Origin of the sequence: Nocardioides jiangsuensis (assembly GCF_019679455.1) — a bacterium.
Lineage (GTDB): Bacteria > Actinomycetota > Actinomycetes > Propionibacteriales > Nocardioidaceae > Nocardioides_C > Nocardioides_C jiangsuensis.
Window position 1 is genome coordinate 1 of sequence record NZ_JAIEZQ010000003.1, and the last position, 57,671, is coordinate 57,671.

Sequence of the window (57,671 nt, forward strand, 5' to 3'; positions counted from 1 at the left end):
AGCCGACCGGTACTAATAGGCCGAGGGCTTGTCCCTCAAAGATGTTGCGCGTCCACTGTGTGGTTCCCGAGTTACGGACGGGAACCCAAGACACACCACTGTTTTGGAACTGTTGATAACTCCATAGCGTTTCGGCGGCCATAGCGAAAGGGAAACACCCGGTCCCATTCCGAACCCGGAAGTTAAGCCTTTCAGCGCCGATGGTACTGCACACGGGAGTGTGTGGGAGAGTAGGACGTCGCCGAACATAACTGTTGAGAAGACCCCCGCGGGTGACCGCGGGGGTCTTCTTGTTTTTGCGTGTTCGTGCATTGCACGAAGACCCGTCTAGCGCAGGATGCCCGCGTTTGTGAGGCTGCCGCACGTGACACCGACCAGGCGCGGAGATCCCGGGGCCTGGACAGAGAAAGGCACGTGCGTGAAGCGAGCATCTCTGGGGGTCAGCGTGGTCGGCGTCGCCGTCCTCACGCTGGCACCCCTCACTGTCCTGGCCCCTGCCACGGCAGCCGGCGACAACTCCGGTGCCGACCGCGTCCGGACCGCAGCCGCGCTCCGGCTCGGGGACCAGGAGTCCCTCGTCGTGCGCGACGTGGTCGTGGACGCCAACGGTGCGGAGCACGTCCGCTACGACCGCACCTACGCGGGGCTGCGCGTCATCGGGGGTGACCTCGTGGTGCACGAGAGCCCGGCGGGCGACGTACGCACCGTGAGCTGGGCCAGCCCCGACCGCATCGTCGTCGCAGGCACCACCCCGGCGATCAGCGGCCAGACCGCCGCGGATGCCGCGGCGAGGCGCAGCGGTCTCGAGAGCGGCAGCGCGGCCCCGGAGCGCGTCGTCTACGCCTCGGACCACAAGCCGGTGCTGGCCTGGGAGACCACGGTGACCGGGACCGCCGCAGACGGCACCCCGGTCCGGGACCTGGTGTACACCGACGCGCGAACCGGCAAGCAGCTCGGCACCCGGCCCCTGATCGTCAACGCCAACGGCACCGGCAGCTCGCTCTACAGCGGCACCGTGGGCATCCAGACCAACCTGTCGGGTTCGTCGTACCAGCTCTACGACACCACGCGCGGCGGTCACAGGACCTACGACGCCAACAACTCCACGAGCACCTCGACCGGCACGCTGATGACCGACGCCGACAACGCGTGGGGCAACGGCAGCACCTCGAGCCGGCAGAGCGCGGCGGTCGACGCCCACTACGGCGCGGCGGTGACCTGGGACTTCTTCAAGGACGCCTACGGCCGCAGCGGGATCCGCAACGACGGTGTCGCCGCCTACTCCCGGGTGCACTACGGCAACAGCTACGAGAACGCCTTCTGGGACGACAGCTGCTTCTGCATGACCTACGGCGACGGCGGGACCACGTTCAGCCCGCTCACCTCGCTCGACGTCGCCGGCCACGAGATGTCGCACGGGGTCACCTCGCACACCGCGAACCTCAACTACTCCGGTGACGCCGGCGGCCTGAACGAGGCCACCTCCGACGTGTTCGGCACGATGGTGGAGTTCAAGGCCGCGAACGCGTCGGATCCCGGTGACTACTACATCGGCGAGAAGATCGCCAAGGACGGCACCTACCTGCGGCGGATGGACAACCCGTCGGCCGACGGGGCGTCGGTCAACTGCTGGACCTCCGCCACCAGGAACCTGGACCCGCACTACTCCTCGGGCGTGGGCAACCACCTGTTCTACCTGCTCGCCGAGGGCGCCGGCACCAAGACCATCGGCGGCCGCACGCACACGGGCACGACCTGCAACGGCTCGAGCCTCACGGGCATCGGCCGCACGCAGGCTGCGGCGATCTGGTACCGCGCGCTGACCACCTACATGACCTCGACCACGACCTACCCGCAGGCTCGTGACGCCATGGTCCGGTCCGCCAAGGACCTGTACGGCGCCGCCTCGAGCCAGTGCACGGCGACGGCCAACGCCTGGTCCGGGGTGAGCGTCTCCGGCTCCGAGACCTGCGGGGGCACCACGCCGGCGCCGTCGGGGAACCTGCTGGCGAACCCCGGCTTCGAGTCCGGTGCCGTCTCGTGGAGCGCTACGTCGGGCGTGATCACGAGCTCGACCAGCGCGACGCCGCGGACCGGGTCCTACTACGCCTGGCTCAACGGCTACGGCACCACGACGACCGACACGCTCTCGCAGACCGTCGCGGTCCCGTCCGGCAAGAGCAGCGCGACGCTGTCGTTCTACGTCAAGGTGAGCAGTGCGGAGACCACCACGACCTCGGCCTACGACACGCTCAAGGTCCAGGCGGTCAGCGGCGGCGTGACGACCACCCTGGCGACGTACTCCAACCTCAACAAGGGCTCGTCCTACGTCCAGCGGTCGCTCAACCTGAACAGCTACATCGGCAAGACGGTCACCGTGAAGTTCCTCGGCACCGAGGACTCCTCGCTGGCGACCAGCTTCTTCGTCGACGACACCTCGCTCACGACGGGCTGACCTGGCTCGACCCGGCCACGCCCGGGCGCGCGCGACGATGTGACGGCGGTCTCAGCTGGTTACCCAAGGGTAGCCTCTGAGATCGCCGTCACATACTCTCGGTATATGAACCCGATGTCCGATCCCGCACCCGAGCACGCCTCCGGCCTCGCCACGGCCGGCCCGGCGGACCCCGAGCACGACCGGACCGCGTCGTACGCCCTCGACCCCGGCTACGTCCGGGCCCTCACCGACCGCGTGGTCTCCACGACGGGGGAGAGTGTGCCGACGTACTCCCCGTTCACCGGCCAGCCGCTCGGCGCGATCCCGCAGTCGAGCACCGCCGACGTGGAGACCGCCTACCGGCGGGCGCAACGGGCGCAGGAGGCGTGGGCGGCCACCCCGCTCGAGGACCGGTCGCGCGCCATGCTCGCCCTGCACGACCTGATCCTGGACCGGCAGGACGAGATCATCGACCTGGTCTGCTGGGAGTCGGGCAAGGCCCGCAAGCACGCGTTCGACGAGCCCCTGCACGTCGCGCTGACCGCCCGCTACTACGCCCGGACCGCGCACGAGCACCTCGACCCGTCCCGCAAGGCCGGGGTCGTGCCGGGGCTCACCCGCGTCGAGGTGAACCGGGAGCCGAAGGGCGTCGTCGGGGTCATCTCGCCGTGGAACTACCCGTTCACGATGGCGCTGTGCGACGGGCTGCCCGCGCTGATGGCCGGCAACGCCGTGGTGCACAAGCCCGACGCGCAGACCATGCTGTCCGCGTTGCTCGGGGTGCAGCTGCTCGAGGAGGCCGGGTTCCCGCGCGACCTGTGGCAGGTCGTCGCCGGGCCCGGTCGCGAGCTGGGCGGCCCGATGATCGAGCGGTCGGACTACGTCTGCTTCACCGGCTCCACGGCCACCGGCAAGGTCATCGCCCGCCAGTGCGCCGACCGGCTGATCGGCTGCTCGCTGGAGCTGGGCGGGAAGAACCCGATCCTGGTGCTGCGCGACGCCGCCGTGGACCGCGCCGCCGAGGGCGCCGTACGCGCCGCCTTCTCCAACGCCGGCCAGCTGTGCGTCTCGATGGAGCGGATGTTCGTCGCCGACCAGGTCTACGACCGGTTCGTGGCGCGGTTCGTCGAGCGCACGAAGGCGATGCGCCTCGGCTCCGGGCTGGAGTGGGGCAGCGACATGGGGTCGCTGATCTCGAAGGCCCAGCTGGACACGGTCACGGCGCACGTCGAGGACGCGGTCGGCAAGGGAGCCCGGGTGCTCGCCGGCGGGCGGGCTCGCCCGGACCTCGGTCCGTACTTCTACGAGCCGACCATCCTCGAGGGCGTCACCCCCGACATGACCTGCTTCGGGGACGAGACGTTCGGCCCCGTGATCGCGCTGTACCGCTTCCACGACGAGGCCGAGGCGGTCGCCCGTGCCAACGCGGGGGAGTACGGCCTCAACGCCTCGATCTACTCCCGGGACGGCAAGCGGGCCCGCGCGATCGCCCGGCAGATCCGGTGCGGCACGGTCAACATCAACGAGGCGTTCGGCGCCACGTTCGCCAGCATCGACTCGCCGATGGGAGGCATGCGCCAGTCGGGGATGGGCCGCCGCCAGGGCGCCGAGGGGATCCACCGCTACACCGAGAGCCAGTCCGTGGCGACCCAGCGTGTGGTCCGCTTCGCGCCGATGCTCGGGATGAGCGACCAGGCCTACGCCCGGATGATGACTGCGAACCTCCGGCTCATGAACAAGCTGCGCAGGAAGTGAGGACCCGGTGACCCAGGACAGTGCTCCCGGCTTCGACTACGACGTGCTCGTGGTCGGGTCCGGCTTCGGCGGCTCGGTGGCCGCGCTGCGTCTCACCGAGAAGGGCTACCGGGTCGGCGTCCTCGAGGCGGGCGCCCGCTTCGAGGACCAGGACTTCGCCGACACCTCCTTCGACGTCAGCCGGTACCTGTTCGCGCCGCAGGTCGGCTGCTACGGCATCCAGCGCATCGACAGCCTCAAGGACTGCCTGATCCTGTCGGGCGCCGGGGTCGGCGGCGGGTCGCTGGTCTACGCGAACACGCTCTACGAGCCGCTCGACGCGTTCTACCAGGACCCGCAGTGGCGCGACATCACCGACTGGAAGGCCGAGCTCGCGCCGTTCTACGACCAGGCCAAGCGGATGCTCGGGGTGGTGGAGAACCCGCTGCGCACGCCCGCCGACGACGTGATGGAGAAGGTCGCCCACGACATGGGCGTCGGCGAGACCTTCCACCCGACCCCGGTCGGGGTGTTCTTCGGCGGGCCCGACCAGCCGCAGGGCACCCGGGTCGACGACCCCTACTTCGGCGGCGCCGGCCCGGACCGCAACACCTGCCTCGGCTGCGGCGAGTGCATGACGGGCTGCCGGCACAACGCCAAGAACACCCTGGTCAAGAACTACCTCTACCTCGCCGAGCAGCGCGGGGCGGTGGTGCACCCGCTGACCACCGTCGAGCGGGTGCGGCCCCGTGAGGGCGGTGGCTACGAGGTGGCGGTGCGCTACACCAAGGCGAAGGTACGGCGGTCCGCGGTGCGCCGTACGCTCACCGCCGAGCAGGTCGTCCTCGCCGCCTCCGCCCTCGGCACGCAGCGGCTGCTGCACCGGATGTGTGACCAGGGGCACCTGCCGGAGCTGTCGGCCCGGATCGGGCACCTGTCGCGCACCAACTCCGAGTCGATCCTCGGCGCGATCGCCCCCGACACCACGGTCGACTACAGCCAGGGCGTCGCGATCACCTCCAGCTTCCACCCCGACGACGAGACGCACATCGAGCCGGTCCGCTACGGCAAGGGCAGCAACGCGATGTCGTTGATGCAGACCGTGCTCACCGACGGGGACGGCCCGCTGCCGCGGTGGCGGACCTGGCTCCAGGAGATGTGGCGCGAGAAGGGCAGCGTGCGCGACCTCTACGACCTGCGGCACTGGTCGGAGCGGACCGTGATCGCGCTGGTCATGCAGACCGTCGACAACTCGATCACCACTTTTTCGAAGCGGAGCCGGCTGACCCGGCGCTGGTACCTCAGCTCGCGCCAGGGGCACGGGACACCGAACCCGACCTGGATCCCCGTCGCGAACAAGGCGGTGCGGATGATGGCGCAGGTCATCGGCGGCAAGCCGGGAGGCTCGATCGGTGAGCCGTTCAACCGGCCGCTGACCGCGCACTTCATCGGCGGCTGCACGATCGGCGAGTCCGACGGGACCGGGGTGATCGACCCCTACCAGCGGGTCTTCCACTACCCGGGGCTGCACGTGGCGGACGGATCGGCGATCTCGGCGAACCTCGGCGTGAACCCCTCGCTGACGATCACCGCGCAGGCGGAGCGGGCGATGGCGTTCTGGCCGAACAAGGGCGAGCCCGACCCGCGGCCGGCGCTGGGGGAGGGGTACGTGCGGCTCGACCCGGTCGCGCCGTCCGCCCCGGCGGTGCCGCCCACGGCCCCCGCGGCGCTGCGGCTGCCCATCGTCGGGGTGTCCTGACCCACCCGCCGCCCTCCCGGGTCGGCCCCCTGACATGACTCAGGGCCCGACCGGGGAGGGAGGGTTGGTCGGGCCCTGAGGCGTCCACACGGCTGCGGACAGCAGCACGGACGAGAAACCCGGCCTGGGAGGGAGCAAAGCCACCGGGTTCTGACCTTCCTAACGACCGGTCCATACCGGGGTTACGGCCGTGGGGAGAAATTCTCGGCGATAGACTGCCGCTTCGCCGGTACGCCGGCGGACCGCCCAGATCCTCTCGCCGAAAGGCCCCCGGTGACCACCGAACACGACCTGGTCCTCGTCGTCGACTTCGGAGCGCAGTACGCCCAGCTCATCGCGCGCCGCGTCCGCGAGGCGCGGGTGTACTCCGAGATCGTCCCGCACACGACGCCGATCGAGGAGATGCTGGCGAAGAACCCGAAGGCGATCATCCTGTCCGGCGGCCCCTCGTCGGTCTACGAGCCCGGCGCCCCGTCGGTCAACCGCGCGGTGTTCGAGGCGGGCGTCCCCGTGTTCGGCATGTGCTACGGCTTCCAGGCGATGGCGCAGGCGCTCGGCGGCGAGGTACGCCGTACCGGCGTCTCGGAGTACGGCCGGACGCCGGTCACCGTCACCGTCCCGGGCACCCTGCTCTCCGACGTGCCGGAGTCGCACCGGGTGTGGATGAGCCACGGCGACTCGGTCGTGGCCGCACCCGAGGGCTTCACCGCGCTGGCCACCTCGGCCGGCTCCCCGGTGGCCGCGTTCGAGAACCTCGAGCGCCGGCTCGCCGGCGTGCAGTGGCACCCGGAGGTGCTGCACACCGAGCACGGCCAGGAGGTGCTCACGCACTTCCTGCACAACATCGCCGGTTGCCACCCGACGTGGACCATGGTCAACATCGTCGAGGAGCAGATCGAGCGGATCCGCGAGCAGATCGGCGACAGGCGCGCGATCTGCGGGCTCTCGGGCGGCGTCGACTCCGCGGTCGCCGCGGCCCTGGTGCAGCGGGCGATCGGCGACCAGCTCACCTGTGTCTTCGTCGACCACGGCCTGCTCCGCAAGGGCGAGGCCGAGCAGGTGGAGCGGGACTTCGTCGCCGCCACCGGGGTCTCCCTCCACGTGGTCGACGCGCAGCAGCGGTTCCTCGAGGCGCTCGCCGGGGTCAGCGACCCCGAGGAGAAGCGGAAGATCATCGGCCGGGAGTTCATCCGGGTCTTCGAGGCCGCCGAGATCGAGGTCATCGGCGAGGCCGCCGAGCACGGCGAGAAGGTGGAGTTCCTGGTCCAGGGCACGCTCTACCCCGACGTCGTGGAGTCCGGCGGCGGCGCCGGCACGTCGAACATCAAGTCCCACCACAACGTCGGCGGTCTCCCCGAGGACCTCGAGTTCTCCCTCGTCGAGCCGTTGCGCACCCTGTTCAAGGACGAGGTCCGGCTGGTCGGCGAGCAGCTCGGCCTGCCGGCCGAGATCGTGTGGCGGCACCCGTTCCCGGGCCCCGGCCTGGGGATCCGGATCGTCGGCGAGGTCACCCACGACCGGCTCGAGACGCTGCGCGAGGCGGACGCGATCGCCCGCGAGGAGCTCACCCGCGCCGGGCTGGACCGCGACATCTGGCAGTTCCCCGTCGTCCTCCTGGCCGATGTGCGGTCGGTCGGCGTGCAGGGTGACGGCCGGACCTACGGCCACCCGGTCGTGCTGCGGCCGGTGACCTCGGAGGACGCGATGACCGCGGACTGGGCGCGGCTGCCGTACGACGTGATCGAGACGATCTCCACCCGGATCACCAACGAGGTGCGCGAGATCAACCGGGTCACCATCGACGTGACGAGCAAGCCCCCGGGCACCATCGAGTGGGAGTAGGCGGCGGGTCCGCCGTGGCGACCGTGGGTCGGACGCGGTAGCTCAGCCGAGGCCCTGGGCGGGCACCAGGTCGGTCCGGTCGAGGGCCAGGAGCAGGGCGCCGATCACCGAGGCCCGGTCGCCGAGCGCCGCCCGGGTGACCAGGGTGGTGGAGGAGACCGAGGCCAGCGCGTGACGGCGCATGCCGATGTGGATCGAGTCCAGCAGCAGGTCGCCGGCGCGGGCCATGTCCCCGCCGACCACGATCGCGCTGGGGTCGATCAGGTTCGCCAGCATCGCCAGCCCCCAGCCGAGGTGGAGGCCCGCGTCCTCGAACATCCGCAGGGCGGAGACGTTGCCGTTCTTCGCGGCGGCCACGATGTCGTCGATGGAGGCGTTGGGCAGCTGGTCCGCCAACGCGGTCGCCGCCATGCCGATCGACGCGTACGCCTCCAGGCAGCCGCGGCTGCCGCACCGGCAGAACGGACCCTGCTCGTCGATCGTGAGGTGCCCGATCTCGCCCGCCGTACCGTGCGACCCGCGGAACAGCTCGCCGTCGAGGATCATGCCGGCGCCGACGCCTGACGAGACCTTGACGAAGACCATGTTCGGGTGCCCCATGCCCGCGCCGTGACGGTGCTCGGCCAGGGCGCCGAGGTTGGCGTCGTTGTCGATGTGCGCGGGGCGGCCGAGACGCGCCTCGGCCTCGACGCGGGCGTTGACCCCGACCCACCCGGGCAGGATCGCCGAGGACATGACCACGTCCTCCCGGGTGATCGGCGCCGGCAGGCCGAGGCCGATGTTCAGCACGTCCTCACGCGTCGCGTCGAGCTTGGCCAGCAGGCTGTCGAGCATCGCGGCGGCCCGGTCCAGCCCGTCACCGTAGCGATGGTCCTGGGCGATCGGCTCGCGCTCGTCGGCGATCACCTCGCCGGTCAGGTCGCCGATCGCGACCCGGACGTGCCGGTGCCCGAAGTCGATCCCGACGACCAGGCCCGCGTCCCGGGAGATCCGCACCGTCGTCCCCCGGCGGCCGCTGCCCATCACCGTCTCCACCATCCCGGCTGCGGTCAGGTCACGGACGATGTTGGACACCGTCGCCGGCGCGAGCTGCGTGCTGCGGGCGATGTCCGCCTGGGTCAGCGGCTCGCCGGCCGTCTGCTGCTGGAGCAGCCGGATCACCCGGCGCTGGTTGGCGGAGCGCAGGGACGCGGTCGACCCGGGGGCCGGGGCCGACGTGGGGGCGTCGTCACGCTCTGCTGGCATGGCTGAACTGTGTCCTACGTCGCATTCGACGTCAAGACATGACGGCAAAATGGCAGCCAGGACAGCGGGGAGCGATTTTGCGTTCAAGTCTTGACGGCAACGGTGTGACGGAGCACACTCTGACGGAGACAGGACCTCCGGGCGCGAACGCCCGGTCCCACGAGGAGGAACAGTGGCACTTTCCATCAGGCGAGCGGGACTGACCGCGGCCGCCCTTGTCATCGGTGCCGGCGGTCTCGCTGCCTGTGGCGCCAACGAGGCCCAGAACGGATCGGAGGGCGGCGACGGCGCGAAGAAGATCGCGCTGCTGCTCCCGGAGTCCAAGACCACCCGGTACGAGGCGTTCGACAAGCCTCTGTTCGAGGACAAGGTGGCCGAGCTCTGCAGCGACTGCGAGGTCGTCTACTTCAACGCCGACCAGGACCCGGCCAAGCAGCAGCAGCAGGTCGAGACCGCGATCACCGACCAGGTCGACGCCATGGTGCTCGACCCGGTCGACGGTGAGGCCGCCGCGGGTCTGGTCGTCTCGGCGCAGGAGGCCGACATCCCGGTCATCGCCTACGACCGGTTCATCGAGGGCTCCGACTACTACATGTCCTTCGACAACGCCCAGGTCGGCAAGCTGCAGGCCGAGTCCCTCGTCGAGGCCGTGGGAGGCAGCGGCGGCATCCTCATGCTCAACGGCGCGCCGACCGACCCGAACGCCGCCCAGTTCAAGGAGGGGGCGCACAGCGTCCTCGACTCCAGCGGGGTCGACATCCTCGCGGAGTACGACAACCCCGACTGGAGCCCCGACAACGCGCAGCAGTGGACCACCGACCAGCTCGGCAAGTACGAGCCGGCCGAGGTCAAGGGTGTCTACGCCGCGAACGACGGCCAGGCCGGCGGTGTGGTCGCAGCGCTGACCGGTGCCGGCATCAGCGCCGACGCGCTCCCGCCGATCACCGGCCAGGACGCCGAGCTCGCCGCGATCCAGCGCATCGTCGCCGGGGAGCAGTACATGACCATCTACAAGCCGATCAAGGTCGAGGCCGAGAAGGCCGGCGAGATCGCGGTCCAGCTCGCCAACGACGAGAAGATCACGGGCACCGAGGACTTCCAAGGCGTCGCGTCGTTCATCTTCGACCCGATCGTCGTGACCCAGGACAACGTCGCCGACACGGTGGTGAAGGACGGGTTCTACAGCGTGGACGACATCTGCACCGAGAACTACGCCGACGCCTGCACGCAGGCCGGCCTGTCCTGACCAGCTGACGAAGGGGGGTGGCCCGCTGACAAAGCAGGCCACCCCTGTCACGATCGAACTAGGCGACAACAGGAGGCGGCCATGACCGCGACGACCACTGAGCGCCCCGCCCCCGCGGGCACCGCAGTCCTCTCTCTGGAGGGCATCAACAAGAGGTTCGGTGCCGTGCAGGCGCTGACCGACGTCAGTCTGGACGTGGCCCCCGGCGAGGTGGTCGCGCTCGTGGGCGACAACGGCGCGGGCAAGTCGACGCTGATCAAGATCATCTCGGGGGTCTACCAGCCCGACGGCGGCACGATCACGTTCGCCGGCCGGGTGGTGCACGTCGGCGGGCCCAGCGAGGCCCAGGCGCTGGGCATCTCCACGGTGTTCCAGGACCTCGCCCTGTGCGACAACCTCGACGTGGTGGCCAACCTCTTCCTGGGCCAGGAGAAGGGGACCGCGGGCTGGCTCGACGAGGTGACCATGGAGAAGGAGTCGTGGCGGCTGCTGCGCACCCTCTCGGCCAAGATCCCGTCGGTGCGCATCCCGATCGCCTCGCTGTCCGGTGGCCAGCGGCAGACCGTCGCGATCGCCCGCAGCCTCGTGGGCGCGCCGAAGGTGGTCATGCTCGACGAGCCGACCGCGGCCCTCGGCGTCGCGCAGACCGCGGAGGTCCTCAACCTGATCGAGCGGCTCCGGGAGACCGGTCTCGGGGTCATCCTGGTCAGCCACAACATGGCCGACGTCCAGGCGGTCGCCGACCGCATCATCGTCCTCCGCCTCGGCCGCAACGCCGCCGAGTTCAACGTCGACGAGACCACGACCGAGCAGCTCGTCGCCGCCATCACCGGCGCCTCCGACAACGTCGTCGCCGACCGCATCCGCCGCAACCAGGCCGCCCACCATGCAGGAGCCCACGATGCCTGAGGCAACCCCGACGACCCCGAAGAACCCGACGACCGCGCCGACGGTGCAGGACGAGATGAGCCCGGCCGTTCCCATCCCCGCCGACCTCAGCGACGAGCGGCTCGTGCACGCCCGCGGGGTGCGGGGAGCCCTCGACAGCTTCACCCGCAAGGTCCGCGGCGGTGACCTGGGCAGCCTGCCCGTGATCATCGGGCTCATCGTGATCTCGCTGGTGTTCTACGCGCAGGAGCCGACGTTCCTGTCCTCCCGCACCCTCGTGAACATCACCCTCTTCGCCGCGCCCATCGGCATCATCGCGATCGGCGTGGTGCTGGTCCTGCTGCTCGGCGAGATCGACCTGTCGGTCGGCTCGGTCAGCGGCCTGGCCGCGTCCGTGATGGCCGTGATGGTGGTCTACGAGGGCTACTCGCTGTTCGTGTCGATCCTCGCGGGCGCGCTGACCGGCCTCGCGATCGGCGTGCTCTACGCGGTGCTGTTCACCAAGGTCGGCGTCCCGAGCTTCGTGATCACCCTGGCCGGCCTGCTGGGCTTCCTGGGTCTGCAGCTCGTGGTGCTGGGCAAGAACGGCACGGTGAACCTGCCTCCGGACTCCCGTCTGGTCGAGTTCGCCCGGAGCTCGTTCGTCACCGGCGTCGCGTCGTACGTCCTGGTCCTGGTGGTGGCGGTCGGGTACGGCGCCGCGCTGCTGTGGAGCATCCGCCGCCGCACGGCCGCCGGGCTCTCCGCACCGTCCCTGGTGAGCGTCGCGGTCAGGACCGGGCTGCTCGCCGGTGGCCTGCTCTACCTGACCTACTACCTCAACATCGACCGCGGCCTGGGCTACCTGCCGCTGCTGTTCGTCGCGCTCGTCGTGCTCATGGACCTGCTGCTCCGCAAGACCACGTGGGGGCGTCACGTGTTCGCGGTCGGCGGCAACGTCGAGGCCGCCCGCCGGTCCGGCATCCGGGTCACCCGGGTGTACCTCTCGGTGTTCGCGCTGACCGGGCTGTTCGCGGCGATCGGTGGGCTGCTGGCCGCCGCCCAGCTCACCTCGGTGTCGCAGGCCAGCGGTGGCACCGACACCAACCTGACCGCGATCGCGGCGGCCGTGATCGGCGGCACCAGCCTCTTCGGTGGCCGCGGCACCGCCTACGCGGCGCTCCTGGGCATCATCGTGCTCCAGTCGATCCAGACCGGGCTGAACGTGATCGGCGTCGACTCGTCGGTGCGCTACATGGTCACCGGTGCGGTGCTCCTCCTCGCGGTGTCGATCGACTCGGTCTCGCGGAGGGCGCGTTCGAGCAGCGGACGCGGCTGACGCCGTACTGCGGACAGGCGGCGGCCGGGGCCCTGGGCTCCCGGCCGCCGCCTCGTCCGTTACCGGGGTCCATGCCGGCCGGCCGGGCACAGGAGTGTGAGAGGGTGCGGTCGGTCCGCGGCCGGCGGTCCGGCCGGCACGACGCACGAGAGGGGTGCCGACGTGGAGGAGCAGGGTCTGGCCGGGGAGTACGGGATCCGCGAGCTCTGCGCGGAGGACGCCGCCCCGGTGCTGGCGGCGTACCTGCGCAACCGCGAGCACCTCGCGCCCTACGAGCCCGACCGCGGCGACGGGTACCTCACCCTCGAGGGTCAGCGGGCCGCGGTCGCCGAGCGGCTGGACGGCATCCGGGCCGGGCAGGCGGCGTCCTGGGTGCTCACCCACGGGGACGACGTCGTGGGCCGGGTCAACCTGAGCACGATCGTGCGCGGCATCTTCCGGAGCGCGAGCGTCGGCTACTGGGTCGACCGCGACCACGTCGGGCGGGGGCTGGCCACGGCGGCGGTCGGGTACGTGTGCGGCGCCGCCCTCGACCTCGGCCTGCACCGGCTCCAGGCGGGTACCTACCCCGACAACGTCGGCTCGCAGACGGTGCTGCTCAGGAACGGCTTCACGCTGATCGGCCCGGCGCCGGCGTACCTGTTCATCGCCGGGGAGTGGCGCGACCACCTGCTCTACCAGCGGGTGCTGCACGACCGCCCGCCAGTGGGCTGAACCCGCCTCCGCGCGCCGGAGACCGCCGTACGGCGGCCCATGGAGGTCGCGGTCAGGCGGCCGTCCGGTCCACCGGTCCGTAGGTGGTGGTGCGCTGGCGGACCGGCCGGCCGATGCCGGCACCGATCTCCTCGAGCTCCGCCACGCTCTTCGCCGAGCCGTGCTCGGAGCCGGCCATCCGCGAGATGGTCTCCTCCATCAGCGTCCCGCCGAGGTCGTTGGCGCCGGCCCGCAGCATCGCCTGCGTGCCCGCGACGCCGAGCTTGACCCACGACGTCTGGATGTTGTCGATCCGCCCGTGCAGCATGATCCGCGCCATCGCGTGCACGGCCAGGTTGTCCCGCATGGTGGGGCCGGGCCGGGCCACGCCCGCCAGGTAGATCGGGGCGCTGTGGTGCACGAACGGCAGCGGCACGAACTCGGTGAAGCCACCGGTCTCGTCCTGGATCCGGGACAGCACCCGAAGGTGCCTCACCCAGTGCGCGGGGTTGTCCACGTGGCCGTACATCATCGTCGAGCTCGACCGCAGGCCCACCTGGTGAGCGGTGGTGACCACGTCGACCCAGGTGGAGGTCGGCAGCTTGCCCTTGGTCAGGATCCAGCGCACGTCGTCGTCCAGGATCTCCGCGGCCGTGCCGGGGATGGTGTCCAGCCCGGACTCCTTCGCGCGCACCAGCCAGTCACGGACCGACAGGCCGGTGCGGGTGGCGCCGTTGACGACCTCCATCGGGGAGAACGCGTGTACGTGCATCGCCGGCACGCGTGCCTTCACCGCGGCGGCGAGGTCGAAGTACGCCGTCCCGGGCAGCTCCGGGTCGATGCCGCCCTGCATGCACACCTCGGTCGCGCCGTCGGCCCACGCCTGTTCGGCGCGGTCGGCCACCTCGTCGAGGGAGAGCGTGTAGGCGTCGGCGTCGGTACGGCGCTGGGCGAACGCGCAGAACCGGCAGCCGGTGTAGCAGACGTTGGTGAAGTTGATGTTGCGGTTGAGCACGTAGGTGACGTCGTCACCGACCACGTCGCGGCGCAGGTCGTCGGCGATCCGGGCCACCTCGCGGAGGGCCGCGCCGTCGGCGGTCATCAGGGTGAGCGCCTGGGCGTCGGTGAGGGCCCGCGGGTCGCTCTCGGCGACCGCCAGCGCGGCCCGGGTGTCGCCGTCGAGCCGTCCGGAGGCGTCGGCCGAGCTGGGCGCCGAAGCGGGCCCGGGCACCCGGCCTCGCTCGTTCCTCGCTCGGCTGCCAGGCCCGTCCACGCCCGGGCCCCCTCCGTCGCCGGGCCCGGCCGCCGCAGCCGCGGGCTCCGGGCTCCGGCCGTCCACGCCCGGGCCCCCTCCGTCGCCGCGCCCGGCCACCGCGGGCCCCGCCGCCTCCGGGGTCCGGCCGTCCTCGGCAGTCGACCGGGCGGCTACCTGCTCGCGGAGGAGGGCCCAGTCGCCGTAGACGGAGTCGAAGTCGTCGCGGCGGTCGGAGGTGCGGCCGTCGGTGTCGATGGACTCGTGGAGGTCGGTGCGGCCGGTGGAGGTGGTGAGCGCGAAGCCGCCGTCGGGCTCCTGCCAGGGGAGACCGGTGGGGCGTGCGCCGGGGCAGGCGAGCCCGTCGGCGGTGGCGAGCGCGGCGACGTGGCCGCTGACCCGCGGGTCGAGCCACGGCTCGCCGGCGCGCACGTACTCCGGGTGCACGGTGAGCCGCTCGGCGAGGGAGAAGCCGGCGGCCTCGGTCACCGAGCGGAGCCGCTCGAGGGAGGGCCAGGGCCGCTCGGGGTTCACGTGGTCGGGGGTGAGCGGGGAGACCCCGCCCCAGTCGTCCACGCCGGCGCCGAGCAGGGCGGTGCACTCGGCGAGGTCGACCAGGTTCGGCGGGGCCTGCACGCGCATCCTCGGCCCGAGCACGATGCGGGCGACGGCGATCGTGGCGAGGTACTCCTCGAGGCCGAGGTCCGCCGAGGTTCGCATGGCGGTGTCCGGCTTGGCCCGGAAGTTCTGCACGATCACCTCCTGCACGGCGCCGTACTGCCGGGCCACCTTGCGGATCGCGAAGACCGACTCGGCCCGCTCGGTCAGGTTCTCGCCGATGCCGACCAGGATCCCGGTCGTGAACGGCACGTTGAGCCGCCCGGCGTCCTCGAGCACCCTCAGCCGCACCGCCGGGTCCTTGTCGGGGGAGCCGTGGTGGGCCAGGCCCTTCTCGGTGAACAGCCGGGTCGAGGTGGTCTCCAGCATCATCCCCAGCGACGGGGCGACCGGCTTGAGCCGGCCGATCTCCTCCCAGGACAAGACGCCGGGGTTGAGGTGGGGCAGCAGCCCGGTCTCCTCGAGCACCCGGACCGCCATCGCCCGGAGGTAGTCGAGCGTGGAGTCGTAGCCGTGCTCGTCTAGCCACCGCGCCGCCGCCGGCCAGCGGTCCTCGGGCCGGTCGCCGAGCGTGAACAGCGCCTCCTTGCAGCCGAGGGCGGCGCCCTGCCGGGCGATCTCCACGACCTCGTCGGGGGACAGGTAGGGGGACTGCCCCGCGGCGGCGAGCTTGTTCGGGGTGGTCACGAACGTGCAGTAGTGGCAGCGGTCGCGGCACAGCCGGGTGAGCGGGATGAACACCTTCGGCGAGTAGGTCACCACGCCGGGACGGCCCGCCGCCTCGAGCCCGGCGTCGCGCACCCGCGCGGCCGTCCGGCACAGCGCCTCGAGGTCGTCGCCGCGGGCGGCCAGGAGTACGGCGGCCTCCGCGACGTCGAGGGTCGCGCCGCGCTCGGCCCGGGCCAGGGCGCGACGCGTCGCCTGGGGGGTCACGGGTGCATCCATGAAAGGGGACTCCTCGACGTCGCCGGGGTCCGCGCCCTCGATCGCGTTCAGCCGCTCCATCCGGCGCCGGACCATCGCTGCTCCCGGCAACGTATCCAACTGCTCCAAGGTCAGGTTCACCAGTGCGAACCGGTTCAGGAGTACAGCCGCTCCAGGACCTCCTGGTACTTCGCGTGCACCACCCGGCGCTTGAGCTTCAGGGTGGGGGTGAGCTCCTCGCTCTCCGCGGTCCACTCGACCGGGAGCAGCTCGAACTTCTTGACCTGCTCCGGCCGCGAGAGGCGCTCGTTCGCGGCGTCGACCGACTGCTGCACGAGCGCACGGACCTGCGGGTTGCGGGCCAGGTCGGCGAGGTCGGTGAACTCGATGCCGTTGCGCCGGGCGACCTGCGGCGCGACCTCCCCGTCGAGGGTGAGCACCGCGACGCAGTAGGGCCGGCCCTCGCCGAACACCAGCGCGTGCCCGACCAGCGGGCTCTCCTTGAGGTAGTTCTCGATGTTGGACGGCGCGATGTTCTTGCCGGCGGAGGTGATGATCATCTCCTTCTTCCGGTCCACGACGTAGAAGAAGCCGTCCTCGTCGCACTGGCCGATGTCGCCGGTGTGCAGCCACCCCTCCTCGTCGATGAGCTGCCGGGTGGCGTCCTCGGCCTTGAAGTAGCCGGGCGTGGACACCGGGCCCCGGACCAGGATCTCCCGGTCGTCGCCGAGGCGGACCTCGACGCCGGGCAGGGGCCGGCCGACGCTGCCGAGCCGGAACTGGTCCGGGCCGTTGCCGGTCACCACGGCGCTGGTCTCGGTCATCCCGTAGACGTCGTAGATGGACAGCCCGAGGCCGGCGAAGAAGCGGGCCACCTCGAGCGGCATCGGTGCGGCGGCGCTGGCCGCCCACTCCACCCGGTCGAGGCCGAGCAGCGACCGGATCGGACGGAGCACGGCGGCGTCCATCGCGCGGAACTCCTCCGCGAGCTCGGGCGAGGTCTGCTCGCCGGTCTGCAGCGACTCGACGTACCGCAGGCCGACGTCCATCGCCTTGGCGACCGCGGCGACCTTCTGCTCGTCGGTCTCGGCGGACAGCAGGGCGGAGACGCCGGTGCGGACCTTCTCCCAGACCCGGGGCACCCCGAAGAACCGGGTCGGGTGCACCTCCCCGAGCGCGCCGACGAGCAGCGCCGGGTCGCCGACCAGGTGCACGTGGCCGCCCTGGTACTGCGGGATGTAGATGCCCAGCATCCGCTCGGCGATGTGCGCGAAGGGCAGGTACGACACCGTCACACCCGGCTCGCGCATCCCGCTGACATCGAGAGAGCTCTCGGTCTCGAACAGGATGTTGCGGTGGGTGAGCACCACGCCCTTCGGGTTCCCGGTGGTGCCCGAGGTGTAGAGGATCGTCAGCGGGTCCTCCGGGCGCACCGAGCGCCACAGGTCGTCGTACCGGCCGGGGTCCGCGGCCCGCGCCGCGCGGCCGCGCTCCAGCAGGTCGGTCCAGCCCACGAACCGGGCGTCGTCGGCGGGGAGGGCGGCGTCGTCGATGACCACGACCGCCGCGATGCTCGGGCACCCCTCGAGCGCGAGCCGCCACCGGGCGAGCTGGTCGGCGCCCTCGAGGACGACCACCGACGGCTGGGCGTGGCCGGCGACGTAGGCGACCTGCTCCGGAGCCAGGGTCGCGTAGACCGACATCGGGATCCCGCCCGCGTGCACCCCGGCGAAGTCGGCGAGGACGTGCTCGGTCCGGTTCGAGGCCATCACCGCGACCGTGCCGTGCGGCGCGAGCCCGAGGGCGACGTAGCCGGCCGCGAGGTCGAGGGTCTGCTCCCGGACCTCGTCCCACGACAGCGTCCGCCAGCCCTCGCTCACGCCGACCTTGTCGGAGTACGCCGGCGCGCCGCCCCGCTCCGCGACGGTCCAGGCGAGCGCCGTGCAGAACGTCTGCCCCTCGATCCGCTGCTCGATCTCTGCGCGCTGCTCCAGGACGTCGCTCATGCGTGGTCTCCGTTTCGCGGGTCGGGTGGCCGGTGGGACCGGTAGGCCGATCCTCGGGGCGCGGCGGTCCCTTCCGCAATACCCCCGGACACGCGCATTCCGCCCCGCTAGATCCCGAGCGAGCGGCCGATGATCTCCTTCTGGATCTCCGTGGTGCCGCCGTAGATCGTCTGGATCCGGCTGTCCACGTAGGCCCGGGCGATCGGGTACTCCATCATGTAGCCGTAGCCGCCGTGCAGCTGCACGGCCCGGTCGACGAGCTTGTTCTGCAGCTCGGTGGTCCACCACTTCGCCATCGACGCCAGCTTCGCGTCGAGCTCGCCGCGGTTGTGCCGCTGCACGCAGTCGTCCACGAACACCCGGGCGATGTGCGCCTCGGTGGCCATCTCCGCGATCAGGAACCGGTTGTGCTGGAACTTCCCGATCGGGCGGCCGAACGCCTCGCGCTCCTTGGCGTAGGCGAGCGACAGGTCCAGGATGTGCTCGCAGGCCGCGGCGGCGATCATCGCGATGGAGAGCCGCTCCTGGGGGAGGTTCTGCATCAGCGACACGAAGCCGCTGCCCTCCTCGCCGAGCAGGTTCTCCTTCGGGACGACGACGTCGTCGAAGAACAGCTCGGCGGTGTCCTGCGCCTTGAGGCCCATCTTGTCCAGGTTGCGGCCGCGCTCGAAGCCGTCCATGCCGCGCTCGACGACGAGCAGGCTGATCCCCTTGTGCCCGGCCCCGGCGTCGGTGCGGGCGACCACGATCACCAGGTCGGCGAGGATGCCGTTGCTGATGAAGGTCTTGGACCCGTTGAGCACGTAGTGGTCGCCCTTGTCGACCGCCGTGGTCCGGATGCCCTGCAGGTCGCTGCCGGCGCCGGGCTCGGTCATCGCGATCGCGCTGATCGTCTCGCCGCTGACCAGGCCGGGGAGCCAGCGCCGCTTCTGCTCGTCGGTGCCGAGGCTGCTGAGGTAGGGGACGATGATGTCGGTGTGCACCGGGAAGCCGGGGCCGCTCGCGCCGCACCGGCTGAGCTCCTCGGCCATCACCATGTTGTAGCGGAAGTCCTTGACCCCGGCGCCGCCGTACTCCTCGTCGACGTCGAAGCAGAGCAGGCCGAGCGCGCCGGCCTTGGTCCAGAGCTCGCGGGGGACCATGCCGTCCTTCTCCCACTGCTCGTGGTGGGGGACGACCTCCTTCTCCAGGAACGACCGGACCGTGGAGCGGAACGACTCGTGCTCGTCCTCGAAGATCGCGCGCATGGTCAGGACACCCATTCCTTCAGCCGGCTGACCAGGGCCGCCGGGTCGTCGTCGACCGGGGTCACCTGGAGGCTGGTCACGCCCGCCTCGGCGAACGCCGCGATCCGCTCCTTCACGTAGGACTCCGGCCCGACGAGGTTGCACATCTCGAGCAGCTCGAGCGGGACGAGCGCCTCCGCGTCGCGCTTGTTGCCGCCGAGGTAGAGCTCCTGGATCTGCGCGGCCTCCTTCTCGAAGCCGTAGCGGCTGACCAGGGTGTTGTAGAAGTTCCTGCCCTTGGCGCCCATGCCGCCGATGTACAGCGCCGCCATCGGCCGGGCGAGGTCGAGCAGACCCTTGACGTTGTCGCCGACGGCGACCATGCCGCCCGCGGAGATCTCGAGCGGGCCGAGGTCGGCCGAGCGCCTGGCCCGCCCCGCGGCGAGCGCCTCGCCCCACACGTCGTGCGCCCTCTCCGGCGCGAACAGGAACGGCAGCCAGCCATCCGCGTACTCCGCGGTGCCCTGCACGTTCTTCTCGCCGAGCGCGGCCACGTAGATCGGCACCGCGGGGCGCTCGGGCTTGGTCAGCATCTTCAGCGGCTTGCCGAGCCCGGTGCCCTGGTCGGGGGGCAGCGGCAGGGTGAAGATCCCGTCGTGACGCAGGGTCTCCCGGCGCAGTGCCCTGCGCACGATGTCGACCACCTCGCGCGTCCGGCCGAGGGGCTTGTCGTAGGGCAGGCCGTGCCAGCCCTCGATCACCTGGGGGCCCGAGGCGCCGAGGCCGAGGATGGCCCGGCCGCCGCTGACGTTGTCGAGGCCCGCCGCGGTCTGCGCGATCAGGGCCGGCGTGCGCGAGTAGACGTTGAGGATCGCCGAGCCGATCTCGACGGTCTCGGTCTTGGCCGCGAGGTAGCCCATCAGGGTCGGGGAGTCGAAGCCGTACACCTCCGCCACCCAGACCGTGTCGAGTCCGGCCTTCTCCAGGGCGACCACCGAGTCGGCGGCCTCGCGCGGGTTCCCGGCGTACATCAGGGGCATCGAGAGCTTCATGACCTAACCTTCGCTGTGTCGAGTGACGGGCACCCGGCGGGGAGGGGCCGCGCAGGCACTACCGTGACAGTACCGCTGTCATCATGGCAAGGGACGGCGCGAGGTTCCAGGCGAGGAGTGAGCACGTGACGACGTACCAGATCGCGGTCATCGGGGGCACCGGCCCGCAGGGCAAGGGGCTCGGCTACCGGTTCGCCCGGCACGGGCACACCGTCGTCCTCGGCTCGCGAGACGCCGACCGGGCGGAGCAGGCCGCGGCCGAGATCCGCGGGCGCGTCCCGGACGCAGCGGTGACGGGTGCGGCGAACGCCGAGGCGGCCGCCGCCTGCGACGTGGTCCTGCTGGCGGTGCCGTACGACGGGCACGACGCCCTCGTGAAGGAGCTCGGCCCCTCGCTCGCGGGGAAGGTCGTGATCAGCTGTGTGAACCCCCTCGGCTTCGACCGGCAGGGGCCCTACGGACTCGACGTGCCCGGCCGGAGCGCCGCCGAGGCCGCCTCCGCGCTCGCGCCGGAGGCCCGGCTCGTCGGCGCGTTCCACCACGTCTCCGCGGTGTCGCTGTGGGGCGAGGAGGAGTACCTCTCGCACGAGGACGTGCTGGTCTGCGGTGACGACGCCGAGGCCAAGGCGGTGGCCGTGGAGCTGGCCCGCACCGTCACCGGACGGGACGGCGTGGACGCCGGGAAGCTCCGGCTCGCCCGGCAGCTCGAGCCGCTCACGGCGGTGCTCATCTCGATCAACAAGCGCTACCGGACCCGCTCCGGCATCGCGATCTCCGGCCTGCCGGGCGCGCACGAGTGAGCCGCCTGGAGCTGGTGCGCCCCGAGTCGCTGACCGACCGGGTCCCCTACGCCTACGCCACCGTCGTCACTCCCGGCCGGACCGTCTTCACCGCCGGTGCCTGCCCGCTCGACGCGGCCGGCGACGTCGTCGCCGAGGGAGACGTGCCCGGCCAGGCCCGCCAGGTGATGGCCAACCTGCGCACCACCCTCGAGGCGGCCGGCTGCACGCTCGCCGACGTCGCCAAGTCGACGGTCTACGTCGCGTCGAGCCGTCGTGCCGACCTGGTCGCCGCCTGGGGCGTGGTGCGCGAGGAGCTCGGCGACCACGACGCCCCGAGCACGCTGCTCGGCGTGACCGTGCTCGGCTACCCCGGCCAGCTGGTGGAGGTCGAGGCCGTCGCGGTGCAGCCGGTCACCGACCCGGCCTGAGCCCGGCTCGGCGGACGGGTCAGCTCGTCCCGTGCCAGGAGGACCAGAGCGCGGCGTACGACCCGTCCTCCTTGACGAGCTCGTCGTGGGAGCCGAACTCGCTGATCCGGCCGTCCTCGACGACCGCCACCCGGTCGGCGTCGTGCGCGGAGAACAGCCGGTGCGCGATCGCGATCACGGTGCGGCCGTGGAGTACGGCGGCCAGCGACCGCTCCAGGTGACGCGCGGCGCGGGGGTCGATCAGCGAGGTCGCCTCGTCGAGCACCAGCGTGTGCGGGTCGGCGAGGACCAGCCGGGCCAGCGCGAGCTGCTGGGCCTGCGGCGGCGTGAGCGTGCGCCCGCCCGACCCGACCACCGTGTCGAGCCCCTGTGGCAGGGCGGTCACCCAGTCCCGGGCGTCGACCGCCTCGAGCGCCGCGAGCAGCCGCTCGTCGCTCGCGACGTCGTCGATGGCGAGCGCGAGGTTCTCCCGGATCGTGCCGACGAAGACGTGGTGCTCCTGGGTGACCAGGGCGACGTGCCCGCGCAGGTCGGTGATCGGCAGCTCGGTCAGGCCCACCCCGCCCACCGTGACCGCACCGGTGCGCGGCGGGTGGATGCCGGCCAGGAGCCGCCCGAGGGTGGACTTCCCGGCGCCGGAGGGGCCGACCATCGCGATCCGCTCGCCGACCCCGACGGACAGGTCGACCCCGTGCAGCACGTCGCGCCCGTCGACGTACGAGAACCGCACGTCCTCGGCCTCGATCCGCTCCCCGTCGGGGACCCGCCCGGTGGCCACGCGGTCGTCGGGGACGTGCGCCACCCCCAGCAGCCGGGCCAGCGACGCCGCGCCGACCTGGAGCTCGTCGAGGATGCTGACGATCCGGTCGACCGGGTCGATCAGCATCTGCACGTAGAGCGTCGCCGCGGTCACGTCGCCGAGCGACACCGACCCCTGGGTGTACAGGTAGCCGCCGAACAGCAGGGTGGCCACCGTCGGGATCAGGTAGGCCACCTCGACGCTCGGGAAGAACACCGTGCGCAGGTAGAGCGTGTACTTCTCCGCGGCGTACGACTCGGCGATGTCCCCGTCGATCCTTGCCACGCGCTTGCGCCCGAGGTCGAGCGCCTCGACGGTCCGGGCGCCCTCGACGGTCTCGGTGAGCGAGGCGTTGATCGCGGAGTAGGAGGCGTTCTCGCGCAGGTAGCCGTCCTTGGCGCGGCGCAGGTACCAGCGCAGGCCGACCACCAGCGGTGGGATGCCGAGCAGGCACGGGATCGCCACCCACCAGCCGACGAGCAGCGCGGCGCTGAAGGTCATCACCGCGGTGAGCACGGCGATGCTCCACTCCGGCAGCGCCCAGCGCACCGACCAGCCGAGCTGCTCGACGTCGCGGGAGGTGCGGGTGAGCAGGTCGCCGCTGCCGGCGCTCTCCACCACGCCCACCGGCAGCGCCAGCGTGTTCTCGACGAAGTCCTCGCGGAGCTCGGCGAGCACCCGCTCGCCGAGGGTGAACGAGACGTAGCGCGCGTAGCGGGTGAGCACGGTCTGCAGCACCAGGAACAGCGCGAGCAGCGTGATGGTCCGGTCGACCTCGCCGACGGTGGTGCCGGTCTCCACGGCCTCGACGAGGTTGCCGAGCAGCCGCGGGCCGGCGAGCGCCGCGAGCGCCGCCGCGCCGTGCAGGCCCGCCGCGAGCCAGACGGCGCGCGGGTACTGGCGCAGCAGGGCCACCGCGTAGCGGCCCACCTGCCGGGTCGTGGCCACCGGCAGGACCTGCTGGCTCGAGGTGCTCATACGGTCGCCTCCTCCTCGCGGGTCACCACGGAGCGGTACTCCGGCACGTCGCGCAGCAGGTCGCGGTGCGCGCCGAACGCGACCACCGCCCCGTCGCGCAGGAACGCCACGTGGTCCACCCGGTCGAGCAGCAGCGGGCTCGACGTGGTGACCACGGTCGTGCGGCCGGCGCGGTGCTCGCGCAGCCGGTCCGCGACCCGGGCCTCTGTGTGCGCGTCGACGGCCGACGTCGGCTCGACCAGGACCAGGATCTCGGGGTCGGCCGCGAGCGCGCGGGCCAGCACGAGCCGCTGCCGCTGGCCGCCGGAGAACGACCGGCCGCGCTCGGTGACCAGGGCGTGCATGCCCTCGGGGAGCGCCTCGAGGACGTCCTCCGCGGACGCGGTGCGCAGGGCGCGGGCCACCGCCTCCGGTCCCCGGTCGTGGATGTCGAGCTGCTCGTCGAGCCGGCCGGAGAACAGCGTGCTGCCGGTGTCGGACACGACGATCCGGCGCCGTACGACCGCCCGGTCGAGCATGTCGAGCGGCACCCCGCCCCAGAGCACCTCCCCCTCCGCGTAACGGCCGAGCCGGTCCGCGACGGCGGCGCTGTCGTCGGGCGGGTCCGAGACGACCGCGGTCAGGCAGCCGTGCGGGACCCGCAGCCCGCTGCGTACGTCGACCAGCTCGGCGCCGACCGGCGGCTCGTCGTACGACGTGTCCGGGTCGACCACCTCGGGCTCGAGCGCGAGCACCCGGATCACCCGGCGGGCGGCGACGAAGGCGCGGATCCACTTGTTCGCGAACTCGGTGGCCGTGCGCAGCGGGATCATCAGGAAGGCGGCGTAGCCGTAGAAGGCGACCAGCTCGCCGGCGGTGATCCGGCCCTCGACCGCGAAGCGGGCGCCGATCCAGACCACGAGGACCACGAAGACACCGGGCAGGAAGATCTGCAGGGCGTCGAGCACCGACTGGAGCCGGCCGACCTGGACCCCGGCCTCGCGGACCTTCTGGGAGTCGCGCACGTAGCGGTCGTGGAAGACCGCCTCGCCGCCGATGCCGCGCAGCACCCGCAGCCCGCCGACGATGTCGGTGGCGAGGTTGGACAGCTCGCCCATCATCTCCCGCTGCGCCATGTTGCGCCTCTGCAGCGGCTTGAGCAGCGGGCCGATCGCGAGCAGCAGCAGCGGCACCCCGAGGAGCACCAGGAGCCCGAGCGTCACCGACGTGCGCAGCAGGATCACCGCGACGACCAGGAACGACACCACCGCGCCGGCCGCGCGGGCGGTCACGTCCATCGCGTTGCCGAGGTGCGAGAGGTCGTTGGTGCCGATCGCGACCACCTCGCCGGTCGCGACCCGCTTGGGCAGGGTGGCGCCGAGGTGGGTGGCCTGCCGGGCGACGAGCTGCACGGTGCGGTAGGCGGCGGTGAGCCAGTTGGTCACCGCGAACCGGTGACGCATGATCCCGGCGACGGCCTGCACCAGCCCGATCCCGAGCATGACCGCGGTCCACTTCACCAGCATGCCGGTGTCCTTCGCCGCGACGCCCTGGTCGATCGCGAGACCGATCATCGCGGGCATCACGGCCTGGGAGACCATCCACACGATCCCGAAGAACATGCCGAGCAGCATGGTGTGCCACTGACCGGTGATCAGCCACCACAGGAACCGCATCGGGCTGCGGTGGTCGGCGGTGCCGGGGTGGTCGAGCGGAAGGTGTCGCACCCGCCAACGGTACGTATCGGGACACATCGAGGGCCACCGGTTTTCGGTGGGGCGTCGCTCCCCGTTCACCCGCCTTTGGGGTCCGTGACACGTCGTCCGGGTTGTGTCGGTCCCATGTTCGAACCCGGGACCTCAGGTCGGCTCCAGCAAGGGGTACTCCTCATGGCCGCATCCGTACTCGCCTCCTCGGTGACCCTCACCGGAAGCCTCACCGCACCCGCCTCCGCCGCCGGGACCTCCCCGGCCGTCCCGGCCGCGGACGCCGGCGTCGACGAGCCGCTCGTGATCGCCCACCGCGGCGCGAGCGGCTACCGGCCCGAGCACACGCTCGCGGCCTACAAGCTCGCGATCCAGATGGGCGCGGACTACGTCGAGCCGGACCTGGTCTCCACCAAGGACGGTGTCCTCGTCGCCCGCCACGAGAACGAGATCTCCGGTACGACGGACGTCGCCGACCACCCGGAGTTCGCCGACCGGAGGACCACGAAGGTCGTCGATGGTCACGAGGTCACCGGCTGGTTCACCGAGGACTTCACCCTCGCCGAGCTCAAGACGCTGCGCGCCGAGGAGCGGCTGCCCGACGTACGTCCGGGGAACACCCGGTACGACGGCCGCTACCAGGTACCCACCTTCGACGAGGTGCTCGACCTGGTCGCCCGCGAGAGCCGCCGTCGCGGCGAGGTCGTCGGGGTCTACCCCGAGACCAAGCACCCCACCTACTTCGACTCGGTCGGCCTGTCCCTCGAGGAGCCGCTGGTCGAGGCGCTGCAGCGCCACCACCTGAACCGGCCGAACGCGCGGGTCTACATCCAGTCCTTCGAGACCGGCAACCTGCGCGAGCTCGCCGACACGGTGCGGGTGCCGCTGGTCCAGCTCGTCGACGCCGCCGGGGCGCCGTACGACCTGCAGGCCGCCGGCGACCCCCGGACCTACGCCGACCTCGTCACGCGCGAGGGGCTGCGGGAGATCGCGACGTACGCCGACTCGGTCGGCGCCAACAAGGACATCGTGCTGCCGCGGGACGCGGAGGGCTACCTGACCCGGCCGTCGTCGGTCGTCGACGACGCCCACGACGCGGGCCTCGACGTCCACGTCTGGACGATGCGCGACGAGAACCGTTTCATGGCCAGGGACTTCTGGATCGGCAGCGACCCGAACGCCAAGGGCGACGCGTTCGCGGAGTACGCCGCGTTCTTCGACGCCGGGGTCGACGGGGTGTTCTCCGACTACTCCGACACCGCGGTCGCGGCCCGCGAGGCATGGTTCGCGGAGCAGCGGGCGCTCGCCGGCTGAGCCACTCGAAACGCACGTGAACGGCCCCCGCGTCCTGCTGGACGCGGGGGCCGTCGTACACCTGTGTCGCGGGCCGGGACCGCCGGCACCGGGCCGGTCACTCCTCGGGCATCAGCACCCAGGCGACGAGGTAGGCGAGGAGCAGCGAGCCGAACCCGATGATCGTGCCGATCACCACGACCAGCCGGACCAGGTTCGAGTCCACGCCGAAGTACTTCGCCACGCCGCCGCAGACCCCGGCGACCCAGCGGTCGTCCCGGCTGCGCACCAGGCGCCTCGGGCCCGCCGCGGGCGGGTTGCCGCCGGTCGGGGGAGTGGGGGTGTTCTCGGTCATCGGAGGTCTCCTTCGTCGGTGGGGTAGCGGTAGGTGTCGGTGGAGCCGTCTGCGGGGCTCTCGGTGGTGTCCGGCCCGGTGGGGGTGCTCCGGCCGGAGAGGCCCTTGGCCGCGGCGGCGCCGAGGCCGATGACGCCGGCGACCACGAGGGTCATCGGGAGCAGCCAGCGGACCTCGCCGAGGTCGACCACGCCCGCCTCGCGCAGGGCCCAGGAGCCCGCGATGCCGAGGAAGACCAGGCCCATGACCAGGTAGCTGACGTTGAGCGGGTGGGTGACCCGGTGGGTGGTGTGCTCGTTCACGGCTGCCTCACTTCGATGCTGCCGACGACCAGGTCCATCTTGAGCTCGATCTCCGGGGCGTCGGCTCCGCCGTCGATCTCGCGCTGCACGTGTACGTTGGTGCCGTCGAACACCTCGCCGTCGATGTTCGCCTCGCCGGCGACCGCGATGTCGGCGTCGACCACCGCGTCCACCCCCTCGGGCAGGACCACGGTGAGGTCACCGGCCCTCGCCTCGACCTCGATGGTCCGGCCCTCGAGCCGCGCGATGTCGTGGATGTTGCTCATGTCCAGCAGGATGCTGCCGGCCGGGACGAAGTAGCGGTCCTCCACCCGCATCGCGGTGACCGGGTCCTCGACGGTCCGGCGGTCCCCGCCGAACCGCGGCTCGGCGACCGAGGCGGCGGCCAGGGCCAGCGCGGCGACGACGCCGAGGAGGATCAGGCCGCCGGCGCGGCCGACCCAGGCGCCGAGCACGAGCATCGCGCCGATGACGGTGAGGGCCAGCGCCGGGTACGCCGCGTCGGGGACGTCGGCGCCGGCCACCTCGACGAGGCCGAGCGTGCCGAGTGCGACCGCCACCAGGGCCAGGGTGACCCAGAACAGCTTCGGTCCGCGGTGCGCCGGGGGAGCCGGCGACGGGTAGGTGGGGCCCGCGGGCGGCAGCCACGGGGGCGCCGGCGGCTCGGCGCCGAACACGGTGGTGTCGTCGGTGGGCCCGGTGGGCGTGGTGCCACCGGCGCCGGGCGCGATCACACCGGTCCCACCGGACGGCGGGGGGCTCCCGGCGGGCGGACCCGCAGGGGTCTGGTCGGACATGGGCTTCTCCCGGAAGGTGAGGACGAGCAGGACGACCAGGCCCACGAGCACCAGCGGCCACGGGAAGCCGAAGCCACCCCAGCTGTCGCCGATGAGCAGCAAGGCCGCGACCACGGCGGCGGCGATGAGCAGCGCGTTGCGGGTGCTCGGGCTGGTCGAGATCACCGCCTCGTCCTTGCCCTCCTCCGGCACGAGCAGCCAGGCGGCGCCGTACAGCAGGAAGCCTGCGCCGCCGAAGAAGCAGAGGACGACGAGGATGACGCGGATGACCGTGGGGTCGATGTTCAGGTGCCGGCCGAGGCCGCCCGCGACGCCGGCGATCTTCCGGTCCGTCAGGCTGCGGCGCAGCTGGCTGTAGTCACGCAGGTGCTCGGTGGCGACCCGCTGCTGGGGTGCTTCTGTCATGCCTCGATCCTGCGCCCTCGCGGGGTGTCGGCACTATGGGGGAGAGCCCTGGTTCAGGGAGCCGTTCGACCCCTGTCGCGGGCGGTGCGGGTCAGGGTGGTTCTCAGGGTCGTGTCAGGGTCGAAACTCATGGTCGGTGCTGACCCGCTGTGTGACGATTGAGGCGACCATGAAGCCACAGCACAGTGCCGCCACGGCGGCCGCGACCTACCAGCCCCGCCGGGCCACCCGGAGCACCGGAGACCGCCTGCTCGGCGGGGTGTGCGCCGGCCTCGCCGACCACCTGGGCGTGGACGTGATGCTGGTCCGCGGCGCCTTCGTGGTCGCCTCGGCGCTCGGCGGGCTCGGCGTGGCGGTGTACGCCGGCCTCTGGATGATCCTGCCCACCGACGCCCGGTTCGCCGCGGCCGCTCCCGGGCTGGAGGCGGCCTCGCGCCAGGGCCGGCGGCCGACCACCGCGTCCCGGCTCGAGGACGTCGGTCCGCTCGTCGCGCTGGCGGCCGTCGCGCTCGGTGTGGTCGTCCTGGTGCAGAGCGTCGTCGGCAGCACCGTGCTGTTCTGGCCCCTGCTGCTCGGCCTGCTCGGCCTGGCCGTGCTGTGGCGCCAGGCCGACGAGGCGCAGCGCGAGCGCTGGGCGGACGCGACCGGGCGGATCGACCCGCTGCGCGCCGTCGTCGGCCGCGGGGGAGTGGCGTCGTGGGCCCGGCTCGCCGCGGGGGTCGGGCTGCTGCTGTCGGCGCTCGTGCTGTTCGCCGCGCAGAGCGGCCAGGCCGGCGTCGCCCGCGAGGTGCTGGTCGCCGGGGCGCTCGGCGTGGCCGGCCTCGCCCTCACCGTGGGCCCGTGGCTGTTCCGGCTCGCCGGCGACCTCTCCGAGGAGCGCGCGGAGCGGGTGCGCAGCCAGGAGCGGGCGGACGTGGCCGCGCACCTGCACGACTCGGTGCTCCAGACGCTGGCGCTGATCCAGAAGCACGCCGACGACGGCCGCACGGTGACCCGGATCGCCCGGGCGCAGGAGCGCGATCTGCGGACCTGGCTGTACGGCGACGTGGATGCGGCGGACACCTCCGTCGCGGGCGCCCTGCGCCGGGCCGCCGCCGAGGTCGAGGACGCGCACGGCGTGCCGGTCGAGGTGGTGACCGTCGGCGACGTACCCCTCGGGGAGCGGGCGCGGCCGCTGGTGCTCGCCGCGCGCGAGGCGATGGTGAATGCCGCGCGGCACTCGGGCGCCGCGCAGGTCGACGTCTACGCCGAGGCGGGGCCGACCACCCTGGAGGTCTTCGTCCGCGACCGCGGCGTCGGGTTCGACCGCGGGGCGGTCCCCGGCGACCGCCTCGGGGTGCGCAACAGCATCGAGGACAGGATGCTCCGACACGGCGGGAACGCCGACGTACGCACGGCGCCGGGCGAGGGCACCGAGGTGCACCTGTCGATGACCACGAGGAACGAGGAGAGCCGATGACCACGCCCGAGGGACGACGCACCGTGGTGATCGTCGACGACCACGCGATGTTCCGGACCGGGGTCCGCGCCGAGCTCGCCGACCACGTCGAGGTGCTGGGGGAGGCGGCCGACGTGGACACCGCGGTGGGCGCCGTGCTCGCGCTCCGCCCGGACGTGGTGCTGCTCGACGTGCACCTGCCCGGCGGCGGCGGGGTCGAGGTGATGCGCCGGGTGGCCACCCGGGTGCCGGAGACCCGGTTCCTCGCGCTGAGCGTCTCCGACGCCGCCGAGGACGTGATCGGGACGATCCGCGGGGGAGCCCGTGGCTACGTCACCAAGACCATCACCGGTCCCGAGCTGGTCAGCGCGATCGACCGGGTCGCCGACGGGGACGCGGTGTTCTCACCCCGGCTGGCCGGGTTCGTGCTCGACGCGTTCGCCGGCTCGATCGCGGTGGCGCAGGTCGACGAGGACCTCGACCGGCTCACCGAGCGGGAGCGCGAGGTGATGCGGCTGATCGCCCGCGGCTACGCGTACAAGGAGGTCGCCGGGGAGCTGTTCATCTCGGTGAAGACCGTGGAGACCCACGTGTCGAGCGTGCTGCGCAAGCTCCAGCTGTCCTCACGGCACGAGCTGACCCGGTGGGCGTCGGAGCGCCGCCTCCTCTGATCCCGGTCGCGTCCTGCGAGGCGTCCGTCGTGCCCTCGAGCGAATCGCCTAGATTGTGCGCATGGAAACCCTGCGGCTGGTGCTCCTCTTCCTCCACCTCGTCGGCTTCGCCTCGCTCTTCGGCGGCCTGTTCGTGCAGATCAAGGCGGAGCCGCGCGTGGTCAACAACGCCGTGCTGCACGGCGCGCTGACCGCGCTGGTCACCGGGCTGCTGCTCGTCGGCGTGCTCGAGGGCTCCGACGAGACGGTGAACAACGTCAAGATCGGCGTCAAGCTGGCCGTCGCGCTCGTGGTGACCGTGCTCGCCGTGGCGAACCGCAAGAAGACGTCGCTCCCCGGTGGCCTGTACCTCGGGATGATGCTGCTCACCCTGCTCAACGTCGGCCTCGCCGTGTTCTGGGCTCCCGTCCACGGCTGAGCCGTCCCAGGGCACGCCCCGGGGCGTCCGGGACGCCGCGGCGCTGCCACGCTGTCGGCGCCGGGACGTAGGCTGGTCGCGACATGAGTGCGCTGTTCCCCATCCCCCAGGCCGTCGACCCCACCTCCTCGCAGGACACCCCGCACCCGGGACAGGGGCGGGGCCGCCGTACCCCTTCCCCCGAGGAGCTGCTCGACGGGCTCAACGAACCGCAGCGCGCCGCGGTGGTGCACGCCGGCTCGCCGCTGCTGGTCGTGGCGGGCGCGGGTTCGGGCAAGACGCGGGTGCTGACCCGGCGGATCGCGTGGCTGATCTCGGAGCGCAAGGCGCACCCCGGCTCGATCCTCGCGATCACGTTCACCAACAAGGCCGCCGCGGAGATGCGCGAGCGCGTCGAGGACCTCGTCGGCCGCCGCGCCCGGATCATGTGGGTCTCGACCTTCCACTCCGCGTGCGTGCGCATCCTGCGCAAGGAGATCGACAAGTTCGGCTACAAGTCGTCGTTCTCCATCTACGACGCCGCCGACTCCAAGCGGCTCATGACGCTGGTGCTGCGCGACCTCGACCTCGACCCGAAGCGTTACCAGCCGCGCGCGGTGCTCAACTGGGTCTCGACCCAGAAGAACGAGCTGGTCGACGAGGAGAAGGCGACGGCGAACGCCAAGAACCACCTCGAGGAGACGTACGCCGAGGCCTACACGATCTACCAGCGGCGGCTGCGCGAGGCGAACGCCCTCGACTTCGACGACCTGATCATGACCACGGTGCACCTGCTGCAGGCCTTCCCGGAGGTGCGCGAGACCTACCGCCGGCGCTTCCGGCACGTGCTCGTCGACGAGTACCAGGACACCAACCACGCGCAGTACGCCCTCGTCCGGGAGCTGTGCGCCGACGAGCCGGGCGCGGAGACCGGTGGCGCCGACCGGGTCGAGCCCTCGGAGCTGATGGTGGTCGGTGACGCCGACCAGTCGATCTACGCGTTCCGCGGCGCGAACATCCGCAACATCCTCCAGTTCGAGGAGGACTTCCCGAACGCGCGCTCCATCCTGCTCGAGCAGAACTACCGCTCGACGCAGACCATCCTCAACGCGGCGAACTCCGTGATCAGCCGCAACAAGGGGCGCAAGCCGAAGAACCTGTGGTCCGACGCCGGCGACGGCGACAAGATCACCGGGTACGTCGCCGACGACGAGCACGACGAGGCCCGCTTCGTCTCCGAGGAGATCGACAAGCTCACCGACGCGGCCAAGGCGAAGCCCGGCGACGTCGCGGTGTTCTACCGGACCAACGCGCAGTCCCGTGTGTTCGAAGAGGTCTTCATCCGGGTCGGCATGCCCTACAAGGTCGTCGGCGGGGTGCGCTTCTACGAGCGCAAGGAGGTCCGCGACGCGCTGGCCTACCTGCGGATGCTCGTGAACCCGGCCGACGAGATCTCGCTGCGCCGGATCCTCAACGTCCCCAAGCGGGGCATCGGCGACCGGGCCGAGGCCTGCGTCGAGGCGCTCGCCCAGCGCGAACGGCTCACCTTCTGGGACGCGCTGCGCCGCGCGGAGGAGGCGCCGGGCATCGCCAGCCGCTCGCTCAACAGCATCCGGGCGTTCGTCGACATGGTCGACGAGCTGCAGTCGATGGTCGACGCGGGGGAGCGGGCGGACGTCGTCCTCGAGCAGGTGCTCGCCCGCAGCGGCTACCTCAAGGAGCTCGAGGACTCCGACGACCCGCAGGACGAGACCCGCGTGGAGAACCTCGCCGAGCTCGTCGCGGTGGCCCGCGAGTTCGCCGACGAGCCCGTGTCGGGCCCCTCGGTCGACCCGGCCGACACCGACGCGCCGCCGCCCGGGCTCGGCGACTTCCTGGAACGGGTCGCGCTGGTGGCCGACTCCGACCAGATCCCCGACCAGCCCGAGGGCGGCGACGACAACGGCGTGGTCACCCTGATGACCCTGCACACCGCGAAGGGCCTGGAGTTCCCGGTGGTCTTCCTGACCGGGCTCGAGGACGGCGTGTTCCCGCACATGCGCTCGCTCGGGGACCAGACCGAGCTCGAGGAGGAGCGCCGGCTGGCGTACGTCGGTCTCACCCGGGCCCGGGAGCGGCTCTACGTGTCACGGGCCGTCGTCCGCTCGGCCTGGGGTGCGCCCGCGCACAACCCGGCGTCGCGGTTCGTCGACGAGCTGCCGGTGGACCTCGTGGACTGGCGCCGTACCGAGGCCGCACAGACCTCGTGGAACCGGCCGGTCATGCCGTCGCTCCCGCAGCGCAACGCCGGCGGCGTGACCCGGAGGTTCGGCACCGCCGCGATCCGGGCCGACTCCGCCGCGAAGGCGAAGGGCACGCGCGAGATCCCCTCGCTCGACCCGGGCGACCGGGTGCTGCACGACAGCTTCGGCATGGGCACCGTGGTGTCCCTCGACGGCGCCGGAGACAACGCGGTGGCCTCGATCGACTTCGGCTCCGAGGGCGTCAAGCGGCTGCTGCTGCGCTACGCACCGGTCGAGAAGCTCTGACCGCAGCCCACGGCAGGGGGCCCACCCGGCAGGACGGCGGGCCGGGGACCCGCTCGGGACCCGGCAGGTCAGGGCTGGAGGCCGTGCGCGACCAGCGCGGCGTACGGGTCGACCGCGTCGCCGGCGCCCGGACGGACCTCGAGGTGGAGGTGCGAGCCGGTCGAGTTGCCGGTGGAGCCCACGGTGCCGATCTGGTCACCGCCGTTGACGGTGTCGCCGGGGGAGACGTTGAACGAGGTGAGGTGGCAGTACCACGTCTCGGTGCCGTCCTCGTGGGTCAGCACGATGCGGTTGCCGTAGGCGCCGGCCCAGTCGGTCGAGGTGACCGTGGCGTTGGCGACCGCCATCACCGGGGTGCCGGACGGCGCGGCGAAGTCGAGGCCGGTGTGCGTGCTCGCCCACAGGCCGCTGGAGTAGCCGAACTGCGCGGTGAGCGTGTAGCCGGAGACCGGCAGCGACCAGGCGTTGGCGGCGATCTTGCTGGCCTGCTTCTCGGCGCTCGCGGCGAGCTGGGCGAGGGCGGCGTTGCGCTCCTCGGCCTGAGCCTCGGCTGCGGCCTGGAGCTCCTCGGCGGCGGCGTCCTCGAGCGCCTCGCGCTGGGAGTCGCGGCTGACCGCGCGCTCCCGGACGTCGGCGGTGTTGCTGGAGAGGTCCGCGCTGGTGCCGGTGAGGGCGGAGGCGTGGGTGTAGAGCTTGGGGGCGGTCGTCGCCGTGGCGGTGATCTCCTCCTCGGCGCCGCTGCCGATCGTCACCGCGCCGGTGGCGGCCAGCAGCAGGGCGGCCGCGCCCACCGCGGTGGGCGCGGAGGGGAGCAGCGGGAACAGAGCCTTGCGCCCACCGACGTGGGGGCCCTGGGAGATCTTGGCCGTCGGCCGCGGGGCCTGGCGGGCCGGCCGCTCGAACGCGCTCGCGGCGGGGGCAGGAGTCTGGGGGGCCTGCGGGGTGGGGGCGTCGGCGGTCTTCTCGACCACGATGGGTGCCACGTGCGGGGGTAGTGAGAGCGGGGACTGCCTGCGCTGTGCCCGGGTGGGTTTGACGGCCTTGCGCTTGCCTGGCGTGCGGTCGACGCGAGAAGCGGTGTGCTTCTCAGCCCGGTGGTTCGCCACGAATCGGTTCCAATCGTCGATTGACACGCAGCGCACCACCATAGGGGACAAATGATGGCGATACGCGACGAGTCACACTACATGTGGATCAAGTCACACCGACCGGGAGGGTTTGGTCGGCAATCCCCCGGGTACTTTCCAACGTTCCAGGCTGCCCGTGGTTACGGCGCCGAAACACCGGTCTAGTCTGCGACGGCGCCCGGTCGGTTACTCTGCGCCCAGCACGTGACCGTACTTCTTCCTCGTCTCTGCAGCACGCGCAGAGGGACTTCAAGGTGGTGGCAGCTTCATGGTGGCTCCGATCCGGATCGTGGTGGCCAAGCCCGGGCTCGACGGGCACGACCGGGGCGCGAAGGTGGTTGCCCGCGCGCTCCGTGACGCCGGCAACGAGGTCATCTACACGGGGCTGCACCAGACGCCCGAGCAGATCGTGGAGACCGCGATCCAGGAGGACGCCGACGTGATCGGCCTCTCGGTTCTCTCCGGCGCGCACATGACGCTGTTCAAGAAGGTCGTTGACCTTCTCGAGGCTCGCGACGCCGGCGACATCGTCGTGTTCGGCGGCGGCATCATCCCCGAGGACGACATCCCGCTGCTCGAGCAGGCCGGGGTCGCCAAGGTGTTCACGCCGGGTGCGACGACGACCGAGATCGTGGCGTGGATCAAGGACAACGTCGCCGACACCTCCGGCGTGGACGCCTGAGCCGCAGGCCTAGAAGCGCAGGTCCCCGCTCAGCGGGAGCCGCAGCACGCTCGGGCGTGCGGGGCTGGTCGTGACCGTGACCGGCTGCACCGTCGGGTTGTTCGCGTACGCCGCGTCGCTGGCCGCCACCACCACCTGGATGCGGTGACCCTGCGCGAACCGGTGCACCACGCCCGGCAGCTGCACCCGCACCGGCCTCGTCACGTCGGACACCCGGACCGGGGAGACGAGCCGGTTCTTCAGCGTGGGCGTCCCGTCGGGCGCCACGTCGTACACCTTGGCGAACAGGATCAGCTGGCCCGCCGGACCGCCGTCCTGGGTGCCCGCCGCGAGCGGGGCGTCGAGCCGCAGCGTGAGCGTCGGTGACCCGACCAGGTCCGCCGGCGCGGCCAGCGGCCGGCTGGTGAACGCGGCGAAGGTGCCCGGCACGTCGGAGACGGGCTGGTTCACCTGGTTGCCCTCGACGCCGGAGGTCTCGGAGTACGACGTGGGCGCCCCCGGCGCGTTGGCGTACTGCTGCGAGCCCGGCCTGACCCGCGACGCGGCCGGCGTGAGCCGGTCGTCGCCGGTGAACCACAGCGACGCGGTGGGCCGCTGGGAGAACGACGGGCGCCGCGCGTAGGCCCGGGCCACGGCCCGCCCCGCGACGCCGGCGGAGGTGTCGTAGCGGACCCAGTCGCGGAAGTACTCGAAGCGGGGGCCCGCGGGCGCCGTACGGTCACCGCGCACGTGCCGGTCCATCCAGTCCAGGAAGCGGCGGCCGAGGTAGGAGTCGTCGAGCGACCGGGCGCCGAGGTCGAGCTCGCCGGGCGCCGGCGACCCTCCGGAGTGGCCCCAGGACTGCCACACCATCCGCGCCTCGGTGCCCTGGGCGCGCAGGGCGCGGTAGGTCGCCACCGCCTCCTGCAGGTTGAACAGGGTGTCCTTCTGGCCCTGCACGACCAGCGTCGGCGCCTTCACGCGGGAGGCGTACGACGCCACCGAGGCTTGCCGCGCGAGGTCGAGCGTCGTGCTGCCGGGGTACCCGAGGGTGTGCAGCTCGGCCACCGCCGCGCACGCCTCGTCGGTGAAGTTGGGGCAGCCCACGTTGCGCGCCGGGTCGACCGTCGCGTCGTCGACGCCGTCGATCACGCCGGCGCCGAAGAACAGGTCGGTCCACTGCCGCTTGTGGACGCCCGGGGTCCGGTAGGTGACGCCGCGGGCGAGGTCGGTGTTGTTCGGGGCCAGGGAGTAGGAGAGGTCGTTCCAGGTGATGATCGGGATCAGCGCGTCGACCCGCCGGTCCTGCATGGCCACGGCGTACTGGATCTGGCCGCCGTACGACCCGCCGATCATCCCCACGCGGGGGTCGCCGGGTCGCTCCTGTGCGACGTAGCGGACGCGGCCGGCGCGCCCGGTGTCGGACCAGGTGAACGTCCGCTTGCCGGCCAGGACGCTGACCAGCTGGCGGCCCGCGCGGCCGTCCCACGCGGGGTCGTCGAGGTGGATCTTGCAGCCGGACCCGCCGAACCCGAGGCCGGAGTAGGACAGCACGGCGTAGCCCTCGCGGACGAAGCCCCGGGCGATCGCCTTCTGGTTGCCGTCCGCCTTGTTCCCGCCGAAGCCGTGCGTGGTGAGGATCGCGGGGACGCGGCGCCGTGCGGTCGCGCCGTCGGGGCGGTAGAGGTCGGCCGAGATCGTGCAGGGCTGGTCGCCGTCGGGGCCGACGAGCACGTCGACGCTGAGGTGGCGCAGCGAGTAGCCCGGCGTGGAGTCGATGACCGCCTGCGCGCCGGGCAGGCCGGGCGCGGCGATCGTGAGCGTCGTGAGGGCGAGGGCGCCCGCGGCCAGGGCGGCGGTGGGTCGGCGTTTCATGTGATTCCCATCTCGTGTGCGGAGTCACACCTCCAACGAGCCAGCCGCGCTGGAGGTACGTCGCGCCGCCGGGACCGGTCGCGCAACGCCCGGGGCACCGGGGGACGGGACGTGGTGGAGCGGGCCGGCTGACTGGCGCACCCACCCCGCTCGCGGTACAACGAGGCCCATGAAGGTCATGGTCACCGGAGGAACCGGGTTCGTCGGCGCGGGTGTCACCGCGGGGCTGGTCGGGGCGGGGCACGACGTCCGCCTCCTGGTACGGCGGCCCGCCCAGGTGCCGGCGTCGCTGTCCCCCTGGGGCGTGCGGGTGGACGACCTGGTCGAGGGCGACGTCCTGGACCCGGACGCGGTCGACCGCGCGCTCGACGGCTGCGACGCGGTGGTCCACGCCGCCGCCGTGTACTCCCTCGACGCGCGGCGTGCCGACGAGATGCGCCGCACCAACGAGCGGGCCGCCGAGCTCGTGCTGACCCGGGCCGTCGAGCGCGGCCTGGACCCGGTGGTGCACGTGTCCAGCACGGTGGCCCTCACCCGGCGCGGCGGCAGCGGCCCCGACCTCCCGCTCGGCGACGTGACGATGCCCTACACCGCGTCGAAGATCGCCTCCGAGGTGGTCGCGCGCCGGCTCCAGGACGGCGGCGCCCCGGTCGTGACCGTCTACCCCGGCGGCGTGCTGGGCCCGCACGACCCCTACCGCGGCGACCAGGGGGAGCGGCTGCGCTGGCAGCTGCTCGGACGGCTCCCGCTGTGGCCCCGCGGCGGCACCCACGTGGTCGACGTACGCACGGTGGCGGACACCGTCGTGGCGGTCCTCCGGCCCGGCCGCGGCCCGCGCCGGTACGTGGTCCCCGGCCACCACGGCACGGGCGACCTGCTCTACTCAACGCTCACGGAGGTCACCGGCCGGCGGCTGCCGCACGTGGAGCTTCCCGAACGGGTGGTGGTCCCGGCGATCGGCGCGGTCGAGGCGGTCCAGCGCCGGCTGCCCGGCCGGCTGCACATGCCGACCGACCTCGAGGGCGTGGTGCTCGCCGTCCGCGACACCCGGGTCGACGACGGGCCGGCCCGGACCGAGCTGGGCGTGGCGCCGGCACCCTTCGACAGGACGGTCCGCGACACCGTCGTGTGGCTGGTGGAGTCCGGCCGGATGCCCGCGAGGTACGCGGGGAAGGCGCTCGGCCCGCGCGGTGAGCGCGGACGTGGCGAGGTGCCGGTGTGACGGACCCTACGTGGTCGTGACGGGGGTTACAGGTCTAGTGTCGGCGGTGCAAATGCCCAGGCAAGCTTGCAGGCCGGAAGAACCGATAGGACGGGCTGAACCGTGGACCTGATGGAGTACCAAGCGAAGGAGCTCTTCGCGAAGCATGACGTGCCGGTCACCCTCGGCACTGTGGTCGAGAAGGCGGACGACGCCGCCGCGGCCGCCGAAGCCAACGGTGGCAGGGTCGTCGTCAAGGCGCAGGTGAAGATCGGCGGACGGGGCAAGGCCGGTGGCGTGAAGCTGGCCGAGGACCCCGACGAGGCCGTGGCCCGCGCGAACGACATCCTCGGCATGGACATCAAGGGCCACACGGTCCACCGGGTCCTCATCGCCCCGACCGCCGACATCGCGGAGGAGTACTACTTCTCCTTCCTCGTCGACCGGGCGAACCGCAACTACCTGTGCATCGCGAGCATCGAGGGTGGTGTCGAGATCGAGGAGGTCGCGAGGACCAACCCCGACGCCGTCGCGAAGGTCTCCATCGACCCGGGTACCGGTGTCGACGACGCCAAGGCCGCCGAGATCGTCGCCGCGACCCGCTTCCCGGCGGAGGTCGCCGACGAGGCGAAGGACGTCGTCAAGAAGCTGTGGAAGGTCTTCATCGAGGAGGACGCCTCGCTGGTCGAGGTGAACCCCCTGGTCCGGCTGGGCGATGGGCACCTCGAGGCGCTCGACGGCAAGGTCACCCTCGACGAGAACGCCGACTTCCGCCACCCCGACCACGCGCAGTTCGAGGACAAGGCCGCCGCCGACCCGCTCGAGGCGCAGGCCAAGGAGAAGGGCCTCAACTACGTCAAGCTCGACGGCGAGGTCGGGATCATCGGCAACGGCGCGGGCCTGGTCATGTCCACCCTCGACGTCGTCGCCTACGCCGGTGAGGCCCACTCGGGCGTCAAGCCGGCCAACTTCCTCGACATCGGGGGCGGCGCCTCCGCCGAGGTGATGGCGAACGGTCTCCACATCATCCTGGGCGACCCGCAGGTCAAGAGCGTGTTCGTCAACGTCTTCGGCGGGATCACCGCCTGCGACGCGGTCGCGAACGGCATCGTGCACGCGCTCGAGCTGCTCGGCGACGAGGCGAACAAGCCGCTCGTGGTCCGCCTCGACGGCAACAACGTGGAGGAGGGTCGCCGGATCCTCGACGACGCCAACCACCCGCTGGTGACGTTGGTCGACACGATGGACGGTGCGGCCGACCGCGCCGCCGAGCTGGCAGCGAAGTAGAGGTCTGAAGAGATGGCAATTTTCCTCAACGAGAACAGCAAGGTCATCGTCCAGGGCATGACCGGCTCGGAGGGTCAGAAGCACACCCGCCGGATGATCGCCTCGGGCACGAGCATCGTCGGTGGCGTGAACCCGAAGAAGGCCGGCCAGGAGATCGACTTCGACGGCACCGCCGTCCCGGTCTTCGGCTCCGTCGCCGAGGCCATGGAGAAGACCGGCGCCGACGTGTCGGTGGTCTTCGTGCCGCCGGCCGGCACCAAGGGCGCCGTGGTCGAGGCCGTCGACGCGGGCATGCCGCTCGTCGTCGTGATCACCGAGGGCGTCCCGGTGCACGACACCGCGGAGCTCTTCGCCTACGCACAGGCCAAGGGCACCACCCGGGTCATCGGCCCCAACTGCCCGGGCCTGATCAGCCCCGGCAAGTCCAACGCCGGCATCATCCCCGCCGACATCTCCAAGGGCGGCCGCGTGGGCCTCGTGTCGAAGTCCGGCACGCTGACCTACCAGATGATGTACGAGCTGCGTGACTTCGGCTTCTCCTCCGCCGTGGGCATCGGCGGCGACCCGATCATCGGTACGACGCACATCGACTGCCTCCAGGCGTTCCAGGACGACCCGGAGACCGACGCGATCGTGATGATCGGCGAGATCGGCGGCGACGCCGAGGAGCGTGCCGCGGCGTACATCAAGGACAACGTGACCAAGCCGGTGGTCGGCTACGTCGCCGGGTTCACCGCCCCCGAGGGCAAGACCATGGGCCACGCCGGCGCCATCGTGTCCGGCTCGTCGGGCACCGCGCAGGCCAAGAAGGAGGCCCTCGAGGCCGCCGGGGTCAGGGTCGGCAAGACGCCGTCCGAGACCGCGCAGCTGATGCGGGAGATCCTGCAGAACCTCTGACCCGTCCGGGCCAGGAGACGTACGAAGGCCGCCGTACCCCTCGGGGTGCGGCGGCCTTCGCCGTCAGCCGGCCTCGCACGACCCGTCGGCGAAGACGCACATCTCCCCGGCGATGCTCGCGACATCGGCGTTGAGCTTCGCGGCGGCCGCGTCCTCACCTGCCGCGGACGAGGAGTCGGAGAGCTGGGCGACGAGCAGGGCACGGCCGACCTGGACGACTCGGGTCAGCGTCCGGCCCGGGACGCGCGTGTCCGTGTCGTCGGCGTACACCAGGCCGTCGATCCCCAGGACGGCGGGCGAGCCGTCGTACTCCTCCAGCGACCAGCGCATCTCCGAGGGGTCGGTGGGGTCGTCCGCCGACGTGCCGAGGATCTCGTTGCAGACGACCGCCGAGGATCGCAGCTGCCTCAGGGCGTCGGACGCCGCCTGCTCGGTCCCGAACACCAGCAGGTGCCGCCAGGCGTTCTCGTCCGGAGGTGATACCTCGACGCGGAAGCTGGCCGTCGGCTGGCTGGGCAGGTTCTCGGGACCGCCGCAGGCGACCGCGGACAGCGGGTCATCCTCGGTCCACGTCCACTCCGGCACGTCGCCGCCGGGGTTCGGCAGCCCGCGGGCGATCGTCTCCTTGTCGAACGACGCCGACTCCTCGGGGGTCACGCTCCCGCACGGGCCCTCCATCCACAGGCACCACGCTGCGCGCAGCACCGCCTCGTGGGAGTCCTCGAGCCGCTGCCAGGGCAGGCGCTCCTTCTGGCTCCGTCCGGACCGCGAGACGAACACCGACCGGCCGACCTGGGTGACGGTGAGGTCGACGAAGAACGGGTGGGAGCCGTCGGCGATGGTGGAGCCCTGGGCGATCAGCCAGGAGGGCGTGGTCTCGTTGCCGGGGGACCACTCGTAGTTCCAGTCCATCGGCTGAGCGCCGGGAGGTGTGTCAGCCCCTAGGCAGGCATCGGCCGCCTTCTTGAGCGCGGTGAGAGCGCGGTCGGCGGCCACGTGGTCCTCGTAGACGAACAGCTGCCGGCTCTTGCCCCAGAAGTCACCCTCGACCCAGACGCGGCGGGCGGCGGTGCGCCGGTCGTCCCCGGGGAACGTGACCTCCTGTCCGGGGGCCGAGCACGGCAGGCCGTACCAGGACTGGTCGGTGGCGTCGTCGCGGAGGAGGTCGGTGGAGTCCACCCCTTCGGGGGCGTCGATGTCCTGGGCGACCGGGAAGTCCTCGGGGATCTCGCTCTGGACCGCCGGAGCCGCCGAGGCAGAGGCCGACGGAGACGGCGACGGGGACGTCGACATGGCAGGGCCTACAGGAGGCTCGGCGCTGGTCAGGTTGCCGGTCACGAACGCACCGCCGGAGGCGATGACGGCGACGGCTGCGGCGGCACCGACTGCCTGGAAGGCGGTGCGGCGCCGGCGCATCCGGTTGCCGCGGCGGCGGACCTCTGCCGGTGGCAGCGGGCGTGCGTCCAGGTTGCCGCTGAGGTTCTTCAGCTCGTCGAGGGGGTCACGCATGGCTCACTCCTTCCAGGTCGTCGGCGGGGCCGTCGCCGAGCAGCGACATGAGGGCGGTGCGGCCGCGGCTGAGGCGGGCCTTGACGGTGCCGACGGGTACGCCGGTCTCGGCGGCGACCTCGACGACGGGCAGGTCGCACATGTGGTGGAGCACGATCGCCCGGCGCTGGGCCTCGGGGAGCTCGCGCAGGGCATGGACCAGGGCGACGTGGTCGGGGCTGAGCTCGGCTGCGCTCTCGCGGCGCTGGAGCGCCCGGTCGGGGTCGCGGCGAGCGCGGACCGTGCGCCGCCATCTGCTCACCGCGAGGCGGTACGCCGTGGTGCGCACCCAGGCCTCGGGTGCGTGTGCCTTCTCCAGCTGGCGACGGTGTGACCACGCCCGGACGAACGCCTCCTGGACGCACTCCTGCGCCTCGTCGCGGTCACCGATCATCGCGTGGATCTGTCCCACCAGCCGGCTGAAGGACGCGGTGTAGAAGCTGTCGAACTCCTCCGCATCCATGTACTACCCCCGTAGTCGTCGTGGTGCTGCCCGACAGAACGTGCCGTGCCGTGGGCCGCCCTGCCCTGGTTCTACGCCCCGGCGAGGCGTCCGGTTGCACCCGGATTCGTCACGGTCAGGTCACGACGTTCCGGGTGGCGTACTCCGGCCGCCGGAACTCCTCCTCCGCCATCACCGCGACTAGGTGGTCCACGGCGTCGTACACGTCGGCGTGGGTGACGTAGAGCGGGGCGAAGCCGAAGCGGGCCACGTCGGGCGTGCGGAAGTCGCCGACCACCCGGCGGGCGAGCAGGGCCTGCACGATGCCGTACGCGTCGGGGTGGCGCAGCGAGACCTGGCTTCCGCGCCGGGCGTGCTCGCGGGGCGTGACCACCTCGAGGGCGCCGCCGAGTCGTACGTCGACCAGCTCGATGAAGTAGTCGGTCAGCGACAGCGACGCCGCGCGCAGCTCGGCCGGGTCGACCCCCTCGAAGACGCCGAGGGCGGCCTCGAGCGCGCTGAGCGCCAGCACCGGCGGGGTCCCCGAGGCGAGGCGGCCGACGCCGGCGACCGGCTCGTAGCCGAGCTCCATGTCGAACGGGCGGGCGTGGCCCATCCACCCCGAGAGGGGCTGGTCGAGGTCGGCCTGGAGCCGCGGGGCGACGTACATGAACGCCGGCGAGCCGGGCCCGCCGTTGAGGTACTTGTAGGTGCAGCCCACCGCGAAGTCGACGCCGGGCCCGACCAGGTCGACCGGGACCGCGCCCGTCGAGTGGCAGAGGTCCCAGAGGACCAGCGCGCCGGCGTCGTGGGCGGCGCGGGTGACCCCGGGCAGGTCGAGCATCTCGCCGGTGCGGAAGTCGACGTGGGTCAGGGAGACCAGCGCGGCGTCCTCGTCGATGGCCGCGACGGGGTCGGCCGAGTCGCACCAGCGCAGCTCGAGGTCGAGCATCCTGGCCACGCTCGCCGCGATGTAGCCGTCGGTGGGGAAGGTCGCCCGTTCCAGCACGATCGCCCGGCGTCCCGGCCGGAGCCGGCAGGCCGCCACCATCGTCTTGAACAGGCTGACACTGGTGCTGTCGCTGACCCAGACGTCCTCGCCGGACACCCCGAGGATGCCGCCGATCCGGGCGCCGACCCGGCGGGGGAGGTTGATCCAGTCCGCGGTGTTCCACGACGAGATGAGGTCGCGCCCCCACTCCGCGGTCACCGTCTCCTGGAGCCGCTCCGGGACCGCCCGGGGCAGGGCGCCGAGGGAGTTCCCGTCGAGGTAGACGGTGCCCTCGGGCAGCAGGAACAGGTCGCGGCGGTCACGCAGCGGGTTCGCCCGGTCACGGGCGAGGGCGACGTCGCGGTCGAGGTGGGCGGGGAGTGCAGGCATGAGCCGACTCTAGGGCCAGCCTCAGGCGAGCTCGCGGAGCCGGTCCGCGGCACGCAGCACCAGGTCGCGGAACTGCACCGGCGTCATCTCGGCGCTGCCGGCCGGGGCGAAGGTCAGCTGTGCCACGGTCTTGCCGACGCGGACGAAGCCCACGTCGAACCGCACCGTCTCGGAGTCGGAGACCTCGGTCTCCAGCTGCCAGGTCGAGGCGTCGAACCCCTCGCGGGCACTGCCGAGCGTCCGGGGCGCGAGCACCTGGGTCGCCAGGTCCCGGTCCTCGCAGGCGTCGAACCGGCCGCGGATCTCGTCGAGGAACCGCTCGGCGGCGCGGGAGGTGCGGAAGGTGCCGTAGGTCTCCGACAGCCCGAACTGGGGCGGCAACCGCTCCCCGGGCACGAGGAAGGTCCGGGTGCGGGTACGCGTGGCACCGTCGGCCTTGAAGCTGGCGCGGTCGCAGGTGGTCTCGGACGGGTTCCTCGCGGCCCCGGTCGGCTCGGTCGCCGCCCACGGCTCGTCCAGGCCCGCGATCGGCGGGAGGTCCACGGTGGCCAGGATCCCTGCCTCCTCGCCCGACGGCGGGGGTGGGGCGAACCGGGTCCGGGGCTTGGCCGCACAGCCGCCCTCGCCCGCCCGCTCGCAGATCGCCCGGGCCGACGTCGCGAGGACGCCGACCGTCTTGGCGGCGGGGGCGGAGTCGCCGCGCACGGTCGTGCCGACCGTGGACGTCACGACCTGGCCGACCTGGGCCACCGCGACGGAGTAGCTGGTGGTCGGCCTGGTCCGCGACTGGAGCTCCAGGACGGTGGCCTGGTCGCCGACCTTGCGGACGTCGAGCGTGCGGCGCAGCTGTAGGCGGCCGTCGGGGCAGCCGGCGTACCAGCCGACGGTGGTCGCGTAGGCGTCCTCGGCCTGCTCCCGGGAGGCCGAGATCTCCATGGTCTGGATCGCCGAGCGGCGCGGAGACCCCGACGCCTTGAACTCGCGGACCATCGCGGAGAGGCCGTCGGGGTCGGCGAACCGGGCCTGCTGGCACACGGTGTTGATGCCGTCGCCGTCTGTGTTGTCGTGGGTGCGGACCACCCGCCATCGCTGCCCCTTGCCGAGCGCGTCCACGTCGCCGGCGGTCAGCAGGTCGGTCGCCGAGGGCAGGGTGGACCGCTCCTCGGTCACCTGGCCGGTGGACTGGCCCCCGGAGCTGCCGGACGGCGGGGCGAGCAGCGGCGCGTCGGCGGAGTCCTCGGCGGTCGGCTCGTGGGCGAAGGCCCCGGAGGCGACGGCGAGGAAGACCACGGTCGCGGTGGCGACGAGGCTGTGCGAGCGGCGGCGCTTCCGGCCGGCCCGGCGCACGATCGAGGCCCTGGGCAGCGTGGCCTGGCTCGCCGCGCCGGCCAGGGACAGCAGCCGCGCCCGGAGCCCCGCCGAGTCCGTGTCGAGGGCGACCGCGAGGTTGGCGCTGGCCGCCTGGAGGTTGCGCTCGGCGACCTCCTGGGGCCAGTTCAGCTCGCGGGCGGCGTCGGCCATGGGTACGCCGGCCAGCTGGATGAGCAGCAGGGCCCGCCGCTGTCCGACGGGGAGCTTGTGCAGAGCGTCGAGGACCGCGCGGTCGTCGGCGGAGATGTCCTTGGTGCGGTGCCAGAGGCGGGCGGTGTGCCGACGCTGCGCGAGCTGCCAGGCGCGCGGGCGGACCCAGTCCTGCGGGTCCGGGTAGGACGAAACCTTGCGCCAGTGGTGCCAGGCGGCGACGTAGGCGTCGCGGACCGCGCTCTGCGCCGCGGCCAGGTCCCCGGTCAGCGCGAACGCCTGGAGCACGAGGGCGCGACGGGTCCCGAGGTAGAAGGAGTCGAACTCCTCCTCCTGAGCCATGGTCCCGCCCTTCGCCGTACTCTCACCGACCAACCCAGAACGGTACTTCACCCGGCGACCGCACCGCGAGCCAGCCGTGCCGCGGCCGTGCGTGTGAAGCGCGCTACGTCCCGGCGTGGCGGCGCGGGGAGCCCCCGCGGCTGGGCGAAGATCGGGAGGGATGACTGACCTGCTGAGCACCCTGACCCGCCGCGCCTCCGCCGAGGCCGACCCCGGCCGACCGCTCACGGTCACCTCGGCCGTCGCCGGGGCGGTGTCCGCCGGGTCGGTGCTGCTCGTCTGCATGGCGCTCGGCCTCGCCGGGTGGTTCGCCGCCGACGCGGGGCGGTACGGGGACACCCGCGACGCGATCCGGGTCGGCGCCGACGCCTGGCTGCTCGGCCACGGCGCGCACCTGGCGCTGCCGTCCGCGACGGTCACCGTGGTTCCGCTGGGGCTGGCCGTGCTGTGCGGCTACGTGACGTACCGGCTCGCCTGCTGGGTGGGTGCGACGTCGGCGGTCGACGACCTGCGCGGGGTGCTGACCGGGGCGACCGTGCTGTCCGGGGTGTACTCCCTGGTGGCGGTGGTCACCGCGGTGCTCGCCTCGCACCACCAGGCCGAGCCCGGCCTCGGGCGCGCCTTCGTCGGCGGCTTCGTGCTCTCCTTCCTCGCCGGTGCCGCCGGCATCGCCCGCGGAGCGGGCCGGGGTGGCCTGGTCCGCTCCGCGCTGCCCGGGTGGGCCTCGGTGGTGGCCACCGGTGCCTTCGCGGTGCTGCTGCTGATGCTGGCCGCGGGCGCGGTGCTCGTCACGGCCGCGCTGCTGCTCGACATCGGCGCCGCCGCGACGGTGCTGTCCCGCCTGCACACCGACGGTCCCGGCGGGCTGATGTACACGCTGGTCGGGATCGCGTTCGTGCCGAACGCGGTGCTGCTCGCCGGCGCGTACCTGCTCGGGCCGGGGTTCATGGTCGGCACCGGCACGCTGGTCTCGCCGACCGTCGTCGTCCTCGGCCCCGTCCCCGCCTTCCCGCTCCTCGCCGCGCTCCCCGGCGACGGCCCCACCCCGTGGTGGACGACCGGTCTGCTCGCCGTCCCGGTCCTGCTCGCGGCGGTCGCCGCACGGCTGGCCGTCCGGCGCGCGCGGGTCGACCGGTACGACGCCGCCGCGGCGCTCGGGCTGGGGTCCGGGGTCGCCGGCGCGCTGCTGTTCACGATGGTGGTCCTGCTCGCCGGCGGTGCCGCCGGCCCCGGCCGGATGGCCGACGTCGGCGCGTTCCCCCTGCAGACCCTGCTCGCCGGCGCCGTCGCGCTCGGCGCCGGCGGCCTGGTCGGCGGCGTGCTGGCCTGCTGGCGGGTACGTCGGGCCGCGGCGGGTGACCCCTCGGACGGTGCGTCCACGGAGCAGTCCCGGGCGGACTGACCCGGTCGCGGTCGGTAGCCTGTCCGCGTGCCCCCGACCTCCGCCCCCCACAGGCCTGCGCGCGTCGTGGTGCTCGTCTCCGGGGCGGGCACGAACCTCCAGGCGCTGCTCGACGCCTCCGCGGACCCGTCGTACGGGGTCGACGTCGTCGCCGTCGGGGCCGACCGGGAGGCCGTGGAGGGCCTGGCCCGGGCCGAGCGGGCCGGGATCCCGACGTTCGTGCGCAAGGTCCGCGACCACCCCTCCCGCGACGAGTGGGACCGCGAGCTGACCGCGGCGGTCCGCAAGCACGACCCCGACCTCGTGGTCCTCGCCGGGTTCATGAAGCTGACCGGCCCGGCGTTCCTCGCCGAGTTCGGCGGCCGCTGCGTCAACACCCACCCGGCGCTGTCGCCGGCGTTCCCGGGGATGAGCGGCCCCGCCGACGCGCTGGCGTACGGCGTCAAGGTCACGGGTGCGACGCTGTTCGTGGTCGACGAGGGCGTCGACACCGGCCCGATCGTCGAGCAGACCGTGGTCCGCGTGGAGGACGACGACGACGTCGCCTCGCTGCACGAGCGGATCAAGGTCGCCGAGCGGGCCATGCTCGTGGAGTGCGTGGGCCGGATGGCCCGTGAAGGATTCACCATCACCGACAGGAAGGTCCGGTTCGGACAGTGACGGACGGCAAGAGGGCGATCAAGCGGGCACTCGTCTCGGTCTACGACAAGACCGGTCTGGAGGAGCTGGCCCGGGGGCTGAACGAGGCCGGGGTCTCCCTGGTCTCCACGGGGTCGACGGCGGCGCGGATCGCCGACGCGGGCGTCCCGGTCACCCGGGTCGAGGAGCTGACGGGTTTCCCCGAGTGCCTCGACGGCCGCGTGAAGACGCTGCACCCGAAGGTGCACGCCGGCATCCTGGCCGACCTGCGGCTCGAGACCCACCGCGCCCAGCTCGAGGAGCTCGGCGTGGAGCCGTTCGACCTCGTCGTCTCCAACCTCTACCCGTTCGCCGACACGGTGCTGTCGGGCGCCACCCCCGACGAGTGCGTCGAGCAGATCGACATCGGCGGACCCTCGATGGTCCGGGCGGCGGCGAAGAACCACCCGAGCGTGGCGATCGTGACCTCCCCGGCCCGGTACGCCGACGTGCTGGCCGCGGCCTCCGGCGGCGGGTTCACCCTCGCCGAGCGGCAGCGGCTCGCGGCCGAGGCGTTCGTGCACACCGCGACGTACGACGTGGCGGTCGCCTCGTGGATGGGCAACGTCCTCACCGACACCTCCGAGGGCACCGGGTTTCCGGCGTGGATGGGCGCCACCTGGGACAAGAGCGCGGTGCTGCGCTACGGCGAGAACCCGCACCAGCGCGCGGCCCTCTACACCAACGGCTTCGCGCCGACGCCGGGGCTGGCGCAGGCGACCCAGCTGCACGGCAAGGAGATGTCCTACAACAACTACATCGATGCCGACGCCGCCCGCCGCGCCGCCTACGACTTCGACCGGACCGCGGTGGCGATCATCAAGCACGGCAACCCGTGCGGCATCGCGGTCGGCGCCGACGTGGCCGAGGCGCACCGCAAGGCGCACGCCTGCGACCCGGTCTCCGCGTTCGGCGGCGTGATCGCCACCAACGTGCCGGTCACCCGGGCGATGGCCGAGCAGGTGGCGGAGATCTTCACCGAGGTCGTCGTCGCCCCCGGGTACGACGAGGGTGCGGTGGAGGTCCTCTCCGCGAAGAAGAACATCCGGCTGATCCAGTGCGCACCGCTCGAGCGGGGCGGCGTGGAGATGCGGCCGATCTCCGGCGGGCTGCTGCTCCAGGCTCGCGACGCGGTCGACGCCGAGGTCGACGGGGGCGGGGACGACCCGTCGGCGTGGACCCTCGCCACCGGGGAGGCCGCGAGCGAGGCCGTGCTCGCCGACCTGGCGTTCGCCTGGAAGGCGTGCCGCTCGGTGAAGTCCAACGCGATCCTGCTCGCCCACGACGGCGCCTCGGTCGGCGTCGGGATGGGCCAGGTGAACCGGGTCGACTCGGCCCGGCTCGCGGTGTCGCGGGCCGGGGAGCGGGCGGCCGGCTCGGTCGCCGCGTCCGACGCGTTCTTCCCGTTCGCCGACGGCCTGCAGATCCTGCTCGACGCGGGGGTCGCCGCGGTCGTCCAGCCCGGTGGCTCGGTGCGCGACGCCGAGGTCGTGGAGGCCGCGAAGGCCGCAGGCGTGACGCTCTACCTCACCGGCACGCGGCACTTCTTCCACTGACCCGGACCACCGCCCTGACCGCCCGCGACATGGGAGGATGCACGACGTGACGGCACAGATTCTGGACGGCAAGGCCACCGCGGCCGCGATCAAGGCGGAGCTGGCCGAGCGGGTCACCAAGCTCCGCGAGCAGGGCGTGGTCCCCGGGCTGGCGACGGTCCTCGTCGGCGACGACCCGGGCAGCCGGTGGTACGTCGCCGGCAAGCATCGCGACTGCGCCGAGGTCGGGATCACCTCGATCCGGGTCGACCTGCCCGAGGACGCGCCGCAGTCCGCGGTCGAGGAGGCGGTCGCCGAGCTCAACGCGAACCCCGACTGCACCGGCTACATCGTGCAGCTGCCGCTGCCGAAGCACATGGACGAGAACCACGTCCTCGGCCTGATGGACCCCGCCAAGGACGCTGACGGCCTGCACCCGACGAACCTGGGCTGGCTGGTGCTCGGCAAGGACGCGCCGCTCCCGTGCACGCCCAACGGGATCGTCGAGCTGCTCCGCCGCCACGAGGTCCCGATCGCGGGAGCCGAGGTGTGCGTGGTGGGTCGCGGCGTGACGGTGGGCCGCCCGCTGGGCCTGCTGCTGACCCGCCGGAGCGAGAACGCCACCGTGACCCTGTGCCACACCGGCACCCGGGACCTGGCCAAGCACGTGCGCGAGGCCGACATCGTGGTCGCCGCCGCCGGGGTCACCGGCATCATCCGCGGGGACATGGTCAAGCCCGGTGCGGCCGTGCTCGACGTCGGCGTCTCCCGTGACGCCGAGGGAAAGATCGCCGGTGACGTGGCCCGCGACGTGTACGACGTCGCCGGCTGGGTCTCGCCGAACCCCGGCGGGGTCGGGCCGATGACGCGCGCGATGCTGCTCTCGAACATCGTCCGCTCCGCCGAGCTGTCCCTCCCGGCCTGAGCGCGGCCCCGTGATCCTCGAGGACAACCCCGGGCGACGCCCGCAGACCTTCGGCGGCGCCGTGTACCTGGTCGTCGTCGCGATGACCCTGACCGGGCTCGCGATCACGCTCGCAGGCGCCTGGCGCACCGGGGTCAGCTGGATCGGCGCCGGCCTGCTCGTCGGGTCGTCCTGCCGCCTGGTGCTGCCGGAGCGCCGCGCCGGGATGCTGCGCGTGCGGCGGAAGGCGTCCGACGTGGTCATGCTGGCCGTCGCCGGGGTCGCGCTGATGGTGCTCGCCGTCGTCGTACCCGAACAGCTCGGGTAGCGGCGGCCGGCTCAGCCGGCCATCTGCCTCCGGACGACCTCGTCGTGCCGGAACAGCAGCCGCACCGCGGTCCCGGCGGCGGTGCCGCGCAGGGTGGAGTCGTCGGCCAGGCTCCGGGCCAGCCACAGCCCCCGCCCCGACTCGAGGCCGGGCGGCGGCGGGACGTAGCCGGCGATGGCGTCGTCGAACCCTGGGCCGCCGTCGCTGATCTGCCACACGACATGCATGCCGTCGGTCCACTGGGCCACCTCGGCGGCGCCGGCGGCCCGCAGCGCGTTGGTCACCAGCTCGTAGACGGCGAGCAGCACCTCGCTCGCACGGGAGGGCACGGTCCGGGTGTCCAGCCACCCCCGGAGGTCGGCGCGGGCGGTGACGACGTCGGTGATGCCCAGCGTGCTGTGCTCGGCCGGGGGTGCGCTCCAGGCGGGCTCGACCGACCGCAGGTAGGCCTCGGTGGGCTGGTAGTCGGGGGAGCGGACCGGCTGGTGCCCGTCCCACACCGTGGGGTGCACGCGGAGCTGGGCCCGCACCAGCGCGGGGTCGAGCCGCCGCCGGTCGTGCAGGCAGAGGCTGTAGTAGGGGAAGTCCGCGAAGGCGACGTTGGCCACCGACTCGAACCGGCTCCACACCTCCCCTCCGGGCGTCGCGAGCCAGGTGGGCTCGCCGACCAGGCGCCAGGGGACGCCCGCCTCGAGCAGCGGCTGCATCGACTCGTAGTACGTCGCCAGCGTCTCGTGCCCACCGAACCAGAAGGAGTCCGACGGCGCGTAGACCTCGAGGTCGTCGACGCGCTTGCCGAGCGCGGCGTCGAGCATGTGGCGCACGGCGTCCCCGGCGACCACCACGACCGGCTCCCCGCGGTCGAGACCCTCCTCGACGAAGGGAAGCACGCGGGCGCGGACCGCGGCGTCGGTGTCGTACACGCACGCCTCGTGGGCGAAGCCGTAGCCGGTCCAGCCGCCCACGGTGCGGGGGGCGCCGCTCACGGGGCCTCTCCCAGCCCGAACAGGCGCAGCGTGCGGAGTGCGGCCCGGCTCAGCTGCTCGAACCGGACCGGCCTGCCGTGCGCTGCCATGTCCTGCTCGAAGAGGGCGAGCGCGCGGGTGCCGCCCACGTCGATGAAGTCGAGGTCGGCCAGCCGCAGCCGCAGCGGCCCACGGGTCGCGCGCCGGACCGCTTCGAGCAGCGCGACGAGGTCGGCGGTGTTGGCGATGTCCACCTCGCCGACAAGGTCGACGGTCTCGCCGGAGAGGCGTACGGCGAACGCGGATCGCCCCGACGTCAGGTGCTGGATCCCGTGCACCGCGGCCGCGCGCGCCCAACTATTCCCGGCACGCCGCTGGTCGACGGCGCACAGGCCGGTGGCGGTGCTCCCCGCCATCAGCCGGTCCACGCCGAACTCGTAGTCGAGGAGCTGGGGGAGGGCGGCGGGGTCCGCGACCAGCGCGGTGACGTCGCCCAGCAAGCGCAGGCCGGGGTAGCCGTCGGCCACGGCCTGGTCCGCCTGGCGCCAGAACTCCTCGGCCCGCGCGGCGGGGTCGAAGGGGGCGGTGCCATCGAAGATGTCCTGCACCGAGTGGAGGCGGAGCTGGCCGGAGTCGAGCAGCCGTTCCCGCTGCCCCAGGCCGCGGAGGTGGTCGGCGAGCGCGCCCTCCGGGCCGTTCCCGACGTAGACCAGCTGCTCGCCGCGGTCGCGTCCCTCGGCGAAGTACTCGGTGACCGCCCGGTGGAAGCCGGCGTCGTCGTCGTAGGCCCAGGAGCCATGGTCTCCCGGAGCCAGCCCCGCGGCTCTCTCGAGCACCTTCAGTCGTCCCACGGAGGCAGCCTAGGCAGATCTCCGGGATTCGGACGAGGAATGGGCTGGTCCGTCTCGCGAGGGGTCTGGTCCAGTGGTCCGGGACGCGGAAACGGGGCGTGCCCACGAGGTGGACACGCCCCGTTTCCGGGGACGTGCGGTGCTCAGATGAGGCCGAGCTCCTTGACCGCGTCGCGCTCCTCGGCGAGCTCGGCGGTGCTGGCGTCGATCTTCGTGCGCGAGAAGTCGTCGATCTCCAGGCCCTGGACGATCTCCCAGCTGCCCCCCGACGTGGTGACGGGGAAGGAGGAGATGAGGCCCTCGGGGACACCGTACGAGCCGTCGGAGACGACCGCCATCGAGACCCAGTCGTCCTTCTTGCTGCCGGTCAGCCAGTCGCGGGCCGCGTCGATCGTGGCCGAGGCGGCGCTGGCCGCGGACGAGGAGCCGCGCGCCTCGATGATCGCGGCGCCGCGCTTGGCGACGGTCGGGATGAAGTCGTTCTCGATCCAGCTCTGGTCGCCGACGACCTCGGCGGCGTTCTTGCCGGCGATCTCCGCGTGGAAGATGTCGGGGTACTGGGTGGCGGAGTGGTTGCCCCAGATCGTCATCTTGGTGATGTCGGTGACGGAGGCGCCGGTCTTCGCGGCCAGCTGCGAGATCGCCCGGTTGTGGTCCAGGCGGGTCAGCGCGGAGAAGCGCTCACGCGGGATGTCGGGGGCGTTGGTCATCGCGATCAGCGCGTTGGTGTTCGCCGGGTTGCCGGTGACGCCGATCCGGATGTCGTCGGCGGCGTTGTCGTTGAGCGCCTTGCCCTGCCCGGTGAAGATCGCGCCGTTGGCCTCGAGCAGGTCGCCGCGCTCCATGCCCTTGGTACGGGGGCGGGCGCCGACGAGCAGGGCGAGGTTCGCGCCGTCGAAGATGGTGTTCGCGTCGTCGCCGATCTCGACCCCGGCGAGGGTCGGGAACGCGCAGTCGTCGAGCTCCATGACCACGCCTTCGAGCGCGCCGAGCGCCGGGGTGATCTCGAGGAGCCGCAGCTCGACGGGGGTGTCCGGACCGAACAGGGCTCCGCTGGCGATCCGGAAAAGCAGGCTGTAGCCGATCTGGCCGGCGGCACCGGTGACGGCGACCTTGACGGGGGTCTTGCTCACGACGACTCCTTGTTCTCGAGGGACGATGCGACGCTAGCAGCGCCCCTGCCCCTGGGCAGCCCCGGGTTCACGCCGTGGTCGTCCGTAGCAGCGTGCGCCAGGGCGCACCCTGGTACGGACGACCGGGGGCGCGTACGGTCGGCGAGGGCGGCCCTCGTGGTGCGGGCAGGATGGGGGCGCGGCCGCCGTACGGCCCGCATGAGATATCTTGACGTCAAGAAACTATTCCCCGTAACGCGGAAACGGAGCCTCGGTGACGGACTCGAAGATCATCTACACCTACACGGACGAAGCGCCTGCTCTGGCCACCCACTCCTTCCTCCCGGTGATCCAGGCCTACGCCTCCACCGCCGGGGTGGACGTGGAGACGCGCGACATCTCCCTCGCCGGCCGCATCATCGCCAGCTTCCCCGAGCGGCTGCGGCCCGAGCAGCAGATGAACGACGCCCTCGCGGAGCTCGGCGAGCTCGCCAAGCGGCCCGAGGCCAACATCATCAAGCTGCCGAACATCAGCGCCTCGATCCCGCAGCTCAAGGCCGCGGTAGCGGAGCTCCAGGAGCAGGGCTACGACCTGCCGGACTACCCCGACGACCCGAGGACCGACGAGGAGAAGGAGGCGCGCGCCCGTTACGACAAGGTCAAGGGCAGCGCCGTCAACCCCGTCCTGCGTGAGGGCAACTCCGACCGCCGCGCCCCCGCCTCGGTCAAGCAGTACGCCCGCAAGCACCCGCACTCGATGGGCGCCTGGACGGCCGAGTCCAGGACCAACGTCGCGCACATGGACGCCGACGACTTCCGCTCCAACGAGAAGTCCGCGGTCGTCGAGGCCGACGGCTCGCTGCGGATCGAGCTCGTCGGCGACGACGGCACCACCACCGTGCTCCGCGAGTCCGTGCCGGTGCTGGCCGGCGAGGTCGTGGACGCGACCGTCATGCGCGTCGCCGCGCTGCGGGAGTTCCTCACCGAGCAGGTCGCCAGGGCCAAGGCCGAGGGCGTGCTGTTCTCGGTGCACCTGAAGGCCACGATGATGAAGGTCTCCGACCCGATCATCTTCGGCCACGTCGTGCGCGCGTTCTTCCCCCGGCTCTTCACCGAGCACGGTGAGGCCCTCGCCGCTGCGGGGATCAGCCCCAACGACGGCCTCGGCGCGCTGCTCAAGGCGATCGAGTCCCTCCCCGCCGACCAGCGCGACGCGATCGCGGCCTCGGTCAAGCAGGGCCTCGACGAGGGTCCGGCCCTCGCCATGGTCGACTCCGACAAGGGCATCACCAACCTGCACGTCCCCAGCGACGTGATCGTGGACGCCTCCATGCCCGCGATGATCCGTACCTCGGGCCACATGTGGGGCCCCGACGGCGGCGAGGCCGACACGCTCGCGGTGATCCCGGACAGCAGCTACGCCGGCATCTACCAGGTCGTCATCGACGACTGCCGCGCCCACGGCGCGTTCGACCCCGCGACCATGGGATCGGTGCCCAACGTGGGCCTGATGGCCCAGGCGGCCGAGGAGTACGGCAGCCACGACAAGACCTTCGAGATCCCGACCACCGGCACGGTGCGCGTGGTCGACGGCAACGGCGACGCCCTGCTCGAGCACACCGTCAGCGCGGGCGACATCTGGCGCGCCTGCCAGACCAAGGACGTGCCGATCCGCGACTGGGTGAAGCTGGCGGTCACCCGGGCCCGGGCGACCGGTGACCCGGCCGTCTTCTGGCTCGACGAGACGCGCGCCCACGACGCGAACCTGATCGCCAAGGTGCGGGAGTACCTCACCGAGCACGACACGGACGGCCTCCGGATCGAGATCATGGCGCCGGCCGACGCGATGGCGTTCTCGCTCGAGCGGATCCGCAAGGGCGAGGACACGATCTCGGTCACCGGCAACGTGCTGCGCGACTACCTGACCGACCTGTTCCCGATCCTCGAGCTCGGGACCAGCGCCAAGATGCTGTCCGTGGTCCCGCTGATCAACGGCGGAGGCCTGTTCGAGACCGGCGCCGGCGGCTCGGCCCCGAAGCACGTGCAGCAGCTGGTCAAGGAGAACCACCTGCGCTGGGACAGCCTGGGCGAGTTCCTCGCGCTCGCGGTGAGCTTCGAGCACCTGGGCGAGACCACGGACAACGCCCGCGCGAAGATCCTCGCCGAGACCCTCGACAAGGCGACCGGCACGTTCCTCATGGAGAACAAGTCGCCCAGCCGCCGCGCCGGGGAGATCGACAACCGCGGCAGCCACTTCTACCTGGCGCTCTACTGGGCCCAGGAGCTCGCCGCGCAGTCCGCGGACGCCGAGCTCGCGGCGGCCTTCGCCGAGCTGGCCCAGTCGCTGGCGGCCAACGAGGCGACGATCAACGAGGAGCTGCTCGCCGTCCAGGGCTCGCCGGCCGAGATCGGCGGCTACTACCGGCCCGACCCGGAGAAGGCGGTCGCGGTGATGCGCCCGTCCGCGACGTTCAACCAGATCGTCTCCAAGCTCGGCTAGCGCACCGCCGGACACCGTCCGGTTTCGAAGGCAGCGAAGGCGCCACCCGTCCCGACGGGTGGCGCCTTCCGCCGTCCCGGCGCCGGTGCACCCCCGCGCACCCGGCGCGTCCCGGCGCGTCCGGCGCACCCCGGAGGGTCCCGGGGCCGTCAGGTGCCGCCCGACCGGTCTCCGCGGGGACCGTACGGCGCCGCGGGAGCCTCCCCGCGTTGTACGGTCGGGCCACGCCACAGGCCACCACGCCACGGGTCGAGGGGAGACGCGGATGCAGTCGGTCGAGCTGCTGCTGGACCCCGCCACGGACACCCGGGTGCGCGACCAGTGGCAGCTGCTCGTGGAGGCCGAGCTGCCCAGCCAGGCCCGGCACACCGGTCCCACCAACGCCCCGCACGTGACGCTGGCGGTCCGCGACGCCGTCGACCCGGCCGCGGAGCCGCGACTGCGGGAGGTGGCCGCGACCCTGCCGCTGCCCGTGCGGCTGGGCCCGGTCGCGGTCTTCGGACGGCACCGCTACGTTCTCGTGCTGCTGCTCGTCGTGGACACCCGCCTGCTCGCCCTGCACGCCGCGGTCGCGGCGGCGCTGGGCCGCCACGGGCTGGGCGACCCGCTGACCGAGCCCGGGCGCTGGACGCCGCACGTGACGCTGGCCCGCGGGCTCGGCGCGGTCGAGGTCGGCCGCGCCCTGGAGGCCCTGGGTGGCGGCACGCCGGTGGAGGGGGCGGCCGTGGACTGCCGCCGCTGGGACTCCGAGACCCGCCGGGCCTGGTCGCTCCGGGAGTGAGCCGGGACCGAGTGCCGGTGACGGGCGCCGGTGCTCAGCGCGGGGGCAGCTGTGGCACCGGCCAGGACGGGTCCGGTGCGAAGCGCTCCCAGGCGTCGCGTAGTGCGCGTCACGCCCCGGCTCCGGAATAGTCCGGTACGCGCCGGCCTTGCACCTAGGAGCGCTGCGTACGCCGTCAGCCGACCGTCCCCGCACCATCTCCGGACAAGGACCCCGTGACGAACTCCGCGACGACCTCCGCGCCCGACCGCCCCACGACGACCTCCCCGCGCAGCACCCGTCACGTCACCCTGGCCACGATCGCGCTGGCCATGGGCGGCTTCGCGATCGGTACCACCGAGTTCGTGACGATGGGGCTGCTGCCCGAGATGGCCACCGGCGTCGGTGTCCCCATCCCGACCGCCGGGCACGTGATCTCCGCCTACGCCCTCGGGGTGGTGGTCGGTGCGCCCCTGATCGCGGTCTTCGGTGCGAAGCTGCCCCGCCGCGGCCTGCTGCTCGCGTTGATGCTCGCGTTCGCCGTCGGCAACGGGGGCAGCGCCCTCGCGGTCAGCTACGAGTCGCTCACCGCGGCCCGCTTCCTCGCCGGCCTCCCGCACGGCGCGTTCTTCGGGGTCGCCTCGCTGGTCGCCGCCTCGCTGGTGGAGACGCACCGGCGAGGCCGCGCGGTCAGCCTGGTGATGCTGGGCCTGCCGGTCGCGAACGTGGTCGGCGTACCCGCGGCGACCTGGATGGGTCAGCACCTCGGCTGGCGCTCGGCGTACTGGGCTGTGACAGTGCTCGGGCTGCTCACCGTCGCGATGGTCGCGCTGTTCGTGCCGCGCGCCGACGCCGACCCAGGGGCCACCGGGCGCCGCGAGCTCGGCGCTTTCGCCCGGCCCCAGGTCTGGCTGACCCTCCTCGTCGGAGCGGTCGGCTTCGGCGGGATGTTCGCGATGTACTCCTACATCGCGCCGACCGTCACCGACGTCACCGGCCTCTCCTCGAGCGCGATCCCGCTGTTCCTGCTGGCCTTCGGCCTCGGGGGAGTGCTGGGCACGATGCTGGGCGGGGTCCTCGCGGACTGGTCGATCTTCCGGTCGCTGATCGCCTCCTCGGTCGCGATGGGGCTCAGCCTCGCCCTGTTCACCGTCACCGCGAAGGCGGTCGTGCCGGGGCTGCTCACGGTGTTCACGATCGCCACCGTCGGGTCGGTGCTCGTGGTCAACCTGCAGATGCGGCTGATGCAGGTCGCC

General features: G+C 72.4%; 46 protein-coding genes and 1 rRNA gene (1 of these 47 running past the window's edge). 28 read left to right on the forward strand and 19 right to left on the reverse strand.

Annotation, left to right across the window (positions count from 1 at the left end; genetic code table 11):
- Positions 1 to 130 precede the first annotated feature (130 nt).
- The 5 genes from rrf (at position 131) to guaA (ending at position 7,772) form a co-directional block, all read left to right on the forward strand.
- Positions 131 to 247 (forward strand): 5S ribosomal RNA (gene rrf, locus K1X13_RS15855).
- Between the two features lie 171 nt (positions 248 to 418).
- Positions 419 to 2,455: a M4 family metallopeptidase gene (locus K1X13_RS15860; protein ID WP_221026123.1), complete on the forward strand. Its 2,037-nt coding sequence runs from the start codon at positions 419 to 421 to the stop codon at positions 2,453 to 2,455.
- Between the two features lie 105 nt (positions 2,456 to 2,560).
- On the forward strand, positions 2,561 to 4,192 hold the full coding sequence (locus K1X13_RS15865) for a succinic semialdehyde dehydrogenase (RefSeq protein WP_308249593.1): 1,632 nt from the start codon (positions 2,561 to 2,563) through the stop codon (positions 4,190 to 4,192).
- Positions 4,193 to 4,199: 7 nt separating this feature from the next.
- Positions 4,200 to 5,930, forward strand: coding sequence for a GMC family oxidoreductase N-terminal domain-containing protein (locus tag K1X13_RS15870; RefSeq protein ID WP_221026124.1), 1,731 nt, complete (start codon positions 4,200 to 4,202; stop codon positions 5,928 to 5,930).
- A 273-nt stretch (positions 5,931 to 6,203) separates the two neighbouring features.
- Positions 6,204 to 7,772, forward strand: coding sequence for a glutamine-hydrolyzing GMP synthase (guaA, locus tag K1X13_RS15875; RefSeq protein WP_221026125.1), 1,569 nt, complete (start codon positions 6,204 to 6,206; stop codon positions 7,770 to 7,772).
- Positions 7,773 to 7,814: 42 nt separating this feature from the next.
- Here guaA and K1X13_RS15880 read toward each other — a convergent pair whose 3' ends face one another.
- On the reverse strand, positions 7,815 to 9,017 hold the full coding sequence (locus K1X13_RS15880; RefSeq protein ID WP_221026126.1) for an ROK family transcriptional regulator: 1,203 nt from the start codon (positions 9,015 to 9,017) through the stop codon (positions 7,815 to 7,817).
- A 172-nt stretch (positions 9,018 to 9,189) separates the two neighbouring features.
- On the opposite strand from K1X13_RS15880, the gene K1X13_RS15885 reads away from it, so the two are divergent.
- From K1X13_RS15885 to K1X13_RS15900, 4 genes are all read left to right on the forward strand, one after another.
- Positions 9,190 to 10,263 carry a substrate-binding domain-containing protein gene (locus K1X13_RS15885; RefSeq protein WP_221026127.1) on the forward strand — a complete coding sequence of 358 codons (1,074 nt, stop codon included), beginning with the start codon at positions 9,190 to 9,192 and terminating at the stop codon, positions 10,261 to 10,263.
- Between the two features lie 81 nt (positions 10,264 to 10,344).
- Positions 10,345 to 11,172, forward strand: coding sequence for an ATP-binding cassette domain-containing protein (locus K1X13_RS15890; RefSeq protein WP_221026128.1), 828 nt, complete (start codon positions 10,345 to 10,347; stop codon positions 11,170 to 11,172).
- Positions 11,165 to 12,469 carry a sugar ABC transporter permease gene (locus K1X13_RS15895; protein ID WP_221026129.1) on the forward strand — a complete coding sequence of 435 codons (1,305 nt, stop codon included), beginning with the start codon at positions 11,165 to 11,167 and terminating at the stop codon, positions 12,467 to 12,469. The genes K1X13_RS15890 and K1X13_RS15895 overlap by 8 nt, the downstream gene beginning before the upstream one ends.
- Positions 12,470 to 12,631: 162 nt before the next feature.
- Entirely contained in the window at positions 12,632 to 13,183 is a 552-nt protein-coding gene (locus tag K1X13_RS15900) for a GNAT family N-acetyltransferase (protein WP_221026130.1), read from the forward strand.
- Positions 13,184 to 13,235: 52 nt separating this feature from the next.
- Here K1X13_RS15900 and K1X13_RS15905 read toward each other — a convergent pair whose 3' ends face one another.
- From K1X13_RS15905 to K1X13_RS15920, 4 genes are all read right to left on the reverse strand, one after another.
- Positions 13,236 to 15,977, reverse strand: a complete 2,742-nt coding sequence (locus K1X13_RS15905) for a bifunctional FO biosynthesis protein CofGH (RefSeq protein ID WP_221026131.1) — start codon at positions 15,975 to 15,977, stop codon at positions 13,236 to 13,238.
- Between the two features lie 134 nt (positions 15,978 to 16,111).
- A complete protein-coding gene (locus K1X13_RS15910; protein ID WP_221026132.1) occupies positions 16,112 to 17,962 on the reverse strand; it encodes an AMP-dependent synthetase/ligase in 1,851 nt (616 codons plus the stop codon).
- Positions 17,963 to 18,069: 107 nt separating this feature from the next.
- A complete protein-coding gene (locus tag K1X13_RS15915; RefSeq protein WP_221026133.1) occupies positions 18,070 to 19,224 on the reverse strand; it encodes an acyl-CoA dehydrogenase family protein in 1,155 nt (384 codons plus the stop codon).
- On the reverse strand, positions 19,212 to 20,240 hold the full coding sequence (locus K1X13_RS15920; protein WP_221026134.1) for an LLM class F420-dependent oxidoreductase: 1,029 nt from the start codon (positions 20,238 to 20,240) through the stop codon (positions 19,212 to 19,214). The genes K1X13_RS15915 and K1X13_RS15920 overlap by 13 nt, the downstream gene beginning before the upstream one ends.
- Positions 20,241 to 20,365: 125 nt before the next feature.
- On the opposite strand from K1X13_RS15920, the gene npdG reads away from it, so the two are divergent.
- Together npdG and K1X13_RS15930 are read left to right on the forward strand one after the other, a co-directional pair.
- Positions 20,366 to 21,040 carry an NADPH-dependent F420 reductase gene (npdG, locus tag K1X13_RS15925; RefSeq protein WP_221026135.1) on the forward strand — a complete coding sequence of 225 codons (675 nt, stop codon included), beginning with the start codon at positions 20,366 to 20,368 and terminating at the stop codon, positions 21,038 to 21,040.
- Positions 21,037 to 21,450, forward strand: coding sequence for a RidA family protein (locus tag K1X13_RS15930; RefSeq protein ID WP_221026136.1), 414 nt, complete (start codon positions 21,037 to 21,039; stop codon positions 21,448 to 21,450). Before npdG ends, K1X13_RS15930 begins: the two co-directional genes overlap by 4 nt.
- A 19-nt stretch (positions 21,451 to 21,469) precedes the next feature.
- Here K1X13_RS15930 and K1X13_RS15935 read toward each other — a convergent pair whose 3' ends face one another.
- Both K1X13_RS15935 and K1X13_RS15940 read right to left on the reverse strand, forming a co-directional pair.
- Positions 21,470 to 23,227: an ABC transporter ATP-binding protein gene (locus tag K1X13_RS15935; protein WP_221026137.1), complete on the reverse strand. Its 1,758-nt coding sequence runs from the start codon at positions 23,225 to 23,227 to the stop codon at positions 21,470 to 21,472.
- Complete coding sequence (locus tag K1X13_RS15940; protein ID WP_221026138.1) at positions 23,224 to 24,933, reverse strand: ABC transporter ATP-binding protein; 1,710 nt, start codon at positions 24,931 to 24,933, stop codon at positions 23,224 to 23,226. The genes K1X13_RS15935 and K1X13_RS15940 overlap by 4 nt, the downstream gene beginning before the upstream one ends.
- 162 nt (positions 24,934 to 25,095) lie before the next feature.
- On the opposite strand from K1X13_RS15940, the gene K1X13_RS15945 reads away from it, so the two are divergent.
- A complete protein-coding gene (locus K1X13_RS15945) occupies positions 25,096 to 26,226 on the forward strand; it encodes a glycerophosphodiester phosphodiesterase (RefSeq protein ID WP_221026139.1) in 1,131 nt (376 codons plus the stop codon).
- Positions 26,227 to 26,323: 97 nt separating this feature from the next.
- Here the strand turns inward: K1X13_RS15945 and K1X13_RS15950 are convergent, their stop codons facing one another.
- From K1X13_RS15950 to K1X13_RS15960, 3 genes are read right to left on the reverse strand one after another with little or no spacing between them, the layout of a single operon-like run.
- On the reverse strand, positions 26,324 to 26,560 hold the full coding sequence (locus K1X13_RS15950) for a PspC domain-containing protein (protein ID WP_221026140.1): 237 nt from the start codon (positions 26,558 to 26,560) through the stop codon (positions 26,324 to 26,326).
- Complete coding sequence (locus tag K1X13_RS15955) at positions 26,557 to 26,862, reverse strand: hypothetical protein (RefSeq protein WP_221026141.1); 306 nt, start codon at positions 26,860 to 26,862, stop codon at positions 26,557 to 26,559. Before K1X13_RS15955 ends, K1X13_RS15950 begins: the two co-directional genes overlap by 4 nt.
- Positions 26,859 to 28,064 (reverse strand): PspC domain-containing protein, encoded by a 1,206-nt coding sequence (locus K1X13_RS15960; protein ID WP_221026142.1) that lies wholly within the window; start codon positions 28,062 to 28,064, stop codon positions 26,859 to 26,861. Before K1X13_RS15960 ends, K1X13_RS15955 begins: the two co-directional genes overlap by 4 nt.
- Before the next feature lie 169 nt (positions 28,065 to 28,233).
- Here K1X13_RS15960 and K1X13_RS15965 point away from each other — a divergent pair, with 169 nt between their 5' ends.
- The 4 genes from K1X13_RS15965 to pcrA all read left to right on the forward strand — a co-directional run bounded on the left by K1X13_RS15965 (position 28,234) and on the right by pcrA (position 33,098).
- On the forward strand, positions 28,234 to 29,523 hold the full coding sequence (locus K1X13_RS15965) for an ATP-binding protein (protein WP_221026143.1): 1,290 nt from the start codon (positions 28,234 to 28,236) through the stop codon (positions 29,521 to 29,523).
- Positions 29,520 to 30,173, forward strand: coding sequence for a response regulator (locus tag K1X13_RS15970; protein WP_221026144.1), 654 nt, complete (start codon positions 29,520 to 29,522; stop codon positions 30,171 to 30,173). The genes K1X13_RS15965 and K1X13_RS15970 overlap by 4 nt, the downstream gene beginning before the upstream one ends.
- Positions 30,174 to 30,234: 61 nt before the next feature.
- On the forward strand, positions 30,235 to 30,591 hold the full coding sequence (locus tag K1X13_RS15975; RefSeq protein ID WP_221026145.1) for a hypothetical protein: 357 nt from the start codon (positions 30,235 to 30,237) through the stop codon (positions 30,589 to 30,591).
- 83 nt (positions 30,592 to 30,674) lie between these two features.
- Positions 30,675 to 33,098: a DNA helicase PcrA gene (gene pcrA, locus K1X13_RS15980; RefSeq protein ID WP_221026146.1), complete on the forward strand. Its 2,424-nt coding sequence runs from the start codon at positions 30,675 to 30,677 to the stop codon at positions 33,096 to 33,098.
- Between the two features lie 68 nt (positions 33,099 to 33,166).
- Here the strand turns inward: pcrA and K1X13_RS15985 are convergent, their stop codons facing one another.
- Positions 33,167 to 34,081, reverse strand: a complete 915-nt coding sequence (locus K1X13_RS15985) for a M23 family metallopeptidase (protein WP_221026147.1) — start codon at positions 34,079 to 34,081, stop codon at positions 33,167 to 33,169.
- Between the two features lie 412 nt (positions 34,082 to 34,493).
- On the opposite strand from K1X13_RS15985, the gene icmB reads away from it, so the two are divergent.
- Positions 34,494 to 34,907: a coenzyme B12-dependent isobutyryl CoA mutase small subunit gene (gene icmB / locus K1X13_RS15990; protein WP_221026148.1), complete on the forward strand. Its 414-nt coding sequence runs from the start codon at positions 34,494 to 34,496 to the stop codon at positions 34,905 to 34,907.
- A gap of 9 nt (positions 34,908 to 34,916) precedes the next feature.
- Here the strand turns inward: icmB and K1X13_RS15995 are convergent, their stop codons facing one another.
- The gene (locus K1X13_RS15995) at positions 34,917 to 36,761 is read right to left on the reverse strand and encodes an alpha/beta fold hydrolase (protein WP_221026149.1); all 1,845 of its coding nucleotides are present in this window, start codon (positions 36,759 to 36,761) and stop codon (positions 34,917 to 34,919) included.
- Between the two features lie 169 nt (positions 36,762 to 36,930).
- On the opposite strand from K1X13_RS15995, the gene K1X13_RS16000 reads away from it, so the two are divergent.
- The 3 genes from K1X13_RS16000 to sucD all read left to right on the forward strand — a co-directional run bounded on the left by K1X13_RS16000 (position 36,931) and on the right by sucD (position 40,146).
- Positions 36,931 to 37,983 carry an NAD-dependent epimerase/dehydratase family protein gene (locus K1X13_RS16000; RefSeq protein ID WP_221026150.1) on the forward strand — a complete coding sequence of 351 codons (1,053 nt, stop codon included), beginning with the start codon at positions 36,931 to 36,933 and terminating at the stop codon, positions 37,981 to 37,983.
- A gap of 102 nt (positions 37,984 to 38,085) precedes the next feature.
- A complete protein-coding gene (gene sucC / locus K1X13_RS16005) occupies positions 38,086 to 39,249 on the forward strand; it encodes an ADP-forming succinate--CoA ligase subunit beta (protein WP_221026151.1) in 1,164 nt (387 codons plus the stop codon).
- A gap of 12 nt (positions 39,250 to 39,261) precedes the next feature.
- Complete coding sequence (sucD, locus tag K1X13_RS16010) at positions 39,262 to 40,146, forward strand: succinate--CoA ligase subunit alpha (RefSeq protein WP_221026152.1); 885 nt, start codon at positions 39,262 to 39,264, stop codon at positions 40,144 to 40,146.
- 63 nt (positions 40,147 to 40,209) lie between these two features.
- Here the strand turns inward: sucD and K1X13_RS16015 are convergent, their stop codons facing one another.
- The 4 genes from K1X13_RS16015 to K1X13_RS16030 form a co-directional block, all read right to left on the reverse strand.
- Entirely contained in the window at positions 40,210 to 41,655 is a 1,446-nt protein-coding gene (locus K1X13_RS16015; RefSeq protein WP_221026153.1) for a hypothetical protein, read from the reverse strand.
- Complete coding sequence (locus tag K1X13_RS16020; protein WP_221026154.1) at positions 41,648 to 42,157, reverse strand: SigE family RNA polymerase sigma factor; 510 nt, start codon at positions 42,155 to 42,157, stop codon at positions 41,648 to 41,650. The genes K1X13_RS16015 and K1X13_RS16020 overlap by 8 nt, the downstream gene beginning before the upstream one ends.
- Positions 42,158 to 42,272: 115 nt before the next feature.
- A complete protein-coding gene (gene kynU / locus K1X13_RS16025) occupies positions 42,273 to 43,517 on the reverse strand; it encodes a kynureninase (RefSeq protein WP_221026155.1) in 1,245 nt (414 codons plus the stop codon).
- A gap of 21 nt (positions 43,518 to 43,538) precedes the next feature.
- Entirely contained in the window at positions 43,539 to 45,380 is a 1,842-nt protein-coding gene (locus tag K1X13_RS16030; protein WP_221026156.1) for a sigma factor-like helix-turn-helix DNA-binding protein, read from the reverse strand.
- A gap of 160 nt (positions 45,381 to 45,540) precedes the next feature.
- Between K1X13_RS16030 and K1X13_RS16035 the strand changes: the two genes are divergently transcribed.
- Genes K1X13_RS16035 through K1X13_RS16055 form a run of 5 tightly spaced genes read left to right on the forward strand, consistent with a single transcriptional unit; the run spans position 45,541 to position 50,227 of the window.
- Positions 45,541 to 46,782 (forward strand): cell division protein PerM, encoded by a 1,242-nt coding sequence (locus K1X13_RS16035; RefSeq protein ID WP_221026157.1) that lies wholly within the window; start codon positions 45,541 to 45,543, stop codon positions 46,780 to 46,782.
- Positions 46,783 to 46,809: 27 nt separating this feature from the next.
- Complete coding sequence (gene purN / locus K1X13_RS16040; RefSeq protein WP_308249594.1) at positions 46,810 to 47,442, forward strand: phosphoribosylglycinamide formyltransferase; 633 nt, start codon at positions 46,810 to 46,812, stop codon at positions 47,440 to 47,442.
- Positions 47,439 to 49,016: a bifunctional phosphoribosylaminoimidazolecarboxamide formyltransferase/IMP cyclohydrolase gene (gene purH / locus K1X13_RS16045; protein WP_221026158.1), complete on the forward strand. Its 1,578-nt coding sequence runs from the start codon at positions 47,439 to 47,441 to the stop codon at positions 49,014 to 49,016. The genes purN and purH overlap by 4 nt, the downstream gene beginning before the upstream one ends.
- Before the next feature lie 46 nt (positions 49,017 to 49,062).
- Positions 49,063 to 49,920, forward strand: coding sequence for a bifunctional methylenetetrahydrofolate dehydrogenase/methenyltetrahydrofolate cyclohydrolase (locus K1X13_RS16050; RefSeq protein WP_221026159.1), 858 nt, complete (start codon positions 49,063 to 49,065; stop codon positions 49,918 to 49,920).
- A gap of 10 nt (positions 49,921 to 49,930) precedes the next feature.
- Positions 49,931 to 50,227 (forward strand): DUF3017 domain-containing protein, encoded by a 297-nt coding sequence (locus K1X13_RS16055; protein ID WP_221026160.1) that lies wholly within the window; start codon positions 49,931 to 49,933, stop codon positions 50,225 to 50,227.
- 11 nt (positions 50,228 to 50,238) lie between these two features.
- Here K1X13_RS16055 and K1X13_RS19470 read toward each other — a convergent pair whose 3' ends face one another.
- From K1X13_RS19470 to K1X13_RS16070, 3 genes are all read right to left on the reverse strand, one after another.
- Positions 50,239 to 51,213 carry an anti-sigma factor RsbA family regulatory protein gene (locus K1X13_RS19470; protein ID WP_221026161.1) on the reverse strand — a complete coding sequence of 325 codons (975 nt, stop codon included), beginning with the start codon at positions 51,211 to 51,213 and terminating at the stop codon, positions 50,239 to 50,241.
- Positions 51,210 to 52,043 carry an MEDS domain-containing protein gene (locus tag K1X13_RS16065; RefSeq protein WP_221026162.1) on the reverse strand — a complete coding sequence of 278 codons (834 nt, stop codon included), beginning with the start codon at positions 52,041 to 52,043 and terminating at the stop codon, positions 51,210 to 51,212. The genes K1X13_RS19470 and K1X13_RS16065 overlap by 4 nt, the downstream gene beginning before the upstream one ends.
- Positions 52,044 to 52,186: 143 nt before the next feature.
- The gene (locus K1X13_RS16070; RefSeq protein ID WP_221026163.1) at positions 52,187 to 53,176 is read right to left on the reverse strand and encodes a malate dehydrogenase; all 990 of its coding nucleotides are present in this window, start codon (positions 53,174 to 53,176) and stop codon (positions 52,187 to 52,189) included.
- Positions 53,177 to 53,429: 253 nt separating this feature from the next.
- Between K1X13_RS16070 and K1X13_RS16075 the strand changes: the two genes are divergently transcribed.
- The 3 genes from K1X13_RS16075 to K1X13_RS16085 all read left to right on the forward strand — a co-directional run.
- Positions 53,430 to 55,655, forward strand: a complete 2,226-nt coding sequence (locus K1X13_RS16075) for an NADP-dependent isocitrate dehydrogenase (RefSeq protein ID WP_221026164.1) — start codon at positions 53,430 to 53,432, stop codon at positions 55,653 to 55,655.
- Between the two features lie 265 nt (positions 55,656 to 55,920).
- Positions 55,921 to 56,436 (forward strand): 2'-5' RNA ligase family protein, encoded by a 516-nt coding sequence (locus K1X13_RS16080; protein WP_221026165.1) that lies wholly within the window; start codon positions 55,921 to 55,923, stop codon positions 56,434 to 56,436.
- Between the two features lie 215 nt (positions 56,437 to 56,651).
- On the forward strand, positions 56,652 to 57,671 hold the 5' portion of the coding sequence (locus K1X13_RS16085; protein WP_308249595.1) for an MFS transporter. It continues 213 nt past the right edge of the window; 1,020 of the gene's 1,233 nt are visible here — the first part of the coding sequence; its start codon is at positions 56,652 to 56,654; its stop codon lies beyond the right edge, outside the window.

Bases quoted from the DNA above. Each gene is read 5' to 3' on its own strand.
- K1X13_RS15865 (WP_308249593.1), top strand. From the start codon at position 2,561: ATGAACCCGATGTCCGATCCCGCACCCGAGCACGCCTCCGGCCTCGCC.
- K1X13_RS15880 (WP_221026126.1), bottom strand. From the start codon at position 9,017: ATGCCAGCAGAGCGTGACGACGCCCCCACGTCGGCCCCGGCCCCCGGG.
- K1X13_RS15890 (WP_221026128.1), top strand. From the start codon at position 10,345: ATGACCGCGACGACCACTGAGCGCCCCGCCCCCGCGGGCACCGCAGTC.
- K1X13_RS15895 (WP_221026129.1), top strand. From the start codon at position 11,165: ATGCCTGAGGCAACCCCGACGACCCCGAAGAACCCGACGACCGCGCCG.
- K1X13_RS15905 (WP_221026131.1), bottom strand. From the start codon at position 15,977: ATGGATGCACCCGTGACCCCCCAGGCGACGCGTCGCGCCCTGGCCCGG.
- K1X13_RS15910 (WP_221026132.1), bottom strand. From the start codon at position 17,962: ATGAGCGACGTCCTGGAGCAGCGCGCAGAGATCGAGCAGCGGATCGAG.
- K1X13_RS15915 (WP_221026133.1), bottom strand. From the start codon at position 19,224: ATGGGTGTCCTGACCATGCGCGCGATCTTCGAGGACGAGCACGAGTCG.
- K1X13_RS15920 (WP_221026134.1), bottom strand. From the start codon at position 20,240: ATGAAGCTCTCGATGCCCCTGATGTACGCCGGGAACCCGCGCGAGGCC.
- K1X13_RS15935 (WP_221026137.1), bottom strand. From the start codon at position 23,227: ATGAGCACCTCGAGCCAGCAGGTCCTGCCGGTGGCCACGACCCGGCAG.
- K1X13_RS15945 (WP_221026139.1), top strand. From the start codon at position 25,096: ATGGCCGCATCCGTACTCGCCTCCTCGGTGACCCTCACCGGAAGCCTC.
- K1X13_RS15950 (WP_221026140.1), bottom strand. From the start codon at position 26,560: ATGACCGAGAACACCCCCACTCCCCCGACCGGCGGCAACCCGCCCGCG.
- K1X13_RS15960 (WP_221026142.1), bottom strand. From the start codon at position 28,064: ATGACAGAAGCACCCCAGCAGCGGGTCGCCACCGAGCACCTGCGTGAC.
- K1X13_RS15965 (WP_221026143.1), top strand. From the start codon at position 28,234: ATGAAGCCACAGCACAGTGCCGCCACGGCGGCCGCGACCTACCAGCCC.
- K1X13_RS15970 (WP_221026144.1), top strand. From the start codon at position 29,520: ATGACCACGCCCGAGGGACGACGCACCGTGGTGATCGTCGACGACCAC.
- K1X13_RS15975 (WP_221026145.1), top strand. From the start codon at position 30,235: ATGGAAACCCTGCGGCTGGTGCTCCTCTTCCTCCACCTCGTCGGCTTC.
- pcrA (WP_221026146.1), top strand. From the start codon at position 30,675: ATGAGTGCGCTGTTCCCCATCCCCCAGGCCGTCGACCCCACCTCCTCG.
- icmB (WP_221026148.1), top strand. From the start codon at position 34,494: ATGGTGGCTCCGATCCGGATCGTGGTGGCCAAGCCCGGGCTCGACGGG.
- K1X13_RS15995 (WP_221026149.1), bottom strand. From the start codon at position 36,761: ATGAAACGCCGACCCACCGCCGCCCTGGCCGCGGGCGCCCTCGCCCTC.
- K1X13_RS16000 (WP_221026150.1), top strand. From the start codon at position 36,931: ATGAAGGTCATGGTCACCGGAGGAACCGGGTTCGTCGGCGCGGGTGTC.
- sucD (WP_221026152.1), top strand. From the start codon at position 39,262: ATGGCAATTTTCCTCAACGAGAACAGCAAGGTCATCGTCCAGGGCATG.
- K1X13_RS16015 (WP_221026153.1), bottom strand. From the start codon at position 41,655: ATGCGTGACCCCCTCGACGAGCTGAAGAACCTCAGCGGCAACCTGGAC.
- K1X13_RS16020 (WP_221026154.1), bottom strand. From the start codon at position 42,157: ATGGATGCGGAGGAGTTCGACAGCTTCTACACCGCGTCCTTCAGCCGG.
- kynU (WP_221026155.1), bottom strand. From the start codon at position 43,517: ATGCCTGCACTCCCCGCCCACCTCGACCGCGACGTCGCCCTCGCCCGT.
- K1X13_RS16030 (WP_221026156.1), bottom strand. From the start codon at position 45,380: ATGGCTCAGGAGGAGGAGTTCGACTCCTTCTACCTCGGGACCCGTCGC.
- K1X13_RS16035 (WP_221026157.1), top strand. From the start codon at position 45,541: ATGACTGACCTGCTGAGCACCCTGACCCGCCGCGCCTCCGCCGAGGCC.
- K1X13_RS16080 (WP_221026165.1), top strand. From the start codon at position 55,921: ATGCAGTCGGTCGAGCTGCTGCTGGACCCCGCCACGGACACCCGGGTG.